At 44.5% G+C, this 57,671-nt stretch carries 52 protein-coding genes, 2 pseudogenes and 1 riboswitch (1 of these 55 running past the window's edge); of the genes and pseudogenes, 20 read left to right on the forward strand and 34 right to left on the reverse strand.

Annotated features, from left to right (window positions below; translation table 11 throughout):
• The first annotated feature begins 757 nt into the window (after positions 1-757).
• The gene (locus tag AB6E78_RS06130; protein ID WP_372134254.1) at positions 758-1,933 is read left to right on the forward strand and encodes a threonine/serine exporter family protein; all 1,176 of its coding nucleotides are present in this window, start codon (positions 758-760) and stop codon (positions 1,931-1,933) included.
• Positions 1,934-2,245: 312 nt separating this feature from the next.
• Here AB6E78_RS06130 and AB6E78_RS06135 read toward each other — a convergent pair whose 3' ends face one another.
• The 16 genes and pseudogenes from AB6E78_RS06135 to AB6E78_RS06210 all read right to left on the reverse strand — a co-directional run bounded on the left by AB6E78_RS06135 (position 2,246) and on the right by AB6E78_RS06210 (position 20,044).
• Complete coding sequence (locus tag AB6E78_RS06135; RefSeq protein WP_032548688.1) at positions 2,246-3,229, reverse strand: GTP-binding protein; 984 nt, start codon at positions 3,227-3,229, stop codon at positions 2,246-2,248.
• Between the two features lie 92 nt (positions 3,230-3,321).
• Entirely contained in the window at positions 3,322-4,998 is a 1,677-nt protein-coding gene (locus AB6E78_RS06140) for an amidohydrolase family protein (protein WP_102319826.1), read from the reverse strand.
• A 109-nt stretch (positions 4,999-5,107) separates the two neighbouring features.
• On the reverse strand, positions 5,108-5,743 hold the full coding sequence (locus AB6E78_RS06145) for a hypothetical protein (RefSeq protein WP_136982111.1): 636 nt from the start codon (positions 5,741-5,743) through the stop codon (positions 5,108-5,110).
• Positions 5,703-5,825, reverse strand: a pseudogene (locus tag AB6E78_RS06150) (carboxylesterase family protein); the annotation flags it as partial. The pseudogene AB6E78_RS06150 and the gene AB6E78_RS06145, both read right to left, overlap by 41 nt.
• Positions 5,826-5,869: 44 nt before the next feature.
• A complete protein-coding gene (locus tag AB6E78_RS06155) occupies positions 5,870-6,154 on the reverse strand; it encodes a hypothetical protein (RefSeq protein ID WP_017062010.1) in 285 nt (94 codons plus the stop codon).
• Positions 6,155-6,531: 377 nt separating this feature from the next.
• Positions 6,532-7,491: pseudogene (gene tnpC, locus AB6E78_RS06160) on the reverse strand (IS66 family transposase); the annotation flags it as partial.
• The gene (gene yegS, locus AB6E78_RS06165; protein ID WP_372153745.1) at positions 7,392-8,132 is read right to left on the reverse strand and encodes a lipid kinase YegS; all 741 of its coding nucleotides are present in this window, start codon (positions 8,130-8,132) and stop codon (positions 7,392-7,394) included. The pseudogene tnpC and the gene yegS, both read right to left, overlap by 100 nt.
• A 19-nt stretch (positions 8,133-8,151) precedes the next feature.
• A complete protein-coding gene (locus tag AB6E78_RS06170) occupies positions 8,152-9,057 on the reverse strand; it encodes a LysR family transcriptional regulator (RefSeq protein ID WP_017059228.1) in 906 nt (301 codons plus the stop codon).
• 78 nt (positions 9,058-9,135) lie between these two features.
• A complete protein-coding gene (locus tag AB6E78_RS06175; protein WP_171733652.1) occupies positions 9,136-10,518 on the reverse strand; it encodes a BatD family protein in 1,383 nt (460 codons plus the stop codon).
• Positions 10,515-12,221, reverse strand: coding sequence for a VWA domain-containing protein (locus AB6E78_RS06180; RefSeq protein WP_372112944.1), 1,707 nt, complete (start codon positions 12,219-12,221; stop codon positions 10,515-10,517). Before AB6E78_RS06180 ends, AB6E78_RS06175 begins: the two co-directional genes overlap by 4 nt.
• Complete coding sequence (locus AB6E78_RS06185; RefSeq protein ID WP_372133028.1) at positions 12,214-13,293, reverse strand: VWA domain-containing protein; 1,080 nt, start codon at positions 13,291-13,293, stop codon at positions 12,214-12,216. Before AB6E78_RS06185 ends, AB6E78_RS06180 begins: the two co-directional genes overlap by 8 nt.
• Positions 13,286-13,828 (reverse strand): DUF4381 domain-containing protein, encoded by a 543-nt coding sequence (locus tag AB6E78_RS06190; RefSeq protein WP_372116542.1) that lies wholly within the window; start codon positions 13,826-13,828, stop codon positions 13,286-13,288. The genes AB6E78_RS06185 and AB6E78_RS06190 overlap by 8 nt, the downstream gene beginning before the upstream one ends.
• Positions 13,829-14,791, reverse strand: a complete 963-nt coding sequence (locus AB6E78_RS06195; RefSeq protein WP_372133031.1) for a DUF58 domain-containing protein — start codon at positions 14,789-14,791, stop codon at positions 13,829-13,831.
• A 12-nt stretch (positions 14,792-14,803) separates the two neighbouring features.
• Complete coding sequence (locus AB6E78_RS06200; protein ID WP_372118158.1) at positions 14,804-15,787, reverse strand: AAA family ATPase; 984 nt, start codon at positions 15,785-15,787, stop codon at positions 14,804-14,806.
• A gap of 130 nt (positions 15,788-15,917) precedes the next feature.
• Positions 15,918-18,290: a tetratricopeptide repeat protein gene (locus tag AB6E78_RS06205; protein WP_372133034.1), complete on the reverse strand. Its 2,373-nt coding sequence runs from the start codon at positions 18,288-18,290 to the stop codon at positions 15,918-15,920.
• Between the two features lie 206 nt (positions 18,291-18,496).
• Positions 18,497-20,044: an arylsulfatase gene (locus tag AB6E78_RS06210; RefSeq protein WP_372133037.1), complete on the reverse strand. Its 1,548-nt coding sequence runs from the start codon at positions 20,042-20,044 to the stop codon at positions 18,497-18,499.
• Between the two features lie 346 nt (positions 20,045-20,390).
• Between AB6E78_RS06210 and AB6E78_RS06215 the strand changes: the two genes are divergently transcribed.
• Entirely contained in the window at positions 20,391-21,953 is a 1,563-nt protein-coding gene (locus AB6E78_RS06215; RefSeq protein WP_017064704.1) for an arylsulfatase, read from the forward strand.
• A gap of 293 nt (positions 21,954-22,246) precedes the next feature.
• Positions 22,247-22,909: a DUF2057 family protein gene (locus AB6E78_RS06220; protein ID WP_136979510.1), complete on the forward strand. Its 663-nt coding sequence runs from the start codon at positions 22,247-22,249 to the stop codon at positions 22,907-22,909.
• Between the two features lie 179 nt (positions 22,910-23,088).
• Here the strand turns inward: AB6E78_RS06220 and AB6E78_RS06225 are convergent, their stop codons facing one another.
• From AB6E78_RS06225 to AB6E78_RS06235, 3 genes are all read right to left on the reverse strand, one after another.
• The gene (locus tag AB6E78_RS06225) at positions 23,089-24,111 is read right to left on the reverse strand and encodes an adenosine deaminase (RefSeq protein WP_136979512.1); all 1,023 of its coding nucleotides are present in this window, start codon (positions 24,109-24,111) and stop codon (positions 23,089-23,091) included.
• A 90-nt stretch (positions 24,112-24,201) separates the two neighbouring features.
• Positions 24,202-24,301: riboswitch (purine riboswitch) on the reverse strand.
• A gap of 75 nt (positions 24,302-24,376) precedes the next feature.
• Positions 24,377-24,871 (reverse strand): GNAT family N-acetyltransferase, encoded by a 495-nt coding sequence (locus AB6E78_RS06230; protein ID WP_372133041.1) that lies wholly within the window; start codon positions 24,869-24,871, stop codon positions 24,377-24,379.
• A 166-nt stretch (positions 24,872-25,037) separates the two neighbouring features.
• Positions 25,038-26,021 (reverse strand): DUF2860 family protein, encoded by a 984-nt coding sequence (locus tag AB6E78_RS06235; RefSeq protein WP_372133044.1) that lies wholly within the window; start codon positions 26,019-26,021, stop codon positions 25,038-25,040.
• 221 nt (positions 26,022-26,242) lie between these two features.
• Here AB6E78_RS06235 and AB6E78_RS06240 point away from each other — a divergent pair, with 221 nt between their 5' ends.
• On the forward strand, positions 26,243-26,740 hold the full coding sequence (locus tag AB6E78_RS06240; RefSeq protein ID WP_017064709.1) for a fasciclin domain-containing protein: 498 nt from the start codon (positions 26,243-26,245) through the stop codon (positions 26,738-26,740).
• A 127-nt stretch (positions 26,741-26,867) separates the two neighbouring features.
• Here the strand turns inward: AB6E78_RS06240 and AB6E78_RS06245 are convergent, their stop codons facing one another.
• From AB6E78_RS06245 to AB6E78_RS06270, 6 genes are all read right to left on the reverse strand, one after another.
• Positions 26,868-27,164, reverse strand: coding sequence for a hypothetical protein (locus tag AB6E78_RS06245; protein ID WP_017064710.1), 297 nt, complete (start codon positions 27,162-27,164; stop codon positions 26,868-26,870).
• 131 nt (positions 27,165-27,295) lie between these two features.
• Positions 27,296-27,553 (reverse strand): hypothetical protein, encoded by a 258-nt coding sequence (locus AB6E78_RS06250; protein ID WP_017060020.1) that lies wholly within the window; start codon positions 27,551-27,553, stop codon positions 27,296-27,298.
• A 165-nt stretch (positions 27,554-27,718) separates the two neighbouring features.
• Positions 27,719-28,201 carry a GNAT family N-acetyltransferase gene (locus tag AB6E78_RS06255; protein WP_017064712.1) on the reverse strand — a complete coding sequence of 161 codons (483 nt, stop codon included), beginning with the start codon at positions 28,199-28,201 and terminating at the stop codon, positions 27,719-27,721.
• Positions 28,202-28,299: 98 nt separating this feature from the next.
• Entirely contained in the window at positions 28,300-28,614 is a 315-nt protein-coding gene (locus AB6E78_RS06260; RefSeq protein ID WP_017060022.1) for a cupin domain-containing protein, read from the reverse strand.
• Positions 28,615-28,675: 61 nt separating this feature from the next.
• On the reverse strand, positions 28,676-29,179 hold the full coding sequence (locus tag AB6E78_RS06265; protein WP_017071337.1) for a YgjV family protein: 504 nt from the start codon (positions 29,177-29,179) through the stop codon (positions 28,676-28,678).
• A gap of 123 nt (positions 29,180-29,302) precedes the next feature.
• Positions 29,303-30,103 carry a PhzF family phenazine biosynthesis protein gene (locus AB6E78_RS06270; protein WP_065584627.1) on the reverse strand — a complete coding sequence of 267 codons (801 nt, stop codon included), beginning with the start codon at positions 30,101-30,103 and terminating at the stop codon, positions 29,303-29,305.
• A 575-nt stretch (positions 30,104-30,678) separates the two neighbouring features.
• Here AB6E78_RS06270 and AB6E78_RS06275 point away from each other — a divergent pair.
• Together AB6E78_RS06275 and AB6E78_RS06280 are read left to right on the forward strand one after the other, a co-directional pair.
• Positions 30,679-31,710, forward strand: a complete 1,032-nt coding sequence (locus AB6E78_RS06275) for a PotD/PotF family extracellular solute-binding protein (protein WP_017060025.1) — start codon at positions 30,679-30,681, stop codon at positions 31,708-31,710.
• A gap of 3 nt (positions 31,711-31,713) precedes the next feature.
• Complete coding sequence (locus AB6E78_RS06280) at positions 31,714-34,146, forward strand: putative bifunctional diguanylate cyclase/phosphodiesterase (protein WP_372133047.1); 2,433 nt, start codon at positions 31,714-31,716, stop codon at positions 34,144-34,146.
• Between the two features lie 230 nt (positions 34,147-34,376).
• Here the strand turns inward: AB6E78_RS06280 and AB6E78_RS06285 are convergent, their stop codons facing one another.
• Complete coding sequence (locus tag AB6E78_RS06285) at positions 34,377-35,402, reverse strand: GGDEF domain-containing protein (protein WP_017069848.1); 1,026 nt, start codon at positions 35,400-35,402, stop codon at positions 34,377-34,379.
• A 9-nt stretch (positions 35,403-35,411) separates the two neighbouring features.
• Positions 35,412-35,867: a hypothetical protein gene (locus AB6E78_RS06290; protein WP_017069847.1), complete on the reverse strand. Its 456-nt coding sequence runs from the start codon at positions 35,865-35,867 to the stop codon at positions 35,412-35,414.
• A gap of 462 nt (positions 35,868-36,329) precedes the next feature.
• Between AB6E78_RS06290 and AB6E78_RS06295 the strand changes: the two genes are divergently transcribed.
• The 6 genes from AB6E78_RS06295 to AB6E78_RS06320 all read left to right on the forward strand — a co-directional run bounded on the left by AB6E78_RS06295 (position 36,330) and on the right by AB6E78_RS06320 (position 41,894).
• Entirely contained in the window at positions 36,330-36,704 is a 375-nt protein-coding gene (locus AB6E78_RS06295) for a cytochrome c (protein WP_029235248.1), read from the forward strand.
• Between the two features lie 37 nt (positions 36,705-36,741).
• Positions 36,742-38,166: a cytochrome-c oxidase, cbb3-type subunit I gene (gene ccoN, locus AB6E78_RS06300; protein WP_017069846.1), complete on the forward strand. Its 1,425-nt coding sequence runs from the start codon at positions 36,742-36,744 to the stop codon at positions 38,164-38,166.
• Positions 38,167-38,781: a cbb3-type cytochrome c oxidase subunit II gene (locus AB6E78_RS06305; protein ID WP_372133050.1), complete on the forward strand. Its 615-nt coding sequence runs from the start codon at positions 38,167-38,169 to the stop codon at positions 38,779-38,781.
• Positions 38,778-40,934 carry a c-type cytochrome gene (locus AB6E78_RS06310; protein WP_372118183.1) on the forward strand — a complete coding sequence of 719 codons (2,157 nt, stop codon included), beginning with the start codon at positions 38,778-38,780 and terminating at the stop codon, positions 40,932-40,934. The genes AB6E78_RS06305 and AB6E78_RS06310 overlap by 4 nt, the downstream gene beginning before the upstream one ends.
• 267 nt (positions 40,935-41,201) lie before the next feature.
• Positions 41,202-41,429 carry a PAS factor family protein gene (locus AB6E78_RS06315; RefSeq protein ID WP_004730426.1) on the forward strand — a complete coding sequence of 76 codons (228 nt, stop codon included), beginning with the start codon at positions 41,202-41,204 and terminating at the stop codon, positions 41,427-41,429.
• Between the two features lie 282 nt (positions 41,430-41,711).
• Positions 41,712-41,894, forward strand: a complete 183-nt coding sequence (locus tag AB6E78_RS06320; protein ID WP_004730424.1) for a hypothetical protein — start codon at positions 41,712-41,714, stop codon at positions 41,892-41,894.
• 168 nt (positions 41,895-42,062) lie between these two features.
• On the opposite strand, the gene AB6E78_RS06325 is transcribed toward AB6E78_RS06320, so the two are convergent.
• From AB6E78_RS06325 to AB6E78_RS06355, 7 genes are all read right to left on the reverse strand, one after another.
• Complete coding sequence (locus AB6E78_RS06325) at positions 42,063-43,355, reverse strand: alpha/beta fold hydrolase (RefSeq protein ID WP_102332879.1); 1,293 nt, start codon at positions 43,353-43,355, stop codon at positions 42,063-42,065.
• Between the two features lie 396 nt (positions 43,356-43,751).
• Positions 43,752-44,489 carry a DUF3726 domain-containing protein gene (locus AB6E78_RS06330; RefSeq protein WP_017064722.1) on the reverse strand — a complete coding sequence of 246 codons (738 nt, stop codon included), beginning with the start codon at positions 44,487-44,489 and terminating at the stop codon, positions 43,752-43,754.
• Complete coding sequence (locus AB6E78_RS06335; protein WP_372133053.1) at positions 44,486-46,297, reverse strand: hypothetical protein; 1,812 nt, start codon at positions 46,295-46,297, stop codon at positions 44,486-44,488. The genes AB6E78_RS06330 and AB6E78_RS06335 overlap by 4 nt, the downstream gene beginning before the upstream one ends.
• 263 nt (positions 46,298-46,560) lie before the next feature.
• Positions 46,561-48,168, reverse strand: coding sequence for a BCCT family transporter (locus AB6E78_RS06340; RefSeq protein WP_017066850.1), 1,608 nt, complete (start codon positions 48,166-48,168; stop codon positions 46,561-46,563).
• A 230-nt stretch (positions 48,169-48,398) separates the two neighbouring features.
• Entirely contained in the window at positions 48,399-49,394 is a 996-nt protein-coding gene (locus AB6E78_RS06345) for a membrane dipeptidase (RefSeq protein WP_017060833.1), read from the reverse strand.
• Between the two features lie 206 nt (positions 49,395-49,600).
• Positions 49,601-51,061, reverse strand: a complete 1,461-nt coding sequence (locus tag AB6E78_RS06350) for an aldehyde dehydrogenase family protein (protein ID WP_017060834.1) — start codon at positions 51,059-51,061, stop codon at positions 49,601-49,603.
• A gap of 187 nt (positions 51,062-51,248) precedes the next feature.
• On the reverse strand, positions 51,249-51,647 hold the full coding sequence (locus AB6E78_RS06355; protein ID WP_017060835.1) for a RidA family protein: 399 nt from the start codon (positions 51,645-51,647) through the stop codon (positions 51,249-51,251).
• A 157-nt stretch (positions 51,648-51,804) separates the two neighbouring features.
• Between AB6E78_RS06355 and AB6E78_RS06360 the strand changes: the two genes are divergently transcribed.
• The 8 genes from AB6E78_RS06360 to atpG form a co-directional block, all read left to right on the forward strand.
• The gene (locus tag AB6E78_RS06360; RefSeq protein ID WP_017060836.1) at positions 51,805-52,689 is read left to right on the forward strand and encodes a LysR family transcriptional regulator; all 885 of its coding nucleotides are present in this window, start codon (positions 51,805-51,807) and stop codon (positions 52,687-52,689) included.
• A 717-nt stretch (positions 52,690-53,406) separates the two neighbouring features.
• Positions 53,407-53,808 carry a hypothetical protein gene (locus tag AB6E78_RS06365; RefSeq protein ID WP_017060837.1) on the forward strand — a complete coding sequence of 134 codons (402 nt, stop codon included), beginning with the start codon at positions 53,407-53,409 and terminating at the stop codon, positions 53,806-53,808.
• A 1-nt stretch (position 53,809) separates the two neighbouring features.
• Positions 53,810-54,580 (forward strand): F0F1 ATP synthase subunit A, encoded by a 771-nt coding sequence (atpB, locus tag AB6E78_RS06370; RefSeq protein WP_017060838.1) that lies wholly within the window; start codon positions 53,810-53,812, stop codon positions 54,578-54,580.
• A 47-nt stretch (positions 54,581-54,627) separates the two neighbouring features.
• Positions 54,628-54,864: a F0F1 ATP synthase subunit C gene (gene atpE, locus AB6E78_RS06375; RefSeq protein ID WP_004730405.1), complete on the forward strand. Its 237-nt coding sequence runs from the start codon at positions 54,628-54,630 to the stop codon at positions 54,862-54,864.
• A 54-nt stretch (positions 54,865-54,918) separates the two neighbouring features.
• Positions 54,919-55,389 carry a F0F1 ATP synthase subunit B gene (locus tag AB6E78_RS06380; RefSeq protein WP_017068483.1) on the forward strand — a complete coding sequence of 157 codons (471 nt, stop codon included), beginning with the start codon at positions 54,919-54,921 and terminating at the stop codon, positions 55,387-55,389.
• Positions 55,390-55,400: 11 nt separating this feature from the next.
• On the forward strand, positions 55,401-55,952 hold the full coding sequence (locus AB6E78_RS06385; RefSeq protein ID WP_372133056.1) for a F0F1 ATP synthase subunit delta: 552 nt from the start codon (positions 55,401-55,403) through the stop codon (positions 55,950-55,952).
• 9 nt (positions 55,953-55,961) lie between these two features.
• Entirely contained in the window at positions 55,962-57,503 is a 1,542-nt protein-coding gene (gene atpA / locus AB6E78_RS06390; RefSeq protein ID WP_017060841.1) for a F0F1 ATP synthase subunit alpha, read from the forward strand.
• Between the two features lie 46 nt (positions 57,504-57,549).
• A protein-coding gene (gene atpG / locus AB6E78_RS06395) for a F0F1 ATP synthase subunit gamma (protein ID WP_017064727.1) crosses the window boundary here: on the forward strand, positions 57,550-57,671 show its 5' end (the start). The gene runs 748 nt beyond the window's last position; the window shows 122 of its 870 coding nt (coding positions 1-122); it begins with the start codon at positions 57,550-57,552; the stop codon falls past the right edge of the window.

Genomic DNA, 57,671 nt, shown 5'->3' on the forward strand with positions numbered 1-57,671 from the left:
CCATATCACTTACTACCGTTTTTGTTTTTAGTTCCCGCTAATCCGCGATGAACCATAAAAGAGCCGTTTATCTGTTTCTGACTCACTAGGTCGAACCTCTTTTTTAGCCCAACTTTCTGCTCTTAAACCTTATCGACTGTATCCGCCCCATGAACCCACGGGACGATATTGTTAATACGTGAGCGCCGCAATCACACTGTTAGCGCTAAGGAACCTTTGAAACCGTCATCAAAGCTCACTCATAATAAGCTATTATTTACAGTAGATTTCGGTTAATTTTCCAAAGGCCATTATGAAAAACAAACTGAGTTTAGCAATTCAAGCAGACTGCAACTGGATTGATTCAAACATTATTGAAATTGCTTATGTCGGTTCCATTCTAGTTGTGATTCTAACGCTCATCATCAATCTTATTTAGGCTTCCATTTCCTAAATATTAGTTTCCTTTACTCATTACCGAGCTTTTCTAAAAGCCTCAGAGTTAAATCAATCACCTCATGGATTTGGAGTTTTACGCCTTCAAATAGCTGCATGAGCGGATCTATTTTTGAGGTTGCAGCTTCAACAATGACTGATTTACCTCAACGATAAACTGATAACCTCTCATTCAATGAATCCTATCTTTTTAACCATTGCCTTGTTCGTTTGTAGGGGCCCGTCCTCTATACACGACTATTGGTTACGCTTGAATGAGGATACTATTGAATTAGAATGCCCCTCAAACATATATCGCCTTGTTGATTGAGAAACAAACAGAATGAAACAAACAAATCATATCGAACAATGCCAGCAAGAAATTTTGAGCTTTTCTGACCGATTACATCAATCTGGTTGTGCGCCTTACTCGGTAGCTCAATACACTCAAGCTTATGCAAAACGCCAGAACATTGAAGTCTCTATTGATGTGACCCCGACAAAAGTCATCACTATTTTTGAGCAACCCACGCAAAAAGTCGTGATGGAAAACAAAAAACCACCCTCGGTTAACTTACGTGATTTAGTCGCAACGCTTAAAGGGTTTTCGACTCATTCCCATTACGAAGGTTCAGAAACCTACTCGAATCGTACCTTGTGCTTTGCCAATTTATTGCTTCCGCCATGTTATTTAATGTTAGTTGGCAGTACTTATCTGGCGGTCGGTTTATCCATTATTCTGGGCGCTATAGCCTGGCTAGCACAAATTTTCCTGACTGGGCCAAGAAGCATTCTTGTCGAGTTCTTTGTCGCCTTAGTAGCCAGTTTTTTATCCGGTATGATAGCGGCACAGGTTCCCGGCTTACCAACATTGGCACTGTGCATTTCTTCCATTGTCCTTTTTATTCCTGGGTTAACCGTCACCAACGGCTTAGCCAGTCTTGCTCTCAATGACTTTCGGTCAGGTATCGAACTGCTTGCACAAAGCGCACTCATAGTAATGAAAATATTCATCGGCATTGTTATGGGGTTAGGCTTAGCCAACATAATCAATCAACCATTATCGGTACCGGTATTTATTGATGAAATCCCATTCGTTCTTCATGTCACCGCACTTATCGGGATTTCTGTCGCTATTGGCCTTATTTTCAACGCAAGTATGACAGAAATTCTCTTAGGCCTTCCTGTCGCGGCAATTGGCATGTGGGGGCCACATTGGTTTACTTCCGATTGGGTTGTAGGTACATGGGTAAGCACAATACTCATTACGCTTTACGGGTTGGGGATGGGAAAATTGCGTCACGTTCCACCACTCATATACATTATTCAAGGGATCATCATTCTTGTCCCCGGTAGTCGAATCATTGTCGGAGCAAGTGAGTCCTTCTTTGCGACCTCCATTTTACCCATTCCGAATATTGGTCTGTCCGCCTTGCTGATGTTTGGCGCGATTATGGCGGGACAAATCATGGTTTATTCTATATTTAGTCGTCATTTTGATTCCATCATTGAGGACTAACCATCGAGCTAACAATCGCTGATCAACACGCCCCAATAACCCACGATTGAGTCTTTATCTGCTTTTTGACGTTAACCGATTCTGAGAAGGTACTGATGAACAGAGTCTCGAAAATCGATAAGACTATTTTGTTTCAGATGGCGAGGGGAATGAGCAATATGGATTTGGAAAAACCGAATAGAATCGAAAGTAGCCAATAATTCAATAAGATAAGGATGCTTAGGATGAGTCAATGCAAAGTAGGCAGAGGTAAGCTAGGTATAGGCAAGCGCTAGGTTGATAGGCTTGCCATCTACTCCATTTCCGTTCTAACTACGCCACCAGTGCGTTCAGTTTTTTACGCATACTCTCTTTATCAAGGCCACCTTTAGGTCCAATGAAGACTAACCGTGACGAACGAGATTCATCATCTTCCCATGCATCTCCAACCGTCACATTGGCTCGCTGGCCCGTGCACTGAAATACACAGCGATGATCAGGACGATCGGTTAAATTTAAAATACCTTTCATGCGATAAGCATCAATTGAAAACTGTTGCAGTAGAGGATACAAACTTTGTAGATTAAGCGGTTGATCAGTTTCAAAGCTGAATGTTTCGAAATCATGGTTCACGTGATGACAGTGCTCATCATGACAATCATGGTGCTGGCATTCCCTTTGATCAGCCGCTATTTTGTTAGTGACAAAGCGCGTACTTTCAGGGGCATCAAATAAGATAGGTAAATCCACTTCGCCGAATGAAATATCAATCAATTTAGCAAACGGAGCTTGTACTCGGCACCATGCTTTGACTTGCTCTAGTTTATCAGCATCGACTAGGTCAACTTTATTAACCAGAACAATGTCAGCCACTTGAATTTGCTGCTTCGACAACGTCTCCATTGGGCCTTCTAGCCCTAAAATGTTTTCCGCATCGATCGTCGTCACGATTGCATTTAAAGGTGCGTGTGCTTGCAGTTCCGGATCTTCAAATTGAAGTGCCACTTCTTTGGGTTCTGCGATACCTGAAGTTTCAACAATAATATGGTCTGGGCGTTCCTCTAATGCGAGTAAACGCATTACCGAAACGACTAGTCCTTCTGCAAGGTTACAACAGATACAGCCATTCTCTAGGCTGATCATATTTTCACTTTCAGATTTAACTAACTCCGCATCAACATTGATTGATCCAAAATCATTGACGATCACAGCCATGCGCATTCCATTTGCATTGGTTAATATATGGTTTAGTAGGGTCGTTTTCCCTGCTCCTAAAAATCCGGCTAAAATTGTTACTGGAATAGGCTTCTTGCTCATAGCATGCTCTCTTTCGATTTTCGTTGTCTATATTTACTCGGTAAGCAATAAAAAAGGTTGAGCTAATGCCCAACCTTTTAAGTCAGGATAACTTAGCCAGTAACTTTGTTGCGAACCGCTTCACCTGGGTTTGAATCTAACAACATTTCACCAGCTTCAATGATAGGTGTCCCGTTTACAAGTACGTATTTCATGCCTGTAGAAAGGGCATTTGGTTTATCAAATGTTGCAACGGCTTTTACTTCATCAAGTTTGAAAATAGCTAAATCAGCATCTTTACCTACTTGAATACGACCTTTATTTGCCATTTGTGGCACAGCATCCTCAAGAATACGACATGCGTTTAAGCTAGTTCTTTCCATCGCTTCTACTAGTGTTACCGCTTTGTATTCCTCGACATATTTTTCAATAAAACGAGAGAAACAAGCAAGTGAGCGAGGGTGAGCTATTGCGTTGCTTGGAAGTGGCCATACATCACCTTCAATTAATACGCCTTTATCATCCATCCAAGGCATTGCATCTGAAGCGATAGCTGCACCTGGGAACAATACTGAACGGTCCATTTTAGCGCGATCTTCTTTGTTCTCATCGGGTTTTAAGAAGTGCATGACAACCACGGTACCGGGCGCTGATGCTTGTAGTTCAGTGACTTTTTCTTGGTTTAGTGCTTTACCATTCGCTTCCATGTAGCTAGCGCTTGGTACACCCCAACGTTGTAACCAATCGTCACCACGGAAAACTTCTGCGCCAATAACGGAAGAGCCAGCACCATAAGGATAAGCTTCAGTAGTAACGGCTAAACCTTGATCAATGGCGGATTGAACTAAATCGGCACAATCTTCGATATCTTGTACTGACGTGCTGTTGAGGTGACAAATGTGCATGTGTGCACCCGTTGTCGCCGACAGGCTAATGAGTTCTTGGTATGCTTCAAAGCTTGATTTTGGCTCTGCGCTGTTTAGGTAACGAACGTGAGTGTAAGTTGGTACTTCATAGCGTTTTGCTAGTTTAGCAAGATCATAGTACTCTTTGTGGCCATAACCTGGTGCGTAACCCGCGTTAATACCAATGCCTAAGCCCCCCTCTTTAAGACCTTGCTCAACCGAGCCCAGAATTTGTTTTAATTCATCTGGGGTTGCTAGGGTATTTTGCCAATTGTTTTTAGAAAAAGCTTTCTGGAACCAAACAATCGTACCATCAGGAGCAGGCATCGTAGGTTCTTTTGCTTGAATACGAGCGTAAGTCCATGCTACAGAAGCGCCGTAATTAATCGGGCGACCTTCAGCAGCAGTAATATCGTAGTACGTTCCGATTGGGAATAGACCAGATTCCATCTCAAGAGCGGTGGTTACGCCATCGAATGCTTGAGCACGGGCAGCAGGAAGTTGTTGTCCGTGAGCGTGCATATCGATAAAGCCAGGTGCAACCACGAGACCTTCAGCATCGATGATTGTTTTGCCTTGCAGCTTTTTGTCTGAGATTGCAGCAATACGCTTACCTTTAATACCGACGTGACGAATTGCGTCGAGTCCAGTTTCAGGATCAACAACACGGCCATTTTCGATAACGATATCAAATGGCCCTTTCTCGTTAGGCATCAGTTTGATGTTTTGGCCAACCAGTTTTTCAGGGGCTGCATGTAAAACAGAGGCAAAAGGCAGTGCCGCAGCCCCAACCGCTAACTTAGTCAAAGTCGAACGTTTATCTGTATCGACACCATCAAGTAATACTTGCGTAGCGTCCAATTCATTTGGGTCGTAATTTTTCATATTGATACCTGTTATGTTTGTTGTAAAAGAATATTAGTTCATGATTGCTATGAAAACTATGCTGCATGTAGAAAAATCAATCGATTGACTAACACCCACCTTTCCATCATTAGAATCCACTGCCAACCGTTATATAAAACGCGCTGTCAACGTCACTAAAAGCGAGGTCTACCCCCATGTGTAACCCATATCGGCAAGCTATCTGATAGCGAAATCCAGCACCATACGCATCGACACTTTCATCGTCTGACAGACTGCCCTCTACTGTCGCTTTATCCAGGCCATAAAACGCAGAAACGGTCCAACGATTATCAATCGCATTATCGTATTCCGCGACAACACCCAGCCCAGAGGTCACCGAGCTTTCGCCCATAAAATATTGAATAACGCCATTGATAGCGTTATTCACATCTTCATTACTGGTCTCAAACTCTACCGAGCTCTGGCCAATAATCTGTTTAACACCCAGCATCAATGGTGTGTTTGCCACTCGAAACTGGAGCTGCTGAAGCGCAGCGACTCCCGAGGTTTTTGTGCCGAATTGAATCGTTTTGTTGTACGACGCACCTATACTGAACTCTTTGAAAATATCGAGGTTCGCCTTTCCAGCGCCAACGCCACCCGTATATCGAATGGTATCTTTTAGCCACGACGGTATCACCGTTAATGTCGGTATCAGAACCTGCGCCATATTCAAAGTCCCCACCATGAATAAAGACATACACGGGTAATGACTCTGAACCATTGATCTCCGAAGGACGCCAAATATTAAGATTCAAGCAATCTTCAGATTGCTCTTGCTGGGTTATTTTAAGCTGTGGGCACACGGCGCCAAATTGTGTCGCATCTATAGCGCTATCAGCATTGTGTTCTAATTGACGGAGTGACTGTGCTGAAAACGTTGTTGATCGGCGTAAGTGATTCCTTTAAACGCTTCAATGGATACGCGTTGCTCGTCACCTGCTAAGGTATTGATCACAACAGACTCTCTATTTGCGAAAAGAGTCGCGTCCCCGATGGATACTGAAACCTGCTCTGTTGGTAAAGTCTGAAGCGGTTCTGGCTTAATAGGACGTGAGCTGGTTTCATCACTACCCCACGCAGAAAGAGCAACAGTGATAGCGATAACCATGAGTGAGCGATGCGTTAAATTCATGGTTGTACCCATAAATGTGTTCGGCCATCTGACCTGATATTGGTATCATCAAACCTGAGAATCCCTATGCTCAGCCATGCTCATTTCTGGAGTATTTGAAGTATTTTTTCTTTATGGTGCGATATTAATTCACTCTTTAAATTTGAATAAATCGCTTATGCAGGACGTGATCCTACATATATTCACTACCGTGAGTGGATGTCGCTTTTTATTTATCACAAAGACTTCTTGTTGTACCTTCTTTGGCTGACTATCTAGGGTTGATAAAATTTCAACGGGTTCTTGAAACAGCTCTATAGGGGGTTGCTGTGACTCTCCTTCTGAAGCTTCAAACTCATCAAAGAACCCAAACATGTTATTAGAGTCCGATGGCATAGTTAGCACCAAACGTAAGTTTCGAGGCCAAAGCCAATATTGTTGAGGTCTGTTTTGACTTGACCCGAAGAGGTCCAAGGTAGAAGTGCGTCGATATCAGGCTCTGCTTTCGCGAGCTCTTTCATGCACTTGACCATGTAGTCTTAGAGGATAAGACCGTTGGCTTTTGCAGTCTCGACGATACTGTAAAGCATCGCGCTCGCCTCAGCACCGTTTGGTGTGTTGGAGAATAGCCAATTTTTCCTGCCAATAACCAGCGGTTTAATTGCGCGTTCAGCGCGATTATTATCAATAGATAAGTGACCATCGTCGATATAACGAATGAGTTTAGGCCATTGCCCGAGCGTGTACTTTATTGCTTTGCCTAGTGGGCTAGAGCCTATCACCTTCTGGGTTGTCATCCATTGGTAAAGCTCATCCAGTATCGGCTTGGCATACGCTTAACGCTCTGCTTTGCGTTCTTCGGCAGGCGCACCTTTTAAGCGTGATTCTATCCCGTAGAGCTTTTGGGGTTTAGCCAGCACTTTATCAGCCTTGCCCGATTTACCTTCCCCTTGAAGCTTCTTCGCGTCCATGAACTTGCGTTAAGCACCCCACATTAGTGACGTGATGCAGACCATGATAAGCCGTGTAGCCATCGGTTTGTAGATAACCGTTGTAGTCACCTAAAAAGTCCACGGGGCACACCCTCGCGCGACTGTTTTGATAGTCGTACAAGGCGATTTTTTCACATTCGGCAGTGCCGCTTCGGGCGAGTCAGCGCCTGAGCAGTAAAGCCACATATAACACTGCTTCTCTTCTTTGAGCACATTGAGCGGCGTTTCATCCGCCTGAACCACCACTTGTTGAAGTAGGTTCTCCTTCAAGGCCACATACAGCGGGGCGAACTTCTCACTGACTTGGATAACCCACCTTGCCATGGTGGCGCGTGATAGCTCGATACCCGACTGGGTAAACAGCGATCATCAATCAATGCATTGGGTGCTAACTCTTGTCCTCCACCCGCTAAGCGACCATTACAAAAAGCACCAACAAGGATCTCGCCGGTAAAGCTGCCTTTGTCTATGGGCAACGTGCCACTGTAGGGCTTAAAGCCAAGTGCTTTCACCACACCTGTTAGTGTATACGCACCGCCACCGAGAAAATCTTTAAGCTCGACTGGCGTTTCAGCTGTGACTTCAGCACCAAAACCCGCCGCAGCGACATTCATAAAATAGCGGTCATTCGCACGCGCGCTATCCACCGCAAACGCCTTGCCTTCCAGCGCTAGTTCAAAAGCACCCGAAATATCGTTAGGTATTCCCGTTGCGGTAGCAAAATCATTCACAGTGCCCATTGGGATAAGCGCCAGTTGTGGTCTTTCACTGGCACGGAACTGGTTGAGCGCGTTAACGGCTTCATTCACCGTTCCATCGCCACCGACAACAATCAGACGCTTAACACCATCGCATATTGCCTCGCTTACCAAACGAAACATGTCCGACGATTCCCAAGTCACTCTAACTTGCAGGTCAATATCATTGTCCCTCGCCGCAAAGATGGCTTGCCTTAATTCCGGGGTATTGGCTTTCTTTCCGTTTAAAATCACGCGAATGCTGTCCATGGCTATGTCCTTGTATAGGCTAACTTGATAACTCTTTTGCTGCCGCTTTGATCTTAGCTCGTAACCACTTATGGCTTGGTTCATTAGTACGGCTTGGATGCCAAATCATACACATATCGAGGTCTTCCAACTCGAAGGGCAATGGCAGTGTTTTTACCGCGTACTTTTCAGCAAAACAATGCACTGATGAAATAGGCATTACTCCGATGTACTCAGAGCCTTCGATAACAGGAAGCATCTCTACAACGCCCGCTGCGCGATACACGATTCTACGTTTCTCAAGGTCACTATAGTGCTCAGAGCTTAATAAGCTTTTGCGCGCATGCCACCTAGAGACCACCACATGCTCGAGTGCTAAGAACTGTTCCATATCGATGGTATCGCCAACCGTAGGATGATCACTACTACACACCACGACCAGCTCTTCTGTAGAAATCACCTCGTGCTTAAGCATGGTTCTTCCTTTAGGCGTCATATCAACAATCACGTCGTGTCTTTGCAGCCTTAAATCAGACTCATAGTCTTCGGTAAACAGAGGATGAACCTCTAACGCGATACCTGGTGCGACTTGGCTGATTAACCGCATGACTTTTGGCATCATTTCGTAGCTCGCCGCCGAGACGCAGGCAATGGAAAACACGCGGCCTGAGGTTTTAGGATCGAAGTCTCTTGATGCGGATAAGGTAGAAGTAAAGTTTTTAAGTGCAGCGGCCATTGCAGGATAGATATCAATAGCGAATGTGGTTGGCTCTACGCCTGATGTGGTGCGATGAAACAGTGGCTCATCATAGATATCTCTCAACCTTGCAAGTGCTTTACTCACTGCTGGTTGGCTTATATCCATGCGATTAGCAGCTCTAGATAAGTTCTGCTCTTCATAGATAGCAACAAATATAGGAATTAGATTTAGTTCGGTACTTTTCATACAGTTCCATATTAAAGAAGCAGGTTCCCCATAGTAGAGAACCTGCCGATTATGTTCGATGCGAATGACTAAAGTTTGCTACTTAGTTCTATCTTTTAAGTCTGGCAAGGCTTTAGGGATTTTCAAGCGAGCAGCAATTGAACGAGAATTGCTTGAGTTTGATGTGTCACTGGGCAAGTTACGTAACCCTTTCCATAAACGAGTGAATACGTTTTTATCTTCACATCCTTGTTGAAGGGCTTCGCTATCTTCTAGCCAACGCTTTTGTCCATTTGATTTACCATGTTGCGCTTTATCCAGTTGCACTTTATTCAGTTCTAACTGAGAGGTTTGGTTTCGCAATTGACGGTAGATAAAGGTTCTTAATGCAGCCCAATTACCTTGCTTAACTAAACGACGTAGTACCAGCCAACTCGGTGTTGGGCGGTTTGCGTAGTAACGCTTAACCGAAACAATCAACGCAATGCAGACTAACAACACCAAACCAACACTAATAAACACCGACATGTAGGCTTTGATGAAAGATTGGACTGTGTGTTTGGCTTCAAACACTTCGCCTTTTATCACCACGTTTTCAAGGCGTTGATTTTTGCTGTCCCACCACTGAAATGAAAACTCTGGCAGCGTAAACTCACCACCCTGCTGAATCACATATACAGTCTGTTCAACTCGGCTTGAGCGATAATCACCACGTTCTTGAGTGTCATCCAAACGGTTGGGCTGTGGGTAAGCTTGGAACTGCTTAGTGGACTTATTGGTTAGCACATCTGGCAGCAACACAGAAAAGCTGTCTTTTGCCTTAATCGTGATAGTTCGAGTAATAGCATCGCCAACTTTTAGCTCTTCACTTGAGCGTTGCCATTGCTGCTCTATATCTACTTCTGTCGCAGAAAACCAAGGCGTTTCATTATCGAGTAAACCTGAAGGCAACGAAGCTTCAAACTTAATCGGCTGCGTGTAAAGCGTACCGCCCACGTTTGAACCATCAGGAGCAGAAACTTGGATACGAACCGGTACGGTTGGAATAACAAACTCACCGGAAGTCATCGGATAAAGCGTCACTTCCCAACGCTGACGTGACCATGTAGTACCACCGACTCTTTCTGTGTAGTTCGTCGCGAGTTGGTTACGCTGCTTAGCGATAACGTTAGGGATTTCGATACTGCCGATTCGAGTGCCGCCCGTTAACCAGCGCGGTGTCGCCACCTCAATGTTCAGAATGACCTGCTCATTTACGCTGACTTTGCCCGGCGTTATTTTGTCGCCTGACTTGGGTTTCTCGCCAATCCAAGCGATAAGCTCAACGTCACCACTTTTTTGCAGATCGAAGATATCGGCAGCAGAAGCAACAGCAGGAAAAAACCAACTCAACATAAGAGTCATCGACAACAACCATGTGCGGGCTGTGAATCGCGCTCGCTTTGATTGAATCGCTTCAAGAGCTAAATCATATCGACTCATTGCGTTTGCTCCTGTTTTGACGCTTGTTCGATGGAAGGCGCAGGATCTCTTAACTGAATTTGGAATTTGGATTTCAAGAAGAACTTAGGATCGGCTTCTACTCGCTTTAACCACTTGTCGGCAAGCTCTTGGCTGCCCAAAATCTCATTCGCGTTAAGTGTTTCCTTAAGCATCAATTCCGCTACCGTTTCTTCTTCAGCGCCATCACCCGTTCGCGGCTGATCGTCTTCGAGTTCTAAAGATTCTTCAGGGCCATCTGTGGTTCCAGACTGGCTTTCACTGGTTCGGTTTACCTCTTCGACAATTCCACTAAGCACAGCAAGATTGTTCTCCACATCCGTTCTTAGTTCTGGTGACAGATCCTCTTTCTCACTTAATGATTTCAAGAGGTCTCGTGCGGCAAGGTATTCACGCTGCCTAGCTAACGCACTCGCTGCATTGTACAAACCAAGGTCAGTTTTGGTTTGCAAAAACGCACTGTGAGCGAGCTTAAAATCACGAGCATAGTAATAAGCCGCGCCCTTTCGCATTGGGTCAGTAAAATGTTTGGCAGCTTGAAGATATTCTTTCTGATTCAACAGGCGTTGACCTTGTTGGTCGGGCGTTAACCATAAGTCCCACCACCATTGAGCTGTTTTGTCCCAAGTAGTAACCGACTCCACCACAACTGGTTTCTCAGCGGTTAAGTTGACTGTTTTCGCCAAAGTGTCTGGTGAATACATGCTGCTTGTGATCATCAAACCAACGACACACCACTGCACCAACCACCCTTTTCTGAACCATAGCAACATAATGAAAGCCATTGGAATAAGCAGTCCATAGCCCATGTCTTTCCAAGGCATTGAAGATTCGCCGTTGAGCTGCATGTTTCTTTCAACCGCTCTGTTCAGTTGTTGGATATCCGAATCATCAACGGTCACTTCAATCACTCGTCCACCCGTCTTACTCGCTAAGTTACGCAGTGAATCTAGGTCGACAGGGTTATCGCTCACCACATCGCTATTTCCGGCAGCCAAAATCAGCAGCTGATATGGGTTTTCGTTAAAGAAAGTTTCAAAAGCTCGTGTGGTACTTGGATTCACACCATCTGATACCAACAACACTGACGAACCTAACTCACCAGACAATTGCTGATTGATGAGCGGCAACGCTTCCTCTGCTGACTTACCTGAAACAGGCATGATATCGGGTGTGATAGCCGCTAGAAACGGTTCAAACACCTTGCTGTCTTGCGTGACGGGCATCGCCACGTGTGCGCTGCCTGCATAAACCACTAAGCCCGTATTACCGCCTTTGCGAGCTGCCAATAAGTCTCTAATTTTCTGCTTAGATCGTTCCAAGCGACTTGGAGGCAAATCTTTAGCAAGCATAGATTCACTATTATCAAGCACAACCAACATCGACGCTTTGTCTTCACCAAAAGGCGAAGCCTCACGCTGCCATGTTGGGCCAGAACAGATAATGATGGCGATAGTCACAATCACCACCAATAGCTTCAACGGCAGTTGCTTGCGCCAGCCTGTTTCGCCAATCGTCAATGCATCACGTAAATGTGTAGGTAAAATGTCTTTCCACGTTGGTTTGGTCTCTTCTCTCCAACGAACCCATAACAGGAAGAACATCGGAATAAAGGCCAACAACCACAAAGGTCGGATAAAATGAAACTGGGTAAAGAACTGTTGTATCGTGAGAGAATCAGGCATCACTCTCTCCTTTCAAATTCTTAGCCGAAGAAGCGAGCAGCGATCTTCGGCGTATCGTTGCTAAGCTGAATGCGGTCAAATACATCACTACAACAATCGCCATTAAGTAATGGTGCAGTCCCTGTTTAGGACGATAAGTGGTACTTTCATATAACTGTGGTTCTAGCTCACCAATCTGAGCGTAGGCTTTGGTCAGTTCGTCGCGGTTAAGCGCCTCAAAGGCTTCGCCACCAGACTCTTGAGCCACTCGTTTGATGGTTTCCATATCCAGAGCAACCTCTCCAACGGTTTGTGGGTCACCCATGGCGATCACGTGAATACGAACGCCTTTCGCCTTCGCCACTTTGGCGGCATCAATCGGTTCAACAAAGCTTCCCGTATCATTACCGTCGGTTAGTAAGATCACGACCTTCTCTTTTTCGTTGGCATCAACACTTGAATCTTGAACGGCAGCACTCTGCTTTTCGCTTTGTTCAAACACCTTAATCGCCAAGCCAATTGCATCACCCAAGTGCGTGCTTTGCCCTGCCATAGCGACATCGGTTTGATTAAGCAGTTCAAGCCATACATCTTGATCCGCGGTAAATGGTGTTTGTACAAACGCTGCATCACCAAAAAGAATCAAACCGAGTCGATCCCCTTTTCGGGTAGTCGCAAAATCAGCCAGCACTTCTTTGGTCGCGTCCAAACGAGATATTTTATCGCCCCGCTTAGAGGTAAAGTCTTGTTCTGCCATTGAGCCAGATAAATCGACCACTACCATCACATCACGACCTAATTGTTCGCGAACTTGCGGCTCACTAAGAATGGTTGGTTTAGCGAGCGCGCACACCACTAATGCCCAAGTAATAATGAGCGTGGTTCGTTGCCACCAGCTTGGTGTTAGCTGGCTTGCCCCTTCAGACGGCGCTTCACCAATAGCTTCAACCAATTCACTGAAAAATGGCACCTTGATGGCCATTTGCTTAGTTCGATAAGCTGGCACTACAAAGTAGACCAACAAAGGCAGAGGTAACGCGATAAACCACAGCGGATACGCAAATTCAAAGCTGGAAGATAAAACATCAAACATTGTCTTGCCCCTCAACCGTTACCTGTACATTCGGCTTGTGAAGCTTTAGCCACATCATCGCGGTTTGAATTACCTCTAAACGCTGTTCAAAGCTCAAACGCACATTAGTATCAATTAGGCTTTGCATCCATAATTCCGAAATTTCATCGGCAAAGAACGCATTGCTGTTTTCACTCGTGTTGGCGCTAACAGGCAGATAAGCGTTCAAACGGTTCACGTAAGCTTGGCCAAACAACTTGGCATTACTGCTGTCTAGGTAACGAAGCACCACTTTGAGGACTTTAAAGGTTCGTTCGGTTGAGTTCTTGTCTCTTGCATCCAGTACCATGAGTTCTTGAAGCGCTTCTTTGCGATAACGGTTATTCCACCACCTTAACGCCAAGCGATAAGCCAGATAGATAGCGACCAATAACAGAATAACGCCAAGGATCTTCCAGCCGATCGTTTGAGGAGCCCAGCTCACACTGTCAGGAATCGCTACATCGTGCAGTTCGCGGAGGATATAGGTACTTGGGGGAGTATGTTCAACAGCCATTTAGCGCCCTCCCACTAGTTTCTGCAGCTGTGATATGTGATTGCCCGACGTGTCTAATTCTATATAAGGGAGGTTTTTCATCGCCATCAATTTAGCAAGGGACAGTTTCTGAAGTGCCGCTTTTTGGGCAAGGCTTTCACTTGCGAGGTTAACCTTAGATTGGCTATCCAGATTAAGTTGAAAGCGACCATCACCCATCACCCAGTTTGCGCTTGCAAGATCTTGAGGCAATGACTGTTCTAATGAATCGGTGACCATAATGGCCAAGATATCGTTGTGTTGCTGTAACTGCTTTAGTCGATCGAGATGTTGTTCTCGGCAGTCTCGCCAGTCACTAATGAATATCAAGGTTGATTGCTTGAGTCTCATTCGTTTGATCAGTTCAATCCACTGGCTAAAACCAACATTATCGCCATCACTTACATTGACGCCTAAGCTTTGATTGGCTTTGGTAAGATGTTTTAGCTGAGCCAACAAATCAGATTGAGAACGTTGAGCTTTGGTATGAAACAGTTTTTGGTGCGAGGCCAAAACGAAGCCGACACGATCACCATCTTTCAGCACTCGCCATCCACACAATGCCGCCACTTCGGCAGCCACAACAGATTTCATGGTGTTTTGAGACGCAAAGAACATCGAACTGCGCTGATCGACACAGATCATCACATTACGGTCTTTCTCTTCGGTATAGCTACGAACATGAGGCTTACCCGTTCGCATCGTAACTTTCCAATCGAGATTACGGATATCATCACCCAATTGGTAATGACGTAATTCTTCGAAGTTCAAACCACGACCACGGAACAAAGAGTTATGTCTGCCCGAAAGTACGCTGCCCGCTTTTAAATGAGGTAACAGTGAAAACGACTCAGCTTGAGCCTGAATTCGCACTAACCTTGAATAATCACAATACAGTCGTGGATCAAGGCCTTGCGATTTGGGAGCTTGTGTTGGCTTCGCCATGACGCCCCCTAGTTATCCAATCTCAACATTATCGAGCAGTTCTTCAACCACTCTTTGATGGTCAACACCATCGGCCAATGCGTCGTAAGACAACGAGAATCGGTGACCTAATACGGTTGGTAACATGGCACGCACATCGTCCAACATGACATGGTCACGTCCTTGCAACCATGCATAAGCGCGAGCACATTTATCCAACGCGATGGAAGCACGCGGACTTGAACCAATCTCAATCCATTTAGACAAGTTTGATTCTGGGTAACGCTCTGGCTTACGAGTTGCCATCACCAAGGCCACAATGTAGTTCTCAACTAAATCAGAAACGGCAATGTCTGGAAGTTGGCGCCGAGCTTCAAGTACCAACTCAGGTTCAATATGTTGTGGCGTGACTAATTCTGAACTGGTCTCGCTACCGAGTTCCTCACTGCGCACAAGTCGAATGATGTCGCGTTCAGCTTCATCTTCTGGATAGTCGACTGTCACTTTCATAATGAAACGGTCCATTTGTGCTTCAGGCAGTGGATACGTACCTTCTTGCTCAACTGGGTTTTGTGTGGCTAGCACCATGAACAAATCTGGCAGGATGTGAGTTTGACCACCCACCGTAATCGTCCCTTCCGCCATCGCTTCAAGCAGAGCAGCCTGTACTTTTGCAGGCGCACGGTTCACTTCATCGGCTAATACAATGCTGTTGAAAATAGGACCCGGTTGGAAATGCAACTGAGGCTTTCCATCAAGCTCTTGATACACCTCCGTGCCCGTCACATCAGATGGCAGCAGGTCTGGCGTAAATTGAATTCGACCAAAACTGGTGTTCAGTAGATTCGCCAGCGATTTTACTGAGCGAGTTTTCGCTGTACCGGGAAGTCCCTCTAAAAGCACATGGCCATTAGTCAATAACCCTATCACCAGAGCCCGAACGACGTGGCTCTGACCGATAACACTTTTCTCTGTTTGTTCAATCAGTTGGTTTATTGCTTGTTGCGCATGGTTCATAGGTCTTCCCTTAATTCAATCTGGCTGCGTACATCCTACTCACAAGCTCCATAACTATTAGTTATAAACGCGATAATTGGTTACAAGCGGAATAAGCAGCAAGCTCGATAGCCAAGCTCACCTCATCGCTTTATTTAAACCTAGCTTTCAATTGGTTAATGGCTTCCGGCGGTGCCACTTTGCTCAATGATGAAATACATTGCTCAAACGCCTTTGGTACGCCCGGTATATGACTGTTTCGCGCCAACACTTCACACTGGGCATACAGGTGCTGTGGGTTGCGGCTAAATTGGTAAGCCTTATGCAGTGATTGACTTGCCGCAAGCACATCCGATTTTTCCAAAGCCAATCCGTACACATACCAATATTGAGGGTCGGTTTGCGCAGTTTCAGCGGCTTGTTTAAGGTAGTCCGTTGCTTGTTCGTAATCTTTCACACGAAGCAGAGACAATCCTGTGCTGTATGGCAAAACACTCGATTTAGGCTGAGCTTCAATACCTTGCTTCAAGGTCGACAACGCTTTTGCCTCGTTACCTTGCGCTCGATACAAATCCGCTAAATTGGCGTAGCTGTTTTCGAAATAAGGCTCAATCTCGATAGCGCCTAGATAAAACTCAATCGCTTTGTCGTGCTGGCCTAAATCTCGGTAAACGTTGCCTAGGTTAGTACGTCCAAATCCTCTGTCGGCATTAAATTGCTGTATTTCAATGTACTCTTCTAATGCAGGCTTGATTTGGTCTTTCTGCAGAGGGTTCATTTCTCCCCAATAACGCACTAATGCGCCTGCGGTTTCTGAACGAATCGACAATACAGGGTCTTTCAGTAGCGGCTCTAGAATTTGCCAACGGTCAGTGAATGGGAAACCAGACGAGCCTTGTACCACACCCAAACGGATCATTTCATCATCATGTTTCACCGCTCTTGCCAGCGAAATAAGCGTATTCTTACCCGTATTACCGCCCAAACGTTCTAAGCTCGATGCACGAATGATATTGCTTAAGCTAGAGTCCTGAGCCGAGTATGCCAACGCATCCTCTGCACCTCTGTGCCCTATCGAGTCAGCATAAAAGGCAACGGCAAAGTGCTGCTGATTACGATACTTAGAATCTGGGAACCACTCACCGATTTGCTTATCTGCCCACTGGTCGGTTTGATCTACATGACAGCTAGTGCACACGTTCGGCGTTTTAATGTGTTGGCTAATATCAGGACGTGGGATATGCCAACTGTGGTCACGCCTTGGGTCGACCTCCATGTAAGTCGTCTCTGGCATGTGACAAGTCGTGCATTGTGAAGCTTCAGTATTCGCTTCGTGGAATGTGTGCTTTTCAGGCGTGTATTCTGATGCAATATGACATTGGCTACACACGGCTTCTTCCGCAATTTTTAGTTCAGCGGTATGAGGATCGTGGCAGTTAGTACATGTGACGCCTTTTTCAGCCATCACGGATTGAAGGAAAGATCCGTAAACGTAATCTTCATCGTAGATTTGACCATCGTTGTGGTAAAGCTCTGGGGTAATCAAGCTCAAGCGATACTTATCAAAGAAAGACCCGTTAACGTGATCACCCGTTTCATTTAACTGAGTACGACGGCTGTGGCATTGAGCACAGGTTTGAACTTGATTGGTATGAATAATGTCTTTTGGTTGCAGAGTTGAATTGCCCTCTTGGTAGATCCACTCTTTTACCGATTTTGACAAGTCTCGATCAAAGCCATAATGTGCCGAGAATTGAACATCCTTTCCACCTTTGGCTGCGGTTTGCTGGTTATTTGTTTGCTGGGCTTGTTTAACGTGCTCACTCGCAGGGCCATGACACGCTTCACAACCGACATTAATCTCCGACCATGTGGTGTTGTAGGTATTACTCGCGCTATCGTAGTTCTTTTCTAGGTTCGTTGAATGGCAGTCGGCACACATGAAGTTCCAGTTTTGACCGCTACTGGTCCAGTAGAATTCATCAGTGCTAGTGGTATCAGGATAAAGGTGAAACCAGCGTTGACCGCCTTCACTCTTATCTCGAGAATCCCAAGCAAAAGGAATCAACTGCACACGGCCGTCTTCAAACTCAACCATGTATTGCTGAAGTGGTTCAAAGGCAAAGGTATAACTGATTTTGTAATCTTCGAATTGACCATCTGGCCCTTCAATGTTTACCCAGAATTCATCACCTTTGCGGAAAAAGCGATTAGGCTTTCCTTGATGGGTGATGGTTTGGTTATTGAAATCACCGAGTACGGAATCTTCGGTGGCATGCTTCATCGCCATGTCGTGATGAGAACCTTGCCATGCTTCCACTTCCGCGCTGTGACAGTCAATGCAAGCTTCAGATCCGACATATGTCGCTTGAGAGCTCGCATGCGAAGCTTCTGATAAAGCCTGTTCATTGGCATGCGTGTTGAAACTAAGTATCGACAACACGGGTAAAGATAACATTGCGGATAATACTGCAACTCGCTGGTGTTTCAATCCGTTCACTAGCAAGCACAACCATGCAGACATAACATTCCTTGTTTTTATACATCCTTATGCTTAATAAGGTAGACGCAAAAACAATGAATTTACAATTATTTAGTGGCAGCGAGCACGATAGTTGTGATTCATATTCACGACTGGTATTTACTCATCGATATGCGCAAAAAAAAGAGCTCTTAAGAGCTCTTTGTGTTTTCAGTTTCATTAAGCTATCAGTTTCAATAAACCAAAGCTTACTTGTTATGGTTCTCTTGAAGTTTTTCCATAACCTGATCCAAGCTAAAGCTTGCTGCTTTTTGGCGTGGTGGGTATTCAGCAAATGTTTCTAAGAATTTGCCCACATACGCTTGAGCAGGAACGAACATATAAGCGTGGTCTAACAACCAGTCGTAATATGTGTTCGAGGTAATATCTGCGTTTTCGTATGGGTCCATACGAAGGTTAAACAGCTTAGGAAGGCGTAACGTCACGAACGGTTCAGCCCAGATTTGCATCGTACCCGTTGCTCGTTGCTCCATGAACACCGCTTTCCATTGGTTATAACGAAGTGCTGCTAAATCACCATCATCGGTAAAGTAGAAGATCTCCGAACGACGACCTTTTTCTTCTTCACCCGTTAGATAAGGAAGAAAGTTATAACCATCTAGGTGAAGCTTAAACGTTTTATCACCTGCAGTATGGCCTTTGAGCAGTTTCTCTTTGATTTGATCATCACCTGCGGCTGCTACGAAGGTTGGCATCCAGTCCATGTGATGCATAATTTCGTTAGAGACACTGCCCGGTTCAATCTTACCAGGCCAACGAACCATTGCTGGTACACGGTATGCGCCTTCCCAGTTGGTGTTTTTCTCACCACGGAACGGGGTTGTGCCCGCATCAGGCCAAGAGTTCATGTGTGGACCATTATCCGTTGAGTAGAAAACAATCGTATTGTCTTTGATACCCAACTCATCCACTTGCTTCAATAGTTGCCCAACGTGTCGATCGTGCTCAACCATACCATCAGCGTAGTTACCGACACCGGTTACGCCTTTACTGTCGGCTTTCACGTGCGTTCTAAAGTGCATACGTGTCGCGTTCCACCACACGAAGAATGGTTTGTCCGCTTTCACTGCGCGATCCATAAAATCAAGTGCCGCGTCTAGTGTTTCTTCATCAACCGTTTCCATACGCTTACGCGTCAGTGGACCGGTATCTTCAATCTTGCCATCAGCGAATGACTTAATGACACCACGAGGGCCAAATTTCTTACGAAACTCAGGATCGGTTGGGTAATCTTCATTCTCTGGTTCTTCTTCAGCATTTAGGTGGTAAAGGTTGCCAAAAAATTCGTCAAACCCGTGTGCTGTTGGAAGGAATTCATCTTTATCGCCAAGGTGGTTTTTACCAAATTGACCTGTCATGTAACCCATAGGTTTCAGCATTTCTGCGATTGTCGCGTCTTCTGCTTGTAGGCCAATGTCTGCGCCCGGCAAACCTACTTTACTCAAACCCGTTCGTAACACACTTTGTCCCGTGATAAAGGTAGAGCGACCCGCAGTACAAGATTGCTCTGCGTAATAGTCCGTAAACATCATCCCTTCTTTCGCGATGCTATCAATATTCGGGGTTTTGTAACCCATGAGACCGAAGGTGTATGCACTCACATTGGATTGACCAATATCGTCCCCCCAAATAACCAATATATTTGGCTTTTCAGCCGCAAAAGTGGCGCTGGACGCGGCCATCATCGCTGTACCCAAAATCGCTAATCGACGTTTAGCGCCATATTTCGCTGTCATAGAAACCTCTTCGTAAGTTATTTGCATCCTGCCCTACAACGTATAGTCCATTTTTTACACATGCGCGAGATTCCCTAAGCTATTAATCTTTTTGTCATTTTTATTGAGATACGGATACAGAAATCATCGATAAGGTTTACGCCAACAAACATGATAAGGATCACACATACAAACTAAGGCTTTATTCTACGTACCCACTGGAGCTGATATTAATCAATAGGTTACCTAAGCATCATAACGATTGGTTATAAGCACTATAAAAGGACGTAACGGAATTTTGAGAATAACATTTGCTCATCGATGCGTTGTTCTAACGCATTAATCTTAAAAGTGAATCGGAGTCCTTATGGGTACTAAAATTAATAAACTAGCATTAGGTGTTGGCTTATTAGCAGCTTCTTCAGCGGCAACAGCAGCGGAAAAACCGAATATTCTTGCTATCTGGGGTGATGACATTGGTGTTTTCAACATCAGTGCATACAACAACGGTATGATGGGTTACGAAACGCCAAACATTGACCGTATTGCGAATGAAGGCGCACTATTTACTGACCACTACGGTCAACAATCGTGTACTGCTGGTCGTGCTGCATTCCTAACCGGTCAAGAACCTTTCCGTACTGGTCTATTGACTATCGGTATGCCAGGTTCGGACCACGGTATCCCTGATTGGGCTCCAACGATTGCAGACCTTCTGAAAGAACAGGGCTACATGACCGCTCAGTTTGGTAAGAATCATATGGGTGACCAAGACAAACACCTTCCAACGAACCACGGCTTTGACCAGTTCTTCGGTAACCTATACCACTTAAATGCAGAAGAAGAGCCTGAAACATATTACTACCCTAAAGACCCAGAGTTCCGTAAGAACTACGGCCCTCGTGGTGTAATCAAGTCTACTGCTGACGGTAAGATTGAAGATACTGGCCCAATGACGCGTAAGCGTATGGAGCATGCGGATGAAGAGTTCCTAGAAGAATCTCTAGCATTCATGGAAAAAGCGGTAAAAGCTGACAAACCATTCTTCATCTGGCACAACACCACTCGTATGCACGTGTGGACTCGCCTACAAGAGAAATACCAAGGTAAGTCAGGTATCAGTATTTATGCTGATGGTATGTTAGAGCATGATGACCATGTTGGTGTGCTTCTAGACAAGCTGGATGAACTAAAAATCGCTGACAACACTATCGTAATTTACTCTACCGATAACGGTGCTGAAACGGTTTCTTGGCCTGATGGCGGCGCAACTTACTTCCACGGTGAGAAAGGTACAACTTACGAAGGTGGTATGCGTGTGCCTCAGCTAGTTCGCTGGCCTGGGACTATCAAACCTGGAACTAAAATCAACGATATCATGGGCCACCAAGACTGGATTCCTACTCTACTAGCAGCCGCTGGTGATGATAAAGTGGTTGAGAAGCTAGCATCTGACAAAGGTGCAACTTACAACGGTAAAAACTGGCGCGTACACCTAGATGGTTACAACTTCCTGCCTTACTTCCAAGGTAAAGAAGAGAAAGGCCCTCGTGACAGCATGCTTTACTTCTCTGCTAACGCTGAGCTAAACGCAGTACGTTGGAATGACTTCAAGATTTCGTTTGCTGTGATGGATGGTAACATTGTGGATGCAGTTCGTTTCCAACCAAACTGGCCTCAAGTTGTTCACCTACGTGCTGACCCATTCGAGAAAGCACCGCACGAGTCTGGTATGTACCTACGCTGGATGGCAGACAACATGTGGTTATTCGTTCCAGTAGGAAATCAGGTTCAAGAGTTTATGACGACGCTACCAGATTACCCTATGCAGAATAGCCAAGTACTGAACCCAGGTAACTTCAACCAGAATGCTTACATGCTTCAAGGTAAACTTAAGCAACTAGAAGCAGCCGCAGCACAAGCTAAATAAGCTACTCTAGATTAAAAATGTAATAACGAAGCCGTGGTGACTGAATGCAGTGACCGCGGCTTTTTAGTATCCAATACAAATAACATAAGACGCGAACCGCCAACTAGTACAATTCACACCCAACCTACCCTCTCATTTTTCAAAAATAAAAACTCACACTAGTCAATGTGAACCTTAATATATGACCGTTGCGTTAAGATTTCGCAAATTTTTTCAAATCCTTATGACATGACTTGAATTGGAGTTCTTACCATGCGATTGTAGTTCAACTGCCCATAAACAACTGTATGATTATGAAAACATTAAAATCCATCGCGCTGCTTTCCACAATTATCGCAGCGCCACAAGTGTTAGCTGACGTAACAATTGAAGTTCCTTCTAGCGCAGATGCTTTAGTCGAAGTCTTAGCTGTTAATGAGGCTAAACCTGATCTCGACGGTGGTTTCTTCTCTTCGAGCAAAACGATCACCGTTCCAGATGGCGTAAACCAAATCGTTTTCAAATATCAACTGGCTTTCAGCCAAGGTAACGACCGAGAGTTTGTCGATAGCGATACCATTATTGCTACTTTTGATGCGACAGACACAGCATTGACGTTTGACATGCCTAAGTTCCGTAACACCAACGAAGCGAAAAAAGGCCTTCAAAACTTAGATTGGAAACTGGTTGATGAAAACCAAAATGCAATCAGTGTTAAGCAAGACAAACTTATCAAAGATGGCATGCAGATTGGTCGTAAGTACCCGCAAGAAGCGAAGGAGTACAACCAGAAAGGCGGCATCGCAGCACTTACAGTAGGTGCTAGCGCGGGCGCAGCAGTTGTAGCACAACCCGTAACGCTTCCAGCAAAGATTGACGGAAATGCGGCGAATACAGCTGAAGAAATGTTGTATTTCTGGTACGAAAAAGCGGATGCTGAAACGAAGCAGAAATTCAAAGACTACGTGAACAAGTAGCTCAATGGTCTTAATTTAAAAACGAAAGAAGCTGGCGCACTGCCAACTTCTTTTTTGTCTTCATCTAGATGATTTAGGCTTATATAGATTAAGCAGACTCAGTCGATAACACTTTTCCATCTACTTTTGTTGGCCACCCTAGCGCTTTGTATTCAGCTGCTAGTAAATGGGCACAGCGGCTAGAAATTCTGGTCAAAATCAGCTTTAGCTAAGTAACCTTGAACAAGCTCTCGATATTGCTGCTTCAATGGCGCTTCAATAAAGCTCGCGTCTATCGCATTCAAACTAAACAGCGCTAACTCCTGATGCGTCATCTCATGAGCTTTGCTCACCGCATTAAAGTTATCCGACATGTAACCACCAAAATAAGCAGGGTCATCCGAGTTAATCGTTACAGCCACACCCTTTCTGAGCAGTTCGACAATGTTGTGGTCTTCCATCACATCGAATACACGCAATTTAATATTCGACAGTGGGCACACCGTCAGTGGCATTTTGGTTTCAATCAGCTCTTCGATTAGAGCTTCGTCTGTCATGCACTGGACACCATGATCCACTCGACTCACGCTGAGCATTTCAATCGCATCGACAATGTTTTGAGCCGGCCCTTCTTCTCCTGCATGCGCCACCGTCAAGAAGCCCGCTTGTTTTGCTTGTTGGAATACACGCTTGAACTTCTCTGGTGGGTGTCCTAATTCAGAAGAGTCCAGTCCAACCCCGACGATCTTATCTTGATGCTTCAATACCTCTGCGAACGTTTGAATGGCGCTCTCTTCAGATAAATGGCGCAGAAAACATGCGATGATTTGAGAGGTAATGCCCAACTCTTTATGACCCTGTTCAAGCGCACGATGAATGCCGTTAATAGCGGTGTCGAATGCAATGCCACGATCGGTATGTGTCTGAGGATCAAAGAAAATCTCAGTATGGATAACATTGTCGGCTTTACAGCGTTCTAGATAAGCCCATGTTAAGTCGTAGAAATCCTGTTCTGTGCGCAGTGCATCAGCACCTTGATAATAGATATCCAGAAATGACTGTAAATCATCAAATTCGTATGCGCGTCTTAGTTGCTCTGGGGATGAATAAGGCAGCTCAATGCCATTGCGTTGAGCAAGCTGGAAAAGTAACTCAGGTTCGAGCGAACCTTCAATGTGTAAATGCAACTCTACTTTTGGGAGCCCTTGAATAAATGCGTTCATATTTCACCTACTATGGATTTTAGGTGTGCACTTACTCTGAATAATAGACAGGAGGTTTTCTTGAACGCCATTACAAAGAGTAAGAACACAATTGTGATCTAAACCCTTCGTAATCAGCACTTTGCGGGAGCTGGTAGAGACCCCCAAACCATATCATTGGGGTTATACGAAGCAAACGGTTGCTACTATACAGAGTTTAATGGGAATTTCACTAATCAATTGCTCATTAACCGATTTCTAAAGCAGGAACCTGTTTGGTTCGATCTCAACGGTAATCTGGTCGTATTCTCGACATCAGCAACATATCGATGTACTTACCCGCTTTGAACGTACTGAGTCTTTTTGTGCCTTCTAACTGAAAGCCTACACGTTCATACAAAGCAATAGCGGCGTGGTTATCGGCATGAACCTCTAACTCAAGACGCACGAGATTAAGCCAGTTATCCGCCTGATTGATCGCTTCTTGCATTAACGCCTTACCGACCCCTTTACCATGCATATCCGGGTGAATAGCAATACCAAAACCAGCGCAGTGCCTGTCTCTTACCTTGGTGGTCATGAATAAAGTAATGTGACCCACTACTTTGCCGGAGACTTCCGCAACCAGAGTGAAATGGTCTGAATGACCAAACAGTCGCTCCACTTGTTCAGAACTAAGATAAGGCTTTTGTGAGGTGTTTTCTGAAACTGAAGGGCGGCGATAAATATCGAAAATATCTTGGCTATCCGTTGCTTCTAAATGTCTAATTTGTATTTCCAAAGCGCTTCCTTATCCTATTATTTCTATCCATAAGCTAATTTTCATATTACGGATAGCAACGGGAACCTACAACCTTTAAAGGTGTAAGTGCCCGAAATAATTAAACAAATAGTAAGACTGAACTTAAACTTCTGCTTTGATGAGTATTTTTAAAATAGTGTGAATATCAGAATTTATAATCCACACCCACACTCGCTAATACTTGCTCGGAGTTATAGAAATCGATATTAGAATCTATGCTTCTTAAACCCAGTAAAGTAATGAACGCCCAATCTTTATAGCCCATCAAACCACCAAACTCATAAGCTAAGAATGCACCGAATTCATTCTCTTCACGTACTTGCCCGTAAATTGGATTCGACTCATCATATTCTCGATCACTTGCATCTAGGGTGACAACAAAACCATGACGACCGATTCTCTTCGCGTAGTTTAATTCAATACCATAACTATCGAAGCTGAGTGCTCCTCCTTCTGCGTCTGAGTGGAAATACACCATTGAAGGAACAAATAGACCTGCGTGGTTTGGTAAGATAAAGCGGTATCCTGCTTTGGCGTACACATAGGTTCTTTCCCTTTCCAGCAGCACAGTATCTTCCGGAGATAAGCCTTGGCTACCAGATAGCTCTTCATCAACATCTGATTGCCCAAATGCGAGATCCGTTCGAAAACCAGTTCCACCGATATTAGTGAGCTGCAGTCGTCCTACATTACCTTTCACATCCGTTTCATTTCGATTAACGCCAACAACATACGGATCCGTCCAAGCCTTACCCGAGATAAGCGTAGGAAGAACAGAAAAATCCAATATGGTGCCACCAGAAAGTTGATATCGATAACCGATCTCAAACGCAATGGTACCTGTTGCAATATCCTCTCGTGTCGTACCCGCATACACTTGGTGAGTCAGCGATTCGCCAAAAGTATATTGAACAGTACCCAAAAAGCCGAGTAGCCCTTGGTTTTCACTCTCCCCTTCCTGGGTGTTGGTGGCTTGATTCGAATCTTGTTCAGTACTCAAATTACTACTGTAAGAGTAGAAACCGGCCAATACACTGAAGTTACCGCTGAAGCCTTCACTTGGAGCAAGGCCACTGTATGCAGGCATTGAAGCCAATGCAGAAAAGACTACTGGTAAAACAAACCTCATATTCACATCCATTACTTGAATAATCACCAAATAACTATAAGCATCAAATAACTATAAGCATCAAAATGGAATTGTAACAAGCATTTAACAATATAAGTTTATTCGCTTGACGCTGTCGATATCGCTAACCATTCACTCAAAGACACAACAAATTGATCTATCACGATTGGGCTTTCGTAATACCTCTCGAAAATAACGGACAAAACTCAAAGGAAGACAATATGTTTAATAAATTAATCAAAACCATGTCAGTGCTAGTTGCGACGCTTCTTTTTACGGCTTTTGCTCACGCTGACCACCACGGAATGAAGAAAGATATCGTTGACGTGGCGGCTGAAAACGGCTCTTTCAACACCTTGGTAGCAGCGGTAAAAGCGGCAGGCTTAGTTGAAACATTGAAAGGTGACGGTCCCTTCACTGTGTTTGCGCCAACGGATGAAGCGTTCGCTGCGCTACCAGAAGGAACGGTTGATATGCTGTTGAAGCCAGAAAACAAAGACAAGCTGATTGCAGTACTGACCTATCATGTGGTGCCAGGGAAAATAATGGCGTCTGAAGTGATGAAACTTGATAGTGCCGTAACAGTGCAAGGCGAAGCGGTAATGGTAGGAATTGATCACGGCAACGTGATGGTCAACAAAGCGCAGGTCGTGATGGCAGATGTTGAAGCAAGCAATGGTGTTATCCATGTGATTGATGCTGTATTACTGCCTAAATAATAAAGATGAACACAAATCAAAGGTTCTTAAAGGGTGTGACAGGCTCACACCCTTTTGACGTTTAAATACCAAGTTAAGATCGGTATCAAACTAGCCGAACCTGCCTTTATATAAGCAAGAACCCGGATTACATAAACAAGCGCCCGAATATCAGAAAGGCCGCCATCGATACCACCTTCGTGAAGACCACTACCCAGATGCAGTCACCAATACTAGAGTGCGTCGCTTTCCCGAGTAGGAACACAAACAGAATCAACCCTAACACCCAACCTACTGTTGGAATCAATGACACCAGAGCAACGATAACAGCAATAGTAAGAAGGGATTTAAAATCTGCGACCACGAAAGACATTTTAGAGGCGATGTACATACAACATGCGGTGATTAATGCGTCCATCACAAACGCTAAAGCTTCAATACCCACTTTACTTCCTTCACTGATATTAGTTGAAGTGAATATTATCTCTAAAGAGATGATTTTTCTTGAATAAGAGAACAAAAAGCAGGTGAAAACTGTGTCAAAAATGAGATTACCGTTCGTCTGAAGGCATAGGTTTATTTGTTCGAGTCTTCTAAGCCTTTGACCAGTGCTCGCGACCGAGTCTGATTTGCTTTTTGATAGGCATCAAAGCCATCTTCGCGTTTACCTCCGAACAAACAAAGAAACGAGTTGATGACAAATGAAAAGAATGAGATGACGACAACAAAGAGAGGAAATAGCCCCGACACCCCAGCATCTAAGGCAAGAACGCCAACAGCGAAGGACAACATCGACACCAATGTATATAGTTTAGATCTACTCACATGACTCATGAACAACACTCCTTGTATTCATTCAATGTTTAGATTAGACAAATTATCTTGCACACAATTTGAACTCATCGACAATATCAATAGATCAGGAAAAGTTATCCTTAATAAGGTTCATTAATATTTCAAACTCGGTTTCTGTATCCCTAAGAACACGAGTCCGCCTATTCAGCTGCCTTGTCCATCTTCAACTATCTTTTCCATCACGTAATTGGTCAGCTTTACGCCACGCATTTCGACTTCCTGTTCATTTACTACCTTAAAGCCAAGGTGCTCATAAAAAGGCCTTGCGGTAATACTTACTTCAGAGAAATATCTCGATACGCCACGAACTCGACCCACAGTGAAAACATGTTCCATCAACGCTTTCCCGACACCCTTCCCTTGATATTCGTGGTGACAGAAAAAGTGATCAATCAAGCCGTTGGGTTGCAGGTCAGTATAGCCAACAACGCAGCCATCGAGCTCAGCCACAAAGGGTTGTAACCCATTCATACGCTTTTGCCATAACGCAAAGTCAAAGCTACTGGGTGCCCAAGCTTCGACTTGCTGTTGAGAATAATCTCGAACATTCACGTTACGTACGGTATGAAAGAAGATCTCCCACAGTGCTTTGTCATCACTCGCTTGATAGTTTCGAATTCTAACCACAACATACTCCTTTTTATCTTAAGTCCTTTCTGAGGTGCAAATAAACAGCTGAATCAGCAAGCTTTATAACCTAACAGCCTCAGCTTTAGAGCAAGATATCAACGATAAAACACAGCGAGCCAGATCGTCACCGTATCTTTATCTGTGCCAATAACCTTGTGCTTTTCTCTCGCAGCAATATTGGTGTAATCCCCTTTAGACAAGGTAACAACGCGTCCATCTTCAAACTCGATGACGCCTTGACCTTCTATCACCATCACCCATTCATTCTCATCTTGATCATACCAACCCTCTTCCGGGGAGCTGTGTCCATGCGACAATATTCTTTCAATTCGAACACTGTCGTTGGCAATCAGGTCATTGAATATTTCATTGGGTATTGATGAAGGAACATCATTGTAAATGTTTGGCATCAAGCTCTCCTAGCTAGTATTGAATTGATTAATAATTTGGGCCTTAGCTTCAGTTGTAAACCTAAGCAGTGGCACTCTTTCTGAAGTAAAAACGGTAATAGCCCACCAAGTTACTGCAGATAAACAGCGCCTCCATAACAACCGCTGTTGGCGAACCAACTAAATAATTGTGAACCAACCAAAAGCTGGTTCCGATGATCATCAATTCTCTTAATCGACGGTCATCTTTATTGAAGGCAGCAAAGGTCTGAAATACGGAGGCAAAGCAACTCAATATGCTGGTCAGCCCTGAGTAAGTCACTGCGGTTGCGACCACCGACATCGAAGAAAACAAATATTTAAACTTAGACGAGGTAGAAAATACGCTCGTCAAATAGCGAATCGTGGCAATCGTCATTAAGCTCGCCGCTGTCCATTGTTCAAGAAGGATAAAGTGACTCGAAATAAGAACGCCAGCAAAGAACAGACAAGTGACGATTTTCTTCCTTTCCTTGAATTGGAATGACAGAAGATCAAAACAAATGGCTATCGCGACTAATACTTGGGAAAGATAAAAGGCAGACACGGTGATTCCTTCAATAATAACATTCCGCCCTAGCCGCTTCTTTCACGGTGAATAATCGAATAAAACATACTAGGCGGTTACAACAAAACAGAGCAAACAGCGCTCTAAAGCTTCTATAAAAATCTAAAGCTTCAACACACCACTAATCACAGTGGTCGCAGAGCCGATTAACTTTATTCGCCCATTAGCCAATAATTCAGTCGACATATAGCCACCACGACGAGACGCCTGATAAGCACTGAAACTGCTTTTGTTGAGCTTTTCTGCCCAGTGTTGCGTCAATGCGCAATGTGCCGAGCCAGTCACAGGATCTTCATTAACCCCAACCCAAGGTGCAAAGTAGCGAGAAACAAAATCAAGTTCCGTATTTGCTGCCAATGCTGTCACCACTACACCTCGCCCTTGAATACCTTTTAACGCATCAAAGTTTGGTGAAAGCTCCAATAACACTTGTTCGTTGGAAACTTCGATTAACTGCTTAGAGTCAAATTCTCTGAATGAAACTACTTGATGCGGATCTAAACCTAGGTGTTCAAGCAGCGTGAGGTTGGGTTCAGAACGCAATGATAGCTGTGTACTAGGAAAATCAAGCTCGATAGACGATTCACAAACGGCGGCAGATAATTCCCCAGATAAGGTGTTAAACACGACCTTATCACCTGTCTCAAGCAGTCCTTGTTCTTTCATCACATGAACCGTTGCCAGTGTGCCATGTCCACACAGCTTCACTTCGACTTCGGGAGTGAACCATTTAAGCGTCATAGTGTTAAGCGCGAGAAAAGCCGTTTCAGATACCGCCATCTCTTCAGCGATTGAAAACATTAACGACTCATCCAACGGCTCTTTGGAGATACAGACCCCGGCAGGGTTCCCTTTAAACGCTTGAGTTGTAAACGAATCTACTTGATATATCTCTAAATCCACAATGGCTCCTAAATGCACAACATTTCCCAAACCGGCAATCATGGCTCGTTGGGACATAACCTAGATATTGCTGCCCACAATAAGCACAATCACCTTGTGCTACAAGTCTTTAGCAACAACTTTATCGATACTTATTGAGAAACGAAACAAATGATAAACAAAACGTTATAGAAGTGTTTTTAGGGATAAAAGAACATTGAACATAAGAGTAAATCGCGATGGCAAAACAAAGGAATAACGACGATTAATACGAGCGAAAACCCGAAAAAGGTAATCACCGCATCATTATTTAATGCTTAATATTTGCATAATAACTTGTAAGAATGGATATTATGATGAATATTAATTTAAATAATCCATTCACGGACAATAAACTGGAATACGTACTTGTGTTGAATACGATACGACGGAGTCATCCTTGCCTCACACGATAAAGGTTCGGTATCAAGTAGGAGTAGCAAGTTGCTATTTGCATGAAATGCATGAAGTTGAAGTTAAATTAAGTGCCTAAATTTGAATCATATCGCAAATTTTGGGCTACGATTTAGTTATCACGTACGAAAGGGAATCCGTCAGTGAAAGCGTTTTGCGTATCAATACTTGCGTCAACATCCTTTTTGGCTAGCCCTGTATTTGGCCAGCAGCATGATATTTATCTCTACAATTGGGATGAATTTTTATCTGACAGCGTCGTTACCCAGTTGAGTGATACCTACGGCATCTCACTAAAGCAGCAATATTTTTCTGACGAGTCCATTCGTGATGAAGTGCTATTGAGTGAACGACGAGGTGCGTTTGAATTGGTTGTCATTGAAAGTATGAAACTGAAAGCGCTGGCTAAACAGAACTTATTCCACAACCTGAGCGACTTGCAGCAATCCCTTTCAAGCAACTTTGACTCAAGATGGGTGGATGGGTGTGGCGAATATGGAATCCCCTACGCTTGGGGGACATCCGGCATCTTATACCGAAGCGGAAAAGTTGAGACTCCCAAGTCTTGGGGCGCTCTTCTAGACCCTGAAACCAAAACCAGCGGCCGAATCAGCATGTATTATGAGCCTACGGATTTGGTGAGTGCTGCGCTTCTGATGAATCAATTTGAGCCGTTTACCAACAACGAACAAGAACTTCGAGTCGCTTACAAAACGCTACAAGCACAGAAGCCTCACCTTGAAAGTAATGAATACGTTGTCGATTATATTCGTCATCCCGAACACTTAGCCAACATCGACCTCGCCTACGGATACTCAGGTGACAGCTATGTGCTTAATGATGCCGAACCTGAGGCATCTTGGGCCTACACAGTGCCTCTAGAAGGAACAACCTTATGGTTAGAGTGTATGGCTGCAATTAACAACGGAGAGCGATCTCCACAGGCAACCACGATTCTCTCCTTCTTATCGCAACCCGAAATCGCCGCTCAAAACGCAATGGATTCATGGTTTGCAACGCCAAGTTCAAAAGCAAAAGCACTCACTTCTCAGGAGTATCAAAACGATCCCGAGCTTTTCCCGAATAAAGAAGTATTAGATCGCAGCTACCTTTATCAGCCGTTAGAACCGAGTAGCATTCAAATTCGCAACCGTATTGTCGACAGTTTGAGATAACTCATGCCAGTATTGAAGAAGCTCTATTTTGTACTTTTACCAACGCTGACATTTGTGCTCCTGATAGCAGGAATCGTGATGTACAACTTCGCATCAAATCATGCTAAGCACATGTATTTGGACAAGGTGCAATCTGATGTGAACACCGCTTTAGTCGCGGCGGAATACGAGCAGCTCGGCTTGTCCTTACTAGTTAAAGATATCGGTTCTTCGTTGCAGTTCCTCCGCTACATTCAAAATCCTGGCGACTACACGACTCTATCGCTATTGGAAAAACGAGTACTCCGAGTATTAAGCCAGAATCACGTCAATCAATTTGGGCAACGCAATGTTTATATCGTGGACCCTAAGTTCAAATTAACGCTTTCGACTCTCAGAGCCGATCCTTTCGAGGGGCTAAAAATCCCTGACAAGATTTATGAAAGAGTCTTCGACATATACACCTCGTTAATCAGCAAGAAGGAACTCTCCTACGAAGGCTTCTCTTATGTCTCGATTAGTGGCGAGCTCAGATATTCGTATGTTGCGGCAATTGACCCTTACCTCCTTCCTCAAGATAAACGTGCAAGTAGCAGTTTAAATCGCTACATTTTGATTGCTGACGGACCTCTGATACAACTCTCTAGCTTATTAATCAAATACAATGACGATGACAATATTCAGTTCTTAATCGAGCCATCCTCAGACGCTGCCAACATTGAAAATACCCAATTCGTTATCAAATCAATTGAGCAAACCCAAGATAATATCAATGTGCAGATGACCAGCCGACATCTCATCGCGCAAGTAAATATTCGAGAACAAAAGTTCAACCATGAGAAAGCCATCATCGCTAAACAAACCTTGTTAGGTGGCTTTGGTACTCTCTTTACGATCATGTTGATCGTACATTTAGTGGTACGTTACCAACTCGTGCGACCGCTTAAAGACTTACTTCAAGAGATATCGATCGGCGGGCTCAAACTTAGATACTTCAAACGCTCATCAGGGCAAAGTGAAATTGATGGTTTAAAGAACGCGTACATAGACTCATTAACAGAGTTGAAGTTCGAAGCCGAATTCGACCAACTCACCAAGCTAGCTAACCGACGCTCTTTCATCAGACACCTTGATGTACGACTAAAAAGCTCGATGAGCCCACACTGCTATGTGGTTTGTTGGGACATCATCGATTTTCGTAAAATTAACGATCTCTACGGGGCAAAAGTTGGTGATAATGTACTGATAAGCTTAGCTAAAGCACTGAAAGAGACACTACAAAACCAACAAGCCTCTTTGGGCTTTAGTTGCAGTGATTACTCTTTAGCCAGACTGGGAGGGAATCAGTTTATCGCGATCTTGGAGATGGGTAAGAACCAAGTGATAAACGAAGAAATTGAGAACATCAACAATACGCTGACCGGCACCACCTTCCTTGACTACTATGGGTTTCGATTATCACTCGCAACAGGTGTTTTACCGCTCGACACGCCAAAGTTCGATGAGATTTGGCACCGATGCATCGATGAAATGTTAGCTAATGCGAAGTCTCATAGTGATGGCGAAAGTCGTATTGTTTATGGCGAAGAGTTGTTACATACCTTGGAACGCCATGACGTTGTAGAGAAAAGACTCTTAGAGTGCTGCGAAAGTGACAACTTTGAACTTCGCTTTATGCCTATTTTTAACGCCAAGACACTTCAGATAGATGGCGCGGAGTGCCTGATTCGTTGCCCAGCCTTATTCGATATCGATGCGGGACCAGAAGAATTTATCCCAGTTGCAGAAAAGAGTAACCTTATTGCCAGGCTCGACATGTGGGTCATTGGCGCCGCGATCAAAAGCTATAAAGAGCTTTCAGAACTTCATAAATACAAGGGTACTCTGTCAATTAATATCTCGGCGATGGAGCTCTACAACCGTAATTTTGCCGACAACATCCGTAAAGTACTCGAACGTTATCAAGTGCCACCTGGCAACATTATTATAGAGATTACCGAGACCAGTTACGTGAAAAGTACCAAGCTTACGGTGCAGACTATCGAGAGCCTCAGAAGCTTAGGTTTAAAGGTCTCCCTTGACGATTTTGGTACGGGCTACACAGCGTTTAACCAACTTCTCCACTACCCTGTGGATGAGCTCAAAATTGATAAGAGCTTTATCGATAACATGGTAGACGACAAGGCCGACCGCAAGATGGTCGAATCTATGGTTAACTTAGGCCACTCTTGTGACACGCTAGTCGTCGGAGAAGGTGTTGAGTCGATAGAACAGTATCATTACCTCAGAAAAGCCAACTGTAACCTAATACAAGGCTACTTCTTCAGTCAGCCACTCACTTATCTGGAATTCATCGAGTTTGTTCGAAACCATAACCCGCAAGCAATTTTAAACCCGCAGTCTGTTAGCAGTTCGAGATCTAACGAGCGAATCGTTGCACTCACTCAAAAGCAGTAACCTTAAACCTAAACCTAAACCTCAAAGCCTCTCTTCCTATTCAAGCGCGGAAAGCCACTATAGCTATAACTAGTAGTAGAACTATCTTCATCAGAGCAGGAGCTCTCTATTGGCTGCACATTGAATGAGGAGGCAAATAAAGAATGGCAAAAGCCATGATAGTGAAGCGGGAGAATGGTGAGCGTACAGTCAACAAAACCTAATGATCTAACTTATCGCTGATGCGGGGATTAACTCTGCATTGTCGTTAGTAGCTCCATCATATCTTTAGAGCTGATGTTCTTCTTATGCCTGACTACAGCGTCAATCATCAATTCTAAATTCCCCGCAGAGATATAATCCTTAAGCACGTCATTGAATTTTTCCTGTATCTCATCACTTGTGTACAATTGCTCAGGAATGAAGAATAGAAACTGACTGCCACTACTACGAAACGAGATAGTACTTTCCGGTACCTTTGCCGTCAGGGACTTAGCAGCTGAACTCACCACCAAGTCTCCATATTCAAGTCCATACTTTTGGTTTATCTCACTAAGGTTTCTGATTCTTACAAAGTAAAGGTCAAAATTACCGTTTGTTGGATAGCTGTTCTTAACAAACTGCATGAGCGAGACTCGATTGCGAAAGCCAGTAATGAAGTCGGTAGAATGAAGTTTTCGTTTGATTGCAAAGTCGACGTAAAAAATCGCTCCTGTCACAAGCAGTAGCAACACCAGAAATACGCTGCTTATCTGATGCATCATCACCAACTTGTCGACCATTGTGGTGTTTTCTTCAATAACCGGGCTTTGAAGTCGAAACTTTTCGTTAATAAATTCGACCAGCGTGTTGTAACAAATATCAATTTTCTTCTGCAGTGATTCCTTAGGCAAAGCGCCTTGATTCACCAACTTAATTGAGGATTCTAACGACTTAAACTTTTCAAACTCTGCGGTAAAGTACGGTTTAAAGTTTGCTGAGCGAATAAAATTGGACGATTCAGTGCTGTTGATCAGAATATCAAAACGACTCCAAGTAATGTCATATGCCAACCAAAGTTCATCATAATCAATCGTCTTTGCATGGCTAACCATCAAGAAGTTTGCATACTCTTTGACGAGTTGAAAAACAAACCAAGTGGCCTCATTTTGGCGGTTAGAAAAGCTCTTGTTGATGTCATTAATTCGAGTGACACTGTAGATATTGACGGATAGAACAACCACGGCCAAAGACAAAACAACGACTTTGATTGCGGCCATAGACAACAGCTTCTTCATAATTAGCCTCTACAGGTGAATATCACGAATCTGCCAAATCATCTTGGCATGGAAATCAGGGGTATTGGTTTCAGGGTTCGCAGAGATTGGGTAAATCAACCAAAACGGGCCTTTCTCTCTCACAGACATAAACTCCCCATTCTTTTTAATCGCAATGATGGGTTCATAGGTATCAAAATCTTCTTTGGGCACCGCAATTTTATAGTCATTCAATGCTACGAAAGTGACTTGTGATGATATCGGTAGATCCATATTTTCAAGCACCGTTTGTAACGTCACACCACTATAAACGGTCAGACCCTCGACCCAAGGTAAGGTGGTAGTAATTTCTTTTTGAGGAAGTGACAGGAGTTGCTCTCTACTAAAACCATGCTTTTGCCCGGAGTGGTCGAAAACCGTTAACTCTGAGGCTGCAAAAATCGAAAACGAGCAAAGCCAAAGCATCAACAAGAATACAGTTCTCATTCTAAACTCCATTTAAAAAGGTCACTAATTTGAGTCTAGTATAAATTGACCATTTAACTTGTACCGATACCACTCAGATTGATTGGTATCGCTTTATCCCTAATGCCCCTACACCTCGCTGTTTTTCAATAACTTCGCCGTTTCTCTGTCTCTTCCATCACCGCTCTCGTTCAGCACTCCCTACCCGCTTGACGTATTCCTTCTCAACCGTCTAGTAACAAAAACTCGTATTTTACTCTGCGTAAGTAAACCAATAAGCCCTATGAATACGTATGAAACAACAAAATCAACAATAAATATGAGTAAGTCAGTAGCGAAAATGCTGGTTGCTGCATAACCTTTAATCGAACGTAAGCAGCTTTAAGAGACTTAATAACGAGTTCCAGTCGTTTCTACTTCACCAGTTGATCTCGTGTATTGATCTTAGAAAGCTTACTCATTTCATAATCAAGGGAATCGAGAATGAGTTTGAATATAAAAAAATTTAACCCCATGGCGACACTTTCTACCCTAGTAATGACGCTGGTCATGTTTCCTGTTTCTGCTGAAGTTAATCAAGAACAATTCGAATTAGGTAAACAAAAAGCCAAAGTGTGTATGACCTGTCATGGCGCTGATGGCATCTCAACACAAGATCCCTACCCGAACCTTCGCGGTCAAAAAGTGGGTTATCTCATCTCTTCATTGAAAGATTACCAGACTCGAGAAAGAACCAGTGGCTTAGCGATTCTCATGCAACAACAAGCCGACACGCTCTCAGACCAAGACATCCGTGACATTTCCTATTTCTATTCTGTGCTCGGCAACGAAGCAGGCTCGCTCAGCGATTCAAATTAAGTCAGCGATTCAAAACCTCTAGGCAAGGAGCCTTGTTATGGAACAAGTGACAACGCAATACAGCATTAAGGTCGTGAAGTACTTCATCATTGCATCCTTAGTGTGGGCGATTGTAGGTATGATCATCGGCGTGATTCTCGCCGCGCAATTATATTGGCCAGTCTTAAACTTTGATTCTCAGTATTTCCAATTTGGTCGACTGCGTCCGCTACATACCTCTGGAGTAATTTACGGCTTCGTCGTGAATATCTTGATGGGGACGTCTTTGTACATTGCCCAGCGAACAGGCCATTGTGACTTGTTCAACAAAAGCCTTTCATGGATGGTATTTTGGGGCTGGCAATTCATCCTGTTACTTGCGGTCATTTCCTTACCCGCAGGCCACACTACCTCAAAAGAGTATGCGGAGCTTGAATGGCCAATCGACTTGATGATTGTGTTGGTTTGGGTGCTGTACGCGGTGTTGTTCTTTGGCACCCTTGCTAAACGAAAGGTCAGCCATATCTTTGTGGCTAACTGGTTCTTTGCTGCATTCATTATCGTCGTTGCAATGATTTTCATCGTGAACAACCTCGCGATGCCTGTGTTGGCGATGAAGTCCTACTCTGTGTTTGCAGGCGCTCAAGATGCGATTGTTCAATGGTGGTGGGGACATAATGCCGTCGGTTTCTTGCTGACCGCTGGTGTGATTGGTATGAACTACTATTTCATACCCAAAGCGGCGGATCGACCTATCTACTCGTACCGTTTGTCTGTGATCCATTTCTGGGGCTTGGTCGGCTTTTACACGTGGGCCGGAACGCACCATTTGGTTTATTCTTCTGTTCCCATCTGGATTCAGAACATCGGCATCGTTATGTCTTTGATCCTGTGGCTCCCTTCTTGGGCAGGCGCGTTCAATAGCGCAATGACCCTCCTACAAAATAAAGAAAAGCTGAAGTCCGACTACATTCTTTTATTCTTTTTCTCAGCGATTCTTTACTACTGCTTGGCAACATTCGAAGGTCCGCTACTCGCTATTCGCTGGTTCAACATGGTGGCACACAACACCGAATGGATCATCGGGCACGTACATTCCGCGGCTCTCGGATGGGTTGGGATGTCAGGGATAGCGGTTTTTTACTACTTCATTCCACGCTTATGGGGCCAAACCGATCTATGGTCACGACGACTGATTAAATGGCACTTTTGGCTTGCTCATGCTGGCGTCGCCATCTATGCAATAGCACTTTGGATCGCAGGCATCGGCGAGGGATATATGTGGCTCGCTCAAAATGAAAATGGCGAACTGATTTACAGTTTTGTAGAAGCTATGGACTTTAAAGCACCTTGGCTATTCATGCGTTTCTTTGGTGGCGCGCTGTTTGTACTTGGATTGTTCTTAATGGCTTTCAACTTGTACAAAACGGTTCGTATGCCCGTAACAAATGATGCTAAACACACTGTTAATGAAGGAGCTTAAATGATGAGTAAAGACTTTACACATTCAATCGTCATTTTAATTTTGACCACTGTTGTCGTGGCCTCCTTCTCTTTATTGGTCTGGGTAGTGCCAAGCATTGTCCGTGGCGATGATATTGCCAAAGGCAGCTTAGCGATGCCTCTCACACCGATTGAGTTAGCAGGCCGAGACATATACATCAGTGAAGGCTGCCATGTTTGTCACACACAAATGGTTCGCCCTCTAGAGCCAGAAGTGAAGCGTAATGGTCGCCCGAACCAAGAAGCAGACGATATCTATGAGTTTCCTAACTTGTGGGGCTCTAAACGTACTGGTCCTGACCTCACTAACTTAGGTAGAAAGTATTCTGACCGATGGCATGCTATTCACTTAATTAACCCTCGAAAAGTCGTACCGACCTCGATCATGCCCTCTTACCCGTGGCTATTTGAGCAGACTCTGACTGGCGATGATATTAGCGCCAAAATGGAAGTGTTACGTACCTTAGGTGTGCCTTATACCAATCAAGAAATTGGTGATGCCCGTTTGCAAGTAAGAGGCAAAACCAAAGGTGAAGCTCTGATTCGCTATTTACAAAGCCTGGGTAAAGATACGTCACAGGAGGTATCACAATGAGCACATTCTGGAATCTATGGGCGGTACTCTTAACCTTAATATTCTTTGTTCTGATGGTGTCTGTTGTCGTTAAATACTGGCGTAGCAATCACAAGGCCGATCACGACCACACCATTGGCACCTTTGATGGTATTGAAGAGAAAGATGCGCCTCCACCTAAGCTGTTATTTATCAGTTATGCAGTGGCATTTCTTTTGTCTGCGGGTTATTTGGTGCTCTACCCCGGGCTTGGAGAATGGGAAGGCTTAGTCGATTGGGAACAAAGCGACGATAAGCTCAGTTCACCATCCACCACTCTCAATGAGCAATTTGCACAAACCAGCGAAACCACGTTAGAGGGATTAGCTGCTGTCCCAGAGATCGTGAACAGCGGTAGGATTCTATTCCAAACTCACTGTGCCGCTTGTCACCGAGATAATGCACAAGGTCAGAAACACTTCCCTAATCTTATCGACCAAGAATGGTTATACGGCGGCAGTGATGAAGCTGTGATCCATTCGATTGCCAAAGGGCGAAATGGAGCGATGCCGGGTTGGAGTGAAATCATGCGCCCAGACGAGGTGGCAAAAGTCTCCTACTATCTAGCCTCCCTCAACCAACGTCATACCGATGTGCCGAAGATTAAAGTCGAGCTCGGTAAAACCTTGTTCGTCCAATACTGTTCGTCTTGTCATGCCGATGGTGCTGTCGCTAACCCAGCGATTGGCGTACCTGATCTTTCCGATGATATCTGGCTTCACGGAGGGAGTATTGAAGAGATTCAGCACACCATCAATTACGGTTTGAACAACCTAATGCCTGCGTTTGATGAGCAGCTCAGTGAGAACGAGATACTCGCGCTTGGGGCTTATATCCGACACGCTGGTGACGTAGAGCAACAACGGCTCGCGAGTTTGAAAGCATCATCTGTTGAGCGCGGAGAATATCTCGCTTATGCCGGTGACTGTGTGGCTTGTCATAGTGCAGAAGGTGGCGAACCCTTTGCTGGCGGCCTACCCTTTGTCACCCCCTTCGGCACCGTGTATTCAACCAACATAACGCCACACACTACCGAAGGTATTGGGACTTATGACTTCGATGATTTCCGAGCGGCGTTAGTCGCAGGTAAAGGCAAGAATGGTTACCTGTACCCTGCAATGCCTTACACCTCCTATCAATACCTCACCGACCAAGACATGGTGGATTTATGGGAATACATGCAGTCAATCACCGCCGTGCCGCGACGCAATGATGACAACAGCATGATGTTTCCATCCAATATTCGCTTAGGTTTGCTTGGCTGGAACATCGTATTCATGGATACCGACCCTATTGATTATGAAGTGCCAGAGGAACTCAAAGGAGAAATTGAGAATGTCGATAAGTGGCAACAAGGCAAATATTGGGTCGCAGGACTTGGTCACTGTTCGGAGTGCCATACACCTCGAAATATTGCCCAAGCACTGATACCAGAACGTATTTTCCAAGGTAACTTGATCGACGGTTGGAACGCGCCTGATATTACAGCCAATGAGCTCTATATCGATGGTTGGGATGAAGCAACACTCACAGACTTTTTACACACAGGACATTCAGACAAAGGCACCGCTTTTGCGGGTATGGCTGATGTAGTGAAAAACAGCCTAAGCTTGATGACGCGTGAAGATATTGAGTCGATGTCCTATTACCTACTCAGTGGGGACATCAACAACACCATTGCCAGTGATGCCGTTCAGTTACAGCCTAAAGGGTTTGATGAAGCTGCGTATGCCAGTGAAATCTACACCACGTATCGTCAAACCTGTGGGGCCTGTCATGGTGACGATGGTAAAGGTCGCGATCCAATCGCCCCTACTCTGTTGAACAACGGTATTATCATGCACAGCGACCCATTCAATACCATTGCGGTAACGGTGCGCGGCTTGCAACCCACCTATCTCGACAAAGACAGAAATTTCATGCCAATGGCAAGTTTTGAGGATGTACTGTCGGATCAACGCTTAGCTGAGTTAATCACGTTTGTGCGTTTAAACCTTGGCGACAGAAATGAACCGGTCACGGCTGAGCATGTTCGAGAGGTAAGAGAAACACTTGAAGCAGCAGGCTATGCAGGTGGATTACACACCACACCTGAAATGTACGAAAATCGAGATAAGAACATTAACATACGATAGGCGCTGTAGCTGTGCGTAGCCGATTGGCCCAACAAGCAGCGAACAGCACGTAACTTTTATGTTTGCCTAACAAGCCAAAAGGAGACCACTGTGTCTCCTTTTCTTTTGCCCAAACCCAAGTTTTCGATACTTTGCCGTACAACACAATTGTAACTAACTGATTACACAATTAAGCAGAGCTGCACATAATGCGATCAATCTCGCAGAACAAAGATGACACCAAGTGCATAATATGCAAAATTTTCTAAAGATGTACTAAGGACAGTTATGGATACAACTACACTCATCTACGATACGTTGGAAGGCCTGTCGAGCGCAAAGCCTCAGCAACACGCTCAAATCCGCCAAAATCTATATAACCAATTAGATTTATCATTTGAGAAGCAGTTGGCTTTGTATTCATCAGTTCTTGGTCCAGCAAGTGCTGGTAGATTGACCGATTTGGATAGTGCAGTGATGTCTGCACGCAAGATTGTTGGCTTAGAAAACAGCTAAGCAATCTTCAACCTATCTCAACTTTAACGCTGCCATTGTGCAGCGTTTTTTTATGGACGCTATTTACGATAAGTAAGGTTGGTTACGATAAATGCTGTTAGTTGCGATAAATACGGTTAGTTGCGATAAACGCGGTTAAGAAGATAAGTGCAGTTGGGTCTGTTTTTCAAGTTACACGCATTCTCATTTGGTTAATCTTATGTTCCATTTTTAACAGGTGTGTAACCACAATAATGGCGCTAATGTTAGTAGCACGTTAACCACACATCGGATGGAAGAATCATGAGAGTACTTATTGAATATACACAGACAGGCAAATACCGTGATCATGCGTGGGAAGCATTAACGATTCGTTCAAAAGGCGAAATTCAAGCTGTGACTCCCTCTTATGCGGCTCAGCTTATCGAACAAAACCGCGCCAGCTTATCGACCACTGAAAATCAAGATATCGTCATCCAACCTTAATGGCTTCAAGGGCTACCCCTCCTAGTTCCTTAAATCGAATAGTTCGATGACATAAAAAAACGCTGCACGGATGCAGCGTTTTCTTGTTTCTGGCGTGCCTTGTCTCTAACGTAAAGAGCTTCTAACTTAGATAGCTTCTAACCTAGATAACCTACACAGAGAATTGGATTATTTTGGCAAGTTTTCTAATGCATCAACCATCGTCATTAGCTTATCGACGATTCGCTCACCATCCACTCTCAAACCGTTGTGCTCATACTCGTTGGTAATCCACGCTTTCGAGTTTGGAATATTAGCCAGTGTTTCGCGGCTGTAATCCAGTTCTACGTACATGTCGTCTGCGTAAACGGCACACGCCATCGGAACCGTATTCTTGCTCAACTGCTCTGCATTGTACAAAGTACCCCAATCCGATTTCTCAGCTAATAGATTGGCGGCTTCACGCAATGGCTTCAACGTTTCTAGTTGGTCGAACATCCATGGGTAGACCATTTCTCCGGTAAACCAGAACTCACTACCCGATTGGTAGTTGAAGTGTGGGTACTGCTCACGAACACGATGTGCAGACCAGTTAGACGCTGTACCTTGACAGTAAATCGATTCATGCAAGATTGCGTAAATTGGGTTAGTTAAGTAACCCTGCTCTTGCTGCATTTGATTTAGGAAGCTGTAGCTCAGCTGTCTGTTACCGTTCACTTCAACAAACGCACTCTCCAGTGTGAAATACATTGGAAGGTTTGCTTCGCCGCCACCAAGATTAATACCTATTAGCTGGAACTGTTCAACTGTGAACACCTGACCGTTTGGCAGTCTCACATCGTTGTTGAGCAGGTAATCAGAGATCTCGCGACACATAGCTTGTGCTTGTGGGAACTGAGCAAAGAAAGCTCTGTTTTTGTCTTCTACACGCTTGTAAGTCGCACGATAAACATCGTCAGCTTCTCGTTCAATAGAAGGAATGCCGCCCGTCACATAACAACGCTGCAAGCTCTGTGGGAACAGTGACAAATAGCTCAGTGTACAGAAGCCACCAAAGCTTTGACCAATCGTCGACCATTGCTTAATACCAAACTGTTCACGAATCGCTTCAGCGTCACGAACGATGTTATCCGCTCTGAAATGCGTTAAGTATTCGACTTGTTGTTCTGGAGACAAATGCGCCAAAGTTTCATGGCTGATAACCGTGCTGTTGCCAGTACCACGTTGGTCTAGAAGCAGAACACGGTAGTTTTGTAATGCACGCTTTAGCCAACCCGATTGACCACTCACCCGTGGAGAAGGAAAACCTGGGCCGCCTTGAAAGTAGATCAACCACGGCAGCTCTTGCTCATCTTTAGCGAGATCAACCAGCTCACGTGCGAAGACTTGGATCTGTTGTCCATCTTTGGCTTGATAATCAAGTGGCAACTCGAAAGAGTGCTGACGGTACAGGGTGGTTCCATCAATAAAGTTAGCTTGCACGCTTCATTCCTTTTTATCTGATTCTAAAGTCATTGGTACGAATAAAAATGGCACCCTTTGGCACCGTAGTTAGCAAGATACGCATACTAGCTTGTAAATGAAACCGTTTGTTGAACCTGAATGTGAAGGTACTTCATTAAATCGCCAAATTAGCTTTATACGCGTAACAACTTGTGTCAAAACAGAGAGTTTAAGATGTGATCTATTGAGAAGAAGAACAAAAGTGGGACACAAATAAAAAGAGCTTAACGAGGTGAGGATACGTTAAGCTCTTTGGTTTCATCTGTTGTAAATGAGGTTTTTAGGTTGAACAAGCTCAGGCTTTATAGGTTTAGTTTCTATAAGCCAAAGATCTATAAACTGAGCTTCTGTAACTTATAGCTCTATAAAACAAAGCTAAGAAGCCTCGAGCTCACCTGCACCTTGAATTGAACGTTGGCTGTTTTCAACAAGGATAGCCGTCGCCGTTTCTTTCAACGCGCCCCACTCTCCATCGTCAACTTCAATGCCCTCGTTCCACGCCTTCTCTTGAGTTTTAAAAAGCGCTTCCGATTCAATGTGTGTTTGGTAGCCATCTGACAAACGTTCGATATCGAAATCCTGGACGGAAAGCTCGATGGTCATATTGTGGATATGATCGTCCGATGCCAGAGGCAAATCTGATAAAAACAGTTCTGGTGCAACGCAACCACGGTTAAGCACATACAAGGTGCTCTTAGGATTTGAGCCATTATCCCAACGTGCGGTACATGCGATGCCTTTCGCTGCCAGTTTTACAAGCTCACTGTACGCTAACCAACGGTTATGGCAGTTGTTTAGCTCGATTTTCAGCGTCTTTTTACCGACCATTTTTTCAATGGCGTAATCCATCACCACAGGAAGATGACACGCTAAGCTCGCCTTGTGCAGGTCCACTTCAACTGTGTTGTCGCTTGTCACTTGGATGTCTACAGGGCAATCGTCTTCTAGCCCCATAAAGTTGCTCGCATTGTTAAAATGACGAACACCATCCAAGCCAACCATTTGTAAATCTGCCACCATGTTCGCTATCACATCGGCTTCACCACATGTACGACGCATACCCAGAAAGGCTTTATTAACGGCCGCGACCAATTCATTGTGAGAAACGATCATAGCGATTTACCTCCATGTTGAGCATTGATATGTGTAGGAACGTTATGAGAGCCAGCAAGCTCCGCTTCACTTGGTAAGACTGGGAACACCCACTCGTCTTGATGAATTTCGTCAAGCAGCGGTGCGCCTTGGAAGAAGGTCACGCGAACCCAACGATCTGAGCGAGGATCAAACTTAGTAGCACCAAACATAGCTAGCTTGCAACGTAACAGATGCATCGGCAGCGACTCTTTATGAAGCACGTTCATTTGAATGTCGCCCATCGCTTTGTTGCCAAGCGTCCATACACGACGTGCTATCGCACGATGTTGCGGTTGTTTTACCAAGAACTCTGCTAGAGAAAGCTCTGGTGTGAACTGTAATAAGGAGTGGTACAGACGGTAAGCTTGACGACCAATATCTAATGGCAGCTCACGCTCTTCACCAATTTCTTCTCCTCGAACACCGAGCCTTGGCTCTTCTTTGTCCTGAGAGCGATACCAGAACCAGTAGTTATTTTCTGCTTTCGTAAAGTCAGTCGTGATTGCCCAACGGTACTTTTCTTCTAACACAACCAATAGGTCTTGGATCTTTTTGCCACTAGGAAGCGAGAGTGTTTCGCTACAATTCATATGCTCTTGATGGGCGTCCACTAATTCTGGGTACAATTCCATCAAGCATGAGATAAGGATTTCTTGGGCTTCCATACTCATGTGCTTAGATTGTTCAACTAACTGCGCCCATGTATCGCAATGGTTTACAGAAGCTTCTAGTGACTGTTCTGCGTGTTTTAACTCATCAACAGCGGTTTTGTTCAACTCTTGCTGGTTTTCATTGATGGTAACAACTTGTTCTAAATGACAAATCGCTTTTTTAACGTATCTACGTAGTGGCTCGATCAACGCCGTATCGGTCTGACTAGCCAACACGTCCGCCAATGCATGTTCACGGGTTGTCATCCATTGATCGACAATACTTGGGTGGTTAATAAGGTATGGCGCCATGCCTAAACCAGTCGCATTACCAACACCAAGGTAACGCTGTAATCCTCTATGCAAGGTAATCGCTTGTTCACCGCCTTGTTGCTCCGCTAGGTAATGAACCCAATCTAGGCTGAACTCACGCAGCATATAAACAGCACACATTTGAGCACTGAACGATTGATTAAAATCTGGATTCTTTTCCAAGATTTTAAAGTCAGCAATACCAAACTTACCATTACCATAAACCGCTGTGGTTCGTAGGATGTAGCCAACTTCCGCTAGCTCTTTTGGCGTTGGTTGAACACCTTTAGCCAAGTGACTAACAATATGTTCAAACACTCGTACACTTTTGTTGGCACGCGCTAAAACAAGCACATTGTTAGGGTTACGGCCTGCTTCTTGTAGCGGTACATTCGCACGAAGTCTCTCAAGTAGGGTGACATCAACATCACCAAGAACAAGCGCAAACGTTACGTCCCACTTTTCAGCAATTACACGGTCATTTCGTTCGTCATCTGCAATCTCATCGCAGAAAACAACCAAATGATAAACATGATTTGGCGTCTCTAGCTTATAGATAACATGACCAAAACCTCGAGCGTCTAGTTGCCACTCATGCTTAGTCACTTTCCATTGCTGTTGCGCCATTTTACGAATCAGAGTTCTTACGAAGCTGATGCGTGTTTGGTGCATAGCACCCAGTCTTTCCGGTGCCATGACGACCGTTGCGTCACGTAGTGCTGATTCAGTGTAGGTAGAACGATGTGCATCCATTTTGCTCACCACCTTATAGTTATAGGATTTTGCTAGCCATTCAGAACCGATCGTTGCTGTCTTTTGAAGCATATATAGCGACAGTATGTTGGTTAGCTTTCACGTTTTTAATCGTTATTGATATTATCGAGGCAAGCGAACTCGCCACTTATTATTTGTCCTGACTAGATCGATTGACCTAAATACGTGCCGCCCGGTGTATCTTCACCAGTACGGTTTTTATCTTCCTTCCGGAATCTTGTATCAGCCTTCTTTCAAAGGCTCACACCTTGTTTATCTTCAGTTTTTAGAGAGCTTTATCTCTACATTTTCTTCTTTATACCGGCATTGATGTTTTATAAGCCTTGATCTTTCGCCATCTTGATTGCGATTTGAGGCGCATTCCAAAGTGATGGCAGCAAGATTAAGGACACCGGTACCGCTGTGATAACTATGAATGATTGCAGCGCTGAAATACCGCCGGAACCTAGGGAAATCAGAATCAATGCTGTTACCCCCATCATCACACCCCAGAAAGTACGAATAATTGCGTTAGGCTCTGTCTCACCGCTGACTACCACACTGATGGTGTAAGTCATTGAGTCACCTGTCGTTACGATGAAGATCGTCGTCAAGATCAAGAACAGAATAGAGATAAGCATTGGCATTGGTAGTTGCTGAGTTACTGCCAGTAGCGCGCCAGGTAAATTAAAGCCTTCGAACGCTTTACTTACGCTGCCTGGGTCTGCAATTTCAAACGCAAGGCCAGAACCGCCAACAATGGTGAACCAGAAACATGTTACGAACGGTGCAATAAGACTGATGGTTGATACCAATTGGCGAATACTACGACCGCGTGAAATACGTGCGATGAAGATTGCCATCATTGGGCCGTAACCTAAGAACCAACCCCAGAAGAATACTGTCCACCAGCTCAACCAACCTTCGTCACCACGGTATGTTGCCATTGGGATGAAGTTGTCTATCATGCTGCCTACACCTTGGATGTAGCCATTGAAAATGAAGTTTGTTGGGCCGAAGATCAGAATGTAGACCATCAATGACATTGCTAAAATTACGTTGTAACGGCTTAGCATTTGCATTCCGCGGTTAAGACCACTTAATGCCGACAATGTGTATAGAACGATAGCGAACAGGATGATGATAAGCTGCGTCGTGAAGCCATCAGGAATATCAAACAGTGCGTTCAGTGCGTAGCTCACTTGCAAGCCTAAGAAGCCGATAGGACCAATGGTGCCCGCCGCTACTGCGACAATACAACATGCATCAATCAATGCGCCGGTGTGACCTTTCAATGCTCGCTCGCCTAAAACTGGGTAAAGCAAAATACGAGGTTTAAGCGGTAAGCCTTTGTCGTAGTGAAGGTGCATAACCACAATAGACGTTAAGCTACCGACAATGGCCCATGCTAGAAAACCCCAGTGCATGAAGGATTGCGATAAAGCATTCACCGCGCCTTGCTGTGCGTTTTCTTGTGCGCCGTACAATGGTGGTGGGCTAACGTAGTGAGCGATAGGCTCTGCTGCTGCCCAAAATACACCGCCACCTGCCAGTAGCGTACAGAAGATGATCGCCATCCAACGGAAGCCGTCCATTTCAGGTTTAGCGATGCCGCCTAGGATAACCTTGCCTGTTCGCCCTGCCGCCAGGCCAAGACCAATAAGAAAAGTCAGAAGAAGAAGCATTTGCCAGTAAGGACCGAATACTTTTACAGACCATGCAAAGCCCGTATTTACTAGGCTTGATAACAGCTCGCCATCAAATAGAGCAAGTGCCACGAACAGAGCGATAAAACCGCCGCTGTACCAAAGTGCTGGGTTGGATAGGCCTAATTTGTCTGACGTAGACTCAGACTCGTTTGTGTTGCTTTTTGCATTAATTGTTGTGTGTGCTTGACCCGCATTTAAGCTTGAAGATTTCACGCTATTGGTTAAATCAGACATACTCTGACTCCAGAGGTTTCTTTGCAGCTGTCATTTGAATGATGACTACAAGGGTGTATTTAACACCTGCCCTATTGTTTTTTGTGTTGGGCAGGCTAATCCATGTTTGGGTTACCGCGTTGCGAAATAGACCGTTGTTCCTTTTGAATAGTGAAATTGGTTTAAGCAGCACTTGCTTATTGAACGTTTGTTAGAAGGCTGCTAATTCGATGATGGCTCGCGAGAAACCGTTAACCCTTGGTTTGAGGCTCTAGGCCATCTTTCAAGAAGTTAAACCAGTTTTCTCCCAAGACTTGCCCAGCTTCAGACTCGCTGAAACCATGACGCATCAATCCGTTATATATGTTTTCCATACCCGCACTACCACAGAACCAAGGCAACGCATCTGGCCAACCTGAGTTGTTCGCAGAGCCTTCGCCGTAGTCCATTGCTTTAGACCAACGACCATTTCTCATCCATTCAAGAACGGCTTGAGGTTGGTTTAAGCATAGGTCACTGCCAATACCGAGGTGCTCTACGCCGACCATGTCAGCCGTAGTCGCAACCATCTGGCAGAAATCTTCCAAGGTACATTGGCTGCCGTTTGGTAGGTGGAATGGGTACAAGCTGAATCCGATTAAGCCGCCGCGTGCGGTTAGAGCTTTAATTACATCGTTTGATTTATTTCGTAGTGCATCATGAGCAAACGTCGGGTTCGCATGGCTGATACAAATAGGACGAGAAGACAAGTCGATAGCTTCAAGTGTTGAGCGCTCTGCACTGTGAGACATATCTATGATCATGCCCACTCGGTTCATCTCTTCGATGGCTTGTTTACCAAAGCGAGTAATACCTGTGTCGTTCTTCTCGTAGCAACCCGTCGCCAATAAGCTCTGGTTGTTGTACGTCAGTTGCATGATCAAAAGACCTTGCTTACGCATCACTTCGATAAGACCGATCTCATCGTCGATTGGAGAACAGTTTTGAGCACCAAGGAAAATGCCGACTTTGCCAGTCGCTTTTGCAGTCTCGACATCAGCCATTGAGTGAATCGGCATGATAAGGTCTGCGTTCTGCTCGAATCTTAAATTCCATTCTGCAAAGCGAGATAAGGTTTCACGAGCTGTCTCGTGGTAAACCGCGGTAGCGTGAACTGCTGTAATGCCGCTCGCCTTTAGTGTTTGGAAATATTCTCTGTTCCAATTGCAGTATTGCAATCCATCTATAACAATCCGTTGCTGGTACATAACCACTCCTATTGAAAGCTCAGTGTTCTAGCTCGGTTTTGAAAACACGCTCAAATAACATGTTTTCAAAAATGGGTTAAATCACTTGTCTAAGTTCGTTTGCTGCTTTGGTTTGAATGTTGGCCTGACTCTGTGAATCAGGCCAATTCGATAGCTAGATAGCTAGGAAGTTAATTCAGCTATCCAATTCTTATTTAGAAAGTGGATTAGTAAGGACGTTGGTAAGCCGTCTTAACCACTGTGTAGAACTCTTTCGCGTATTGACCTTGCTCACGAGGACCGAAGCTAGACTCTTTACGACCACCAAACGGTACGTGGTAATCCGTGCCTGCTGTTGGTAGGTTGACCATCACACAACCGGTCTGCGCTTGTTGCTTGAACATTGCGCTAGTACGTAGGCTCTGAGTAATGATGCCGCCTGTTAGACCGAAGCGAGTGTCGTTGGTTGTCGCAATCGCTTCTTCTAGGTCAGCGACACGAATCACACTTGCCATTGGTGCGAACACTTCTTCTTGGTTCACTTCCCAATCGTTCTTAGTGTTCAAGAACAGCGTTGGAGACATGTAGAAACCTTCGTGCTTCATACTCAAGCGTTCGCCACCAAATGCCAGCTCACCGCCGCTTTGACGTGCTTTCTCAACCCAACCTAGGTTTGCTTCAAGTTGGTTGCCATCAACGACAGGGCCCATGAACACACCCTCTTCCAGTGCGTGACCCACTTTCAGCTCGCTCATACGTTTAATCAGTGCTTCAACGTATTGGTCGTGAATGCTATCCATAACCACAAGGCGAGAAGACGCGGTACATTTTTGGCCTGCGCCAGAGAAAGAACCTGCAATCGTTGCATCAACCGCAGTTTGGATATCAGCATCGTCAGCAATAACAAGTGCGTTCTTACTGCCCATTTCTAGTTGGCATCGAACGAAGTTTGGCGCTGTAGCCGCTGCCACTTTACGACCCGTATCAACAGAACCGGTAAAGCTCACACCGTTCACTTCTTTAGAGTTGATCAGTGCATCACCTACTGTTGAACCGCTACCCAGTACAAGGTTAAACGTACCTGCAGGGATACCTTGGCGGTGGATGATCTCTGTAAGCGCGACCGCACTTGCTGGTGTTAGGTTTGCTGGTTTCCAAATAACGCTGTTACCGAAAGCCAATGCTGGAGCAATTTTCCAAGCTGCTGTTGCTGTCGGGAAGTTCCAAGGAGAGATAATGCCGATAACGCCCACCGCTTCGCGAGTCACTTCAACAGAAACACCCGGGCGTACAGAATCTGCGTTGTCACCAATTTGGCGAAGCACTTCAGCCGCAAAGTATTGGAAGAACTGACCTGCACGGTAAATCTCACCGCGACCTTCAGCAAAAGGCTTACCTTCTTCACGAGATAGCAAAGTGCCCAGCTCATCACAACGGGCAATCAGCTCATCACCAATCGCTTGAAGCACCGCTTGCTTGCGTTCAATCGGCGTTTTTTCCCACTCTGGTTGAGCGTGTTTCGCCGCTGAAATCGCTTGTTGAACTTGTTCAGCACTTGCTTGTGCAAAGTTGCCAATATTTTCAGAAATATCTGATGGGTTAATGTTCGCTACGGTGCTTACACCCGCTTGCCATTCGCCGCCAATGTAAAGTGCGTTTTCTGCTTGAACATTCTGTAAGTGAGTCATCATTCTGTCCTTGTAACGTTAGGTTGCGGTTGAGTCTGGCAACCATCGGATTAATTAATAAATTGTTAATTCATATAGAGAATAAGTATTAATTTTGTATCTAGACGTAAAACTATTCGCTTGTATTAGTAAAGATCTGCGTAGACAAACAGCTTTGATTGGCAAATTGCCTCAGTTCACAGTCCATTTATTCAGGTTGAGACGCCGATGCATAAACCACGAACTCAACCAACATCTCTTCTCTAGCTAGCCCTGCAACAACGACTGCTGCACGATTTGGATAAGGTGCGTTGAAGTATTCTCCGTATACGCTGTTTACCGTTTTCAGGTATTCACGGTCAGTCACGTAAATCAGAACCTGCAGCACAGAATCCATCGATTCGCCTGCACACTCCAAGGTATGAACAAGGTTGTTAAAAGTCTGACGCGTTTGCGCTTCAATACCGCCTTCTACTACTGCGCCCGTTTCATCGATTGGAATCTGCGCAGTGTATAGAGTGCCGTTATTAACGATTGCCCACTCTAGTGGTGCTTTTGAAGCAAAAAGAGAGGTTTTTACTGGGTGTTTTTTAGTTTGTGCGTTCACGATTTCATCCAACTTTGTAACAACTATGTTTCAAGATGGTTAAATACTGCACCTTGACGCCTGATAAATCTAACGGTAAATTTTGTGCATTTGATAAATAAAATCTATCACCTTGCGAAAAGTAAGGTATAGCAAGGGCTAGAGAAGGATCGGAGTCATGAGTATTAAGCTACAACAGTTAAAACATTTCGTTTTGGTGGTCGAAGAAGGTGGATTTAGAGCGGCATCTCACCGTGCAAATCGATCGCAAGCGGCACTTTCGACTTCGATAAAAGAGTTGGAAAAAATACTCGGCCAACCTCTGTTTGAAACAGGCAACAAATCGACACTGACGCCTTTTGGAGAAATATGTTTGCCCAAGATCATTCAATTTCTGAACGTTTACAAAGCATTAGACAATGACTTACGCGCAGCGGCAGCAGGACAACAAGGAAGAGTTCGAATAGCGAGCGTGCCTTCGGTGGCCGCAAAACTCATCCCTAGTGTTTTAGGGGCATTTTGTGAGCAGTACCCGAATGTAGAAGTGAGTTTGATTGATGATAATGCGGCAGGGGTAGAAGCAAGATTACTCTCTGGCGAGGTGGATGTTGCCCTCGGTAATAGCTCCCATTTAGAAGAAGAGAGCATCGACTTCACGCCTTTGCTTTCTGATCCTATCGGTGTGGTGTGCCTCAAAGATAACCCTATCGCCTCTCAACGGGAAGGAATCGAATGGCAAACCTTGTTAAAGCAGCCCTTCATTCGTAACGGGACTTGCACCCTACTGGACCCAACACCTGCGCGCATGCTCAGCGAACAAGCCCTGTACTCTGTCGAGAACATTACCTCGCTTTTTTCGGTGTTAGAGCTCGGGATAGGCGTGACCACGCTACCTAAGCTGGCTTTCCCAACCAATGAAACCCGCTTGGTGTGGATTCCGCTAATTGACCCACCCTTGCAACGACAAATCGGCATTTTCAGACTGTCTGATCGTACGATCTCGCCACAAGCACAGGCTTTCCATGACTTATGTATTCAATACCTCAGTTATGAAGAGTCATAAGAGAGCCTAGATTAAGTAAATTAGGCAGCGCTCTGCTGCCATTAACTTCCTCAAAACTCGGTGTTTCTTCTCCGCACCATGCTTCTCGCACACCCAGTCCCCCATTTCACTCCTATATCATCAACATTTAGGCGCTGAATTTTCACTCTCGCGCACGCAAATAGTGACAAGCTGACGACAATATAAAAAATATTCGCTTATTGATAAGGAGCGACGTACGTTTAATTTACCAGAAAAACCAGATCTTCCATCATTGCCTCAAACAAGCTTAACCCCTACCAAAATCACACTTCACAACTCAGCTTGTAAATGAACCTAAGTGTTTGAATAGTCTTAATTGATAAGATCATAAGTTGAAAATTTAGCTCGCTACTCCCTTCTAAAAAGACCCTCTTTTTCACAAGGATAAAGCATCTTAAATATTCATGAATAAAGTGATAGAACTATTACTTTCATAAATGAAAAACATTCATTTCAAAAATGGAATTATTGATATCAATATTTGTCGTTTTGATCACATAATTTTAGGCGTAGTTTATATTTTGTCGAAACGAGAGCGAACTAGTTTATATCGTTCTATTTCGTCAGGAGATATAAAACCAGCAAGATTATCTCTTTGTTAACAAGCAAAGTTTTATTAACAAGTAAATGCGAGTAGCAAGACATATTCAAACTGTGTTTTATATGAGCTTACACTGTTAAATATAAGGTTTTATTATGAGGCTTAACGGGATAAGTGGTGACATTCTTGTTGCTGCTAAAAGAGTTGTTCTCTGCCAAGTAGTATTAGCCGTCGGTGTAGTTTTATATGAAGTGTTTTTTGGTAATAAAGTAGATATGGAATCGTCGGCTTTGGGTATCGGAATTGCGATGCTACCTCCGCTGTTTGGTTTTATATATGCAAGCCTAAAGGTGCGCAAGAATCCTAATTATAGTTTACGTGACTTAATGCAAATGAGTCGTGTCGTGAAAATAACTTATACGTTCTTAATGTTTATCTTGGCGTTCCAGTTTTTCAAATTGGATAACCCAGTAATATTGTACGCATATATTCTCACTATGGTTGGGTACTTCTTAACACCATTTATTACTGCCTCTACAAGATCGGAGTACGTGTAGTATGGATCAAGTAACTACCGCTCACGAATACATAGAGCATCACTTAACCTTCTTAACTACAGGTGATGGTTTCTGGGCGTTCAACATCGACTCGATGTTGGTATCTTGGATTACGGGTTTACTGTTTATTGGAGCTTTTCGATACGTAGTGACTAAGGGCACCAGCGGTGTTCCAGGTCGATTTCAATGTTTTATCGAACTGATATTTGATTTTGTAAACAACCTAGTAAAAGAGATTTTTCAAGCGGAGGATAAATTAATAGGGCCACTGGCATTAACCACTTTTGTTTGGGTGTTGTTAATGAACGCGGTCGATTTATTACCAATAGATTTCATACCAGCATTAAGTCGTGCAATGGGTCTAGAACACTTTAGAGATCTACCAACGGCGGACGTAAATATTCCAATGTCGATGGCACTCGGTGTATTTATCTTACTGTTGACTTATACATTTAAAAATAAAGGATTGAAAGGCTTTATCAAAGAGCTTACTACGCAGCCATTTGATAACCCTCTTTTATACCCTGTTAACTTAGTTCTTGAATTAATAACATTAATTTCAAAACCTATATCACTAGGCTTACGATTATTTGGAAACATGTATGCAGGTGAGATGATATTTATTCTGATCGCATTAATGCCATGGTGGATGCAATGGGCACTGAGTGTTCCTTGGGCACTATTCCACATATTAATCGTATTCTTGCAAGCATTTATATTTATGGTACTGACCGTTGTTTATTTAGGTATGGCAACAGAAGAACACCACTAATTAATAACTAAAAAATTTAACTAACAAATTATTTATCGGAGATACAAATGGATATCGTAAGCGCAGTTTTATATGTAGCAGGTGCATTACTGATCGGTTTAGGTGCAGCAGGTGCAGCATCTGGTATTGGTAACTTAGCAGGTAAATACCTTGAAGGTGTTGCGCGTCAACCAGACCTTACTCCAATGCTTCGTACTCAATTCTTCATCATGATGGGTCTTGTGGATGCAGTACCGATGATCGGTGTTGGTATCGGTCTATACATCATCTTCGCCGTGGCTTAATCAAACCGCTTTGAAAGATCGATTTGTAAATAATCAAGATTTAGTGAGGAAGGTATGAACTTAAATGCAAGCATGTTTGGACAAGCAATCTCATTCGTGATTTTTGTTTGGCTCTGCATGAAATATGTATGGCCCCCTCTCACCGCGATGTTAGACGAGCGCCAAAAAGAAATCGCTGATGGTTTACGCCACTCAGAGAACGCTGCGAAAGAGCTAGAACTAGCAAAATCAAATGGCGCGCAACTCATCGAAGATGCAAGAAAAGATGTGACTGAACTGATTGAACAGGGCCGAAAACGCCGCAATGAAATCATCAGCTTAGCGCAACAAGAAGCCGAGCAAGAAAAGGCACGCATCTTAGAACAAGGTAGAGCTGAGCTAGAAGGCGAACGCCAAAAGATACGCCGTGAACTTCAGGCAGATATGGCAGACGCAGTAATTCAAAGTGCACAGAAACTGATTAGCAAAAACCTAGATTCCGCAACGAACCGAGCGCTAGTTGACCAAATGATTAGCGAACTCTAAGGAGAGGCAATATGTCAGATTACACCAATATTGCTCATCCCTACGCCAAAGCATCGTTTGAATTTGCTTTAGGTGAAAACCAGTTACAAGAGTGGCACTCAATGCTGTCCATTCTTGTGGCTGTCGCGGAAGAAGAAACGATCGCTAGTCAGATTTCTTCAGCAGAAGGTGCTTCTACACACCAAACAGAAGAGCTGGCAAACCTCATCATTCATATTTGCCAAGGACTCGTTGATGACCACGTCATTAATCTCATTCGAGTCTTGGCCGAGAACGGCCGCCTTTCTGCTGTAAGAGACCTGTTTGAATTGTACTGCGAGCTAAAGGACGAACATGAACGTGTAGTGCCTGTCACTGTCACCAGTTCAGAAATGCTGACACAAGATCAAGTTACGTCACTAACAGCTGCACTTGAGAAGAAATTAGAGCGTCAGGTTGAAATGAAGCAGGTTATTGATGACACGTTAGTGGGTGGAATGGTCATCAAAGCGGGTGAAACCGTTATCGATGGTTCTTTAAACACATCAATTGACCGATTGGCTCATCAACTTCACGCGAGATAGGTAACAATTATGCAATTAAATTCAAATGAAATCAGCGATCTAATCAAAGAACGCATCTCGAAATTTAATGTGAGCACCGAGGCTCGCAATGAAGGCACTATCGTATCGGTTCGTGATGGCATCATCACAATCAATGGCCTTGCTGATGTTATGCAAGGCGAGATGATTGAGCTACCAGGTGGCAAATACGCACTCGCACTTAACCTCGATACCCACTCAGTAGGTGCGGTGGTTATGGGCCCCTACACTGACCTCTCTGAAGGTATGAAAGTGAAAGGTACAGGTCGTATCTTAGAAGTACCTGTAGGTAACGGACTTCTTGGTCGCGTAGTCAACACATTAGGCGAGCCAATCGATGGCAAAGGCCCAGTGAGTTGTGACCGACTCGACCCTGTAGAAGTGATTGCACCGGGTGTAATCGAACGTAAGTCTGTTGATCAACCTATTCAAACTGGTTATAAAGCGGTTGATACCATGGTGCCAATCGGTCGTGGTCAACGTGAGCTTATCATTGGTGACCGTCAGACGGGTAAAACAGCGTTAGCTATCGATGCGATCATCAATCAGAAAGATTCTGGCATCAAATGTGTGTATGTAGCGATTGGCCAAAAAGCCTCCACTATCGCTAATGTGGTTCGTAAACTCGAAGACCACGATGCGCTAAAAAACACCATCGTAGTCGTGGCATCAGCATCAGAGTCTGCAGCGCTTCAATACCTAGCCCCTTATGCCGGTTGCACTATGGGTGAATACTTCCGTGACCGCGGTGAAGATGCGCTGATCATCTATGATGACCTATCAAAACAAGCCGTTGCTTACCGTCAAATCTCATTGCTATTGAAACGCCCACCGGGTCGTGAAGCCTTCCCTGGCGACGTATTCTACCTTCACTCACGCCTACTAGAACGTGCAGCACGAGTGAATGCTGAGTATGTAGAGAAGTTCACTAACGGTGAAGTGAAAGGCCAAACAGGCTCATTAACGGCGCTTCCTATTATTGAAACTCAGGCGGGTGATGTATCAGCGTTTGTACCAACCAACGTAATCTCAATCACTGATGGTCAGGTTTTCCTTCAAACCCAACTGTTTAACTCAGGCTTACGTCCTGCAGTAGACCCAGGTATCTCGGTATCTCGTGTGGGTGGTGCGGCGCAATGCAAGATCATCAAGAAACTGTCTGGTGGTATCCGTACTTCATTAGCTCAATATCGCGAGCTGGCGGCCTTTGCTCAGTTCTCTTCTGACTTAGATGAGATGACGCGCAAACAGCTAGACCATGGTGAGCGTGTTACCGAATTAATGAAGCAAAAACAATACTCTCCAATGTCAGTCGCTGAGCAAGCAACGGTTATCTACGCAGCAGAGAAAGGCTACTTGGTCGGTGTTGAGCTAAACAACATTGCCCGTTTTGAAGAAGAGCTGATTGCTTATGCCAAAGGTCAGAACCCTGCGTTGTTCGAAAAAATCAACGCGACAGGCGATTACAATGACGAAATCGACGGTGCTCTTAAAGAGATCCTAGAAGGTTTTGTTGGGATGAAAGCTTGGTAAGTGCTCCGGTTTGTTAGCTGGAAATCAAAACAAATAGGAGCAGATTATGGCAAGTACTAAAGAAATTCGCACCAAGATAGCCAGTGTTAGTAACACTCAGAAAATCACTAGCGCAATGGAAATGGTTGCAGCAAGTAAGATGCGCAAGGTTCAAGACAACATGACGCT

It is taken from the genome of Vibrio sp. 10N.247.310.98, from assembly GCF_041467395.1.
Lineage (GTDB): Bacteria > Pseudomonadota > Gammaproteobacteria > Enterobacterales > Vibrionaceae > Vibrio > Vibrio crassostreae_C.

Coding starts and splice junctions, on each gene's coding strand:
- AB6E78_RS06200 (WP_372118158.1), bottom strand. CDS start 15,787: ATGAACCATGCGCAACAAGCAATAAACCAACTGATTGAACAAACAGAG.
- AB6E78_RS06195 (WP_372133031.1), bottom strand. CDS start 14,791: ATGGCGAAGCCAACACAAGCTCCCAAATCGCAAGGCCTTGATCCACGA.
- atpA (WP_017060841.1), top strand. CDS start 55,962: ATGCAATTAAATTCAAATGAAATCAGCGATCTAATCAAAGAACGCATC.
- AB6E78_RS06130 (WP_372134254.1), top strand. CDS start 758: ATGAAACAAACAAATCATATCGAACAATGCCAGCAAGAAATTTTGAGC.
- AB6E78_RS06260 (WP_017060022.1), bottom strand. CDS start 28,614: ATGCCAAACATTTACAATGATGTTCCTTCATCAATACCCAATGAAATA.
- AB6E78_RS06215 (WP_017064704.1), top strand. CDS start 20,391: ATGGGTACTAAAATTAATAAACTAGCATTAGGTGTTGGCTTATTAGCA.
- AB6E78_RS06220 (WP_136979510.1), top strand. CDS start 22,247: ATGAAAACATTAAAATCCATCGCGCTGCTTTCCACAATTATCGCAGCG.
- AB6E78_RS06175 (WP_171733652.1), bottom strand. CDS start 10,518: ATGAGTCGATATGATTTAGCTCTTGAAGCGATTCAATCAAAGCGAGCG.
- ccoN (WP_017069846.1), top strand. CDS start 36,742: ATGGAACAAGTGACAACGCAATACAGCATTAAGGTCGTGAAGTACTTC.
- AB6E78_RS06235 (WP_372133044.1), bottom strand. CDS start 26,021: ATGAGGTTTGTTTTACCAGTAGTCTTTTCTGCATTGGCTTCAATGCCT.
- AB6E78_RS06140 (WP_102319826.1), bottom strand. CDS start 4,998: ATGAAAAATTACGACCCAAATGAATTGGACGCTACGCAAGTATTACTT.
- AB6E78_RS06170 (WP_017059228.1), bottom strand. CDS start 9,057: ATGAAAAGTACCGAACTAAATCTAATTCCTATATTTGTTGCTATCTAT.
- AB6E78_RS06320 (WP_004730424.1), top strand. CDS start 41,712: ATGAGAGTACTTATTGAATATACACAGACAGGCAAATACCGTGATCAT.
- AB6E78_RS06330 (WP_017064722.1), bottom strand. CDS start 44,489: ATGATCGTTTCTCACAATGAATTGGTCGCGGCCGTTAATAAAGCCTTT.
- AB6E78_RS06385 (WP_372133056.1), top strand. CDS start 55,401: ATGTCAGATTACACCAATATTGCTCATCCCTACGCCAAAGCATCGTTT.
- AB6E78_RS06240 (WP_017064709.1), top strand. CDS start 26,243: ATGTTTAATAAATTAATCAAAACCATGTCAGTGCTAGTTGCGACGCTT.
- AB6E78_RS06225 (WP_136979512.1), bottom strand. CDS start 24,111: ATGAACGCATTTATTCAAGGGCTCCCAAAAGTAGAGTTGCATTTACAC.
- AB6E78_RS06295 (WP_029235248.1), top strand. CDS start 36,330: ATGAGTTTGAATATAAAAAAATTTAACCCCATGGCGACACTTTCTACC.
- AB6E78_RS06145 (WP_136982111.1), bottom strand. CDS start 5,743: ATGGTTCAGAGTCATTACCCGTGTATGTCTTTATTCATGGTGGGGACT.
- AB6E78_RS06205 (WP_372133034.1), bottom strand. CDS start 18,290: ATGTCTGCATGGTTGTGCTTGCTAGTGAACGGATTGAAACACCAGCGA.
- AB6E78_RS06360 (WP_017060836.1), top strand. CDS start 51,805: ATGAGTATTAAGCTACAACAGTTAAAACATTTCGTTTTGGTGGTCGAA.
- AB6E78_RS06290 (WP_017069847.1), bottom strand. CDS start 35,867: ATGAGAACTGTATTCTTGTTGATGCTTTGGCTTTGCTCGTTTTCGATT.
- AB6E78_RS06380 (WP_017068483.1), top strand. CDS start 54,919: ATGAACTTAAATGCAAGCATGTTTGGACAAGCAATCTCATTCGTGATT.
- AB6E78_RS06180 (WP_372112944.1), bottom strand. CDS start 12,221: ATGCCTGATTCTCTCACGATACAACAGTTCTTTACCCAGTTTCATTTT.
- AB6E78_RS06185 (WP_372133028.1), bottom strand. CDS start 13,293: ATGTTTGATGTTTTATCTTCCAGCTTTGAATTTGCGTATCCGCTGTGG.
- AB6E78_RS06155 (WP_017062010.1), bottom strand. CDS start 6,154: ATGAATTTAACGCATCGCTCACTCATGGTTATCGCTATCACTGTTGCT.
- AB6E78_RS06335 (WP_372133053.1), bottom strand. CDS start 46,297: ATGCTTCAAAAGACAGCAACGATCGGTTCTGAATGGCTAGCAAAATCC.
- AB6E78_RS06305 (WP_372133050.1), top strand. CDS start 38,167: ATGATGAGTAAAGACTTTACACATTCAATCGTCATTTTAATTTTGACC.
- AB6E78_RS06250 (WP_017060020.1), bottom strand. CDS start 27,553: ATGAGTCATGTGAGTAGATCTAAACTATATACATTGGTGTCGATGTTG.
- atpB (WP_017060838.1), top strand. CDS start 53,810: ATGGATCAAGTAACTACCGCTCACGAATACATAGAGCATCACTTAACC.
- AB6E78_RS06280 (WP_372133047.1), top strand. CDS start 31,714: ATGCCAGTATTGAAGAAGCTCTATTTTGTACTTTTACCAACGCTGACA.
- AB6E78_RS06315 (WP_004730426.1), top strand. CDS start 41,202: ATGGATACAACTACACTCATCTACGATACGTTGGAAGGCCTGTCGAGC.
- AB6E78_RS06210 (WP_372133037.1), bottom strand. CDS start 20,044: ATGACAGCGAAATATGGCGCTAAACGTCGATTAGCGATTTTGGGTACA.
- AB6E78_RS06135 (WP_032548688.1), bottom strand. CDS start 3,229: ATGAGCAAGAAGCCTATTCCAGTAACAATTTTAGCCGGATTTTTAGGA.
- yegS (WP_372153745.1), bottom strand. CDS start 8,132: ATGGACAGCATTCGCGTGATTTTAAACGGAAAGAAAGCCAATACCCCG.
- AB6E78_RS06310 (WP_372118183.1), top strand. CDS start 38,778: ATGAGCACATTCTGGAATCTATGGGCGGTACTCTTAACCTTAATATTC.
- AB6E78_RS06340 (WP_017066850.1), bottom strand. CDS start 48,168: ATGTCTGATTTAACCAATAGCGTGAAATCTTCAAGCTTAAATGCGGGT.
- AB6E78_RS06350 (WP_017060834.1), bottom strand. CDS start 51,061: ATGACTCACTTACAGAATGTTCAAGCAGAAAACGCACTTTACATTGGC.
- AB6E78_RS06190 (WP_372116542.1), bottom strand. CDS start 13,828: ATGGCTGTTGAACATACTCCCCCAAGTACCTATATCCTCCGCGAACTG.
- atpE (WP_004730405.1), top strand. CDS start 54,628: ATGGATATCGTAAGCGCAGTTTTATATGTAGCAGGTGCATTACTGATC.
- AB6E78_RS06345 (WP_017060833.1), bottom strand. CDS start 49,394: ATGTACCAGCAACGGATTGTTATAGATGGATTGCAATACTGCAATTGG.
- AB6E78_RS06365 (WP_017060837.1), top strand. CDS start 53,407: ATGAGGCTTAACGGGATAAGTGGTGACATTCTTGTTGCTGCTAAAAGA.
- AB6E78_RS06285 (WP_017069848.1), bottom strand. CDS start 35,402: ATGAAGAAGCTGTTGTCTATGGCCGCAATCAAAGTCGTTGTTTTGTCT.